Annotated in this window: 52 protein-coding genes (2 of these 52 running past the window's edge); 39 read left to right on the top strand and 13 right to left on the bottom strand. The window is 65.2% G+C overall.

Features of this window, described 5'->3' with window-relative positions; translation table 11 throughout:
• Positions 1–626 carry the 3' portion of an ABC transporter ATP-binding protein gene (locus DY467_RS11945; RefSeq protein ID WP_107344080.1) on the top strand. The gene continues 259 nt to the left of window position 1, outside the view, so only the last 626 of its 885 coding nucleotides appear in the window; its start codon lies off the left edge, out of view; the stop codon is at positions 624–626.
• Between the two features lie 45 nt (positions 627–671).
• Positions 672–1,160: a cyanase gene (cynS, locus tag DY467_RS11940; RefSeq protein ID WP_164636252.1), complete on the top strand. Its 489-nt coding sequence runs from the start codon at positions 672–674 to the stop codon at positions 1,158–1,160.
• A 270-nt stretch (positions 1,161–1,430) separates the two neighbouring features.
• On the opposite strand, the gene DY467_RS11935 is transcribed toward cynS, so the two are convergent.
• The 6 genes from DY467_RS11935 to hemP form a co-directional block, all read right to left on the bottom strand.
• Positions 1,431–1,829, bottom strand: a complete 399-nt coding sequence (locus DY467_RS11935; protein WP_246701527.1) for a DUF2023 family protein — start codon at positions 1,827–1,829, stop codon at positions 1,431–1,433.
• Complete coding sequence (gene fldA / locus DY467_RS11930) at positions 1,826–2,308, bottom strand: flavodoxin FldA (protein WP_164636248.1); 483 nt, start codon at positions 2,306–2,308, stop codon at positions 1,826–1,828. Before fldA ends, DY467_RS11935 begins: the two co-directional genes overlap by 4 nt.
• Before the next feature lie 198 nt (positions 2,309–2,506).
• A complete protein-coding gene (locus DY467_RS11925) occupies positions 2,507–3,313 on the bottom strand; it encodes a heme ABC transporter ATP-binding protein (protein WP_164636246.1) in 807 nt (268 codons plus the stop codon).
• Positions 3,310–4,392, bottom strand: coding sequence for a FecCD family ABC transporter permease (locus tag DY467_RS11920; protein ID WP_164636244.1), 1,083 nt, complete (start codon positions 4,390–4,392; stop codon positions 3,310–3,312). Before DY467_RS11920 ends, DY467_RS11925 begins: the two co-directional genes overlap by 4 nt.
• Entirely contained in the window at positions 4,389–5,360 is a 972-nt protein-coding gene (locus DY467_RS11915) for a heme/hemin ABC transporter substrate-binding protein (RefSeq protein WP_164636242.1), read from the bottom strand. The genes DY467_RS11920 and DY467_RS11915 overlap by 4 nt, the downstream gene beginning before the upstream one ends.
• Positions 5,357–5,560: a hemin uptake protein HemP gene (hemP, locus tag DY467_RS11910; RefSeq protein ID WP_107344086.1), complete on the bottom strand. Its 204-nt coding sequence runs from the start codon at positions 5,558–5,560 to the stop codon at positions 5,357–5,359. The genes DY467_RS11915 and hemP overlap by 4 nt, the downstream gene beginning before the upstream one ends.
• 335 nt (positions 5,561–5,895) lie before the next feature.
• Between hemP and hutW the strand changes: the two genes are divergently transcribed.
• The 9 genes from hutW (at position 5,896) to DY467_RS11865 (ending at position 14,232) form a co-directional block, all read left to right on the top strand.
• Complete coding sequence (gene hutW, locus DY467_RS11905) at positions 5,896–7,356, top strand: heme anaerobic degradation radical SAM methyltransferase ChuW/HutW (RefSeq protein WP_164636240.1); 1,461 nt, start codon at positions 5,896–5,898, stop codon at positions 7,354–7,356.
• Complete coding sequence (locus DY467_RS11900) at positions 7,344–8,015, top strand: SDR family oxidoreductase (RefSeq protein ID WP_164636239.1); 672 nt, start codon at positions 7,344–7,346, stop codon at positions 8,013–8,015. Before hutW ends, DY467_RS11900 begins: the two co-directional genes overlap by 13 nt.
• Positions 8,016–8,233: 218 nt before the next feature.
• Entirely contained in the window at positions 8,234–10,570 is a 2,337-nt protein-coding gene (locus tag DY467_RS11895; RefSeq protein WP_164636237.1) for a TonB-dependent hemoglobin/transferrin/lactoferrin family receptor, read from the top strand.
• Between the two features lie 77 nt (positions 10,571–10,647).
• The gene (gene hmuQ / locus DY467_RS11890; protein WP_164636235.1) at positions 10,648–10,980 is read left to right on the top strand and encodes a heme-degrading protein HmuQ; all 333 of its coding nucleotides are present in this window, start codon (positions 10,648–10,650) and stop codon (positions 10,978–10,980) included.
• A 16-nt stretch (positions 10,981–10,996) separates the two neighbouring features.
• Positions 10,997–11,533, top strand: coding sequence for a heme utilization cystosolic carrier protein HutX (gene hutX / locus DY467_RS11885; RefSeq protein ID WP_164636233.1), 537 nt, complete (start codon positions 10,997–10,999; stop codon positions 11,531–11,533).
• Positions 11,526–12,323: a tonB-system energizer ExbB gene (gene exbB / locus DY467_RS11880; protein ID WP_164636231.1), complete on the top strand. Its 798-nt coding sequence runs from the start codon at positions 11,526–11,528 to the stop codon at positions 12,321–12,323. The genes hutX and exbB overlap by 8 nt, the downstream gene beginning before the upstream one ends.
• Before the next feature lie 5 nt (positions 12,324–12,328).
• A complete protein-coding gene (exbD, locus tag DY467_RS11875; RefSeq protein WP_107344093.1) occupies positions 12,329–12,766 on the top strand; it encodes a TonB system transport protein ExbD in 438 nt (145 codons plus the stop codon).
• On the top strand, positions 12,763–13,617 hold the full coding sequence (locus DY467_RS11870; protein WP_164636229.1) for a TonB family protein: 855 nt from the start codon (positions 12,763–12,765) through the stop codon (positions 13,615–13,617). Before exbD ends, DY467_RS11870 begins: the two co-directional genes overlap by 4 nt.
• Positions 13,618–14,055: 438 nt before the next feature.
• Positions 14,056–14,232: a hypothetical protein gene (locus tag DY467_RS11865; RefSeq protein ID WP_164636227.1), complete on the top strand. Its 177-nt coding sequence runs from the start codon at positions 14,056–14,058 to the stop codon at positions 14,230–14,232.
• Between the two features lie 12 nt (positions 14,233–14,244).
• Here the strand turns inward: DY467_RS11865 and DY467_RS11860 are convergent, their stop codons facing one another.
• Positions 14,245–14,466 carry a hypothetical protein gene (locus DY467_RS11860; RefSeq protein ID WP_164636226.1) on the bottom strand — a complete coding sequence of 74 codons (222 nt, stop codon included), beginning with the start codon at positions 14,464–14,466 and terminating at the stop codon, positions 14,245–14,247.
• 165 nt (positions 14,467–14,631) lie between these two features.
• On the bottom strand, positions 14,632–15,408 hold the full coding sequence (locus DY467_RS11855; RefSeq protein ID WP_349627633.1) for a sulfite exporter TauE/SafE family protein: 777 nt from the start codon (positions 15,406–15,408) through the stop codon (positions 14,632–14,634).
• A 628-nt stretch (positions 15,409–16,036) separates the two neighbouring features.
• Here DY467_RS11855 and DY467_RS11850 point away from each other — a divergent pair.
• The 4 genes from DY467_RS11850 (at position 16,037) to DY467_RS11835 (ending at position 19,948) form a co-directional block, all read left to right on the top strand.
• On the top strand, positions 16,037–17,056 hold the full coding sequence (locus tag DY467_RS11850; protein ID WP_164636224.1) for a DUF6662 family protein: 1,020 nt from the start codon (positions 16,037–16,039) through the stop codon (positions 17,054–17,056).
• 127 nt (positions 17,057–17,183) lie between these two features.
• Entirely contained in the window at positions 17,184–18,551 is a 1,368-nt protein-coding gene (locus DY467_RS11845) for a hypothetical protein (RefSeq protein WP_164636222.1), read from the top strand.
• A 4-nt stretch (positions 18,552–18,555) separates the two neighbouring features.
• Positions 18,556–19,347, top strand: a complete 792-nt coding sequence (locus DY467_RS11840; RefSeq protein ID WP_164636220.1) for a COG3904 family protein — start codon at positions 18,556–18,558, stop codon at positions 19,345–19,347.
• A gap of 160 nt (positions 19,348–19,507) precedes the next feature.
• The gene (locus DY467_RS11835; protein ID WP_107344101.1) at positions 19,508–19,948 is read left to right on the top strand and encodes a hypothetical protein; all 441 of its coding nucleotides are present in this window, start codon (positions 19,508–19,510) and stop codon (positions 19,946–19,948) included.
• Positions 19,949–19,997: 49 nt separating this feature from the next.
• Here the strand turns inward: DY467_RS11835 and DY467_RS11830 are convergent, their stop codons facing one another.
• Positions 19,998–22,121 carry a hybrid sensor histidine kinase/response regulator family protein gene (locus DY467_RS11830; RefSeq protein WP_164636217.1) on the bottom strand — a complete coding sequence of 708 codons (2,124 nt, stop codon included), beginning with the start codon at positions 22,119–22,121 and terminating at the stop codon, positions 19,998–20,000.
• A gap of 208 nt (positions 22,122–22,329) precedes the next feature.
• Here DY467_RS11830 and DY467_RS11825 point away from each other — a divergent pair, with 208 nt between their 5' ends.
• From DY467_RS11825 to DY467_RS11770, 12 genes are all read left to right on the top strand, one after another.
• The gene (locus DY467_RS11825; protein WP_107344103.1) at positions 22,330–22,644 is read left to right on the top strand and encodes a c-type cytochrome; all 315 of its coding nucleotides are present in this window, start codon (positions 22,330–22,332) and stop codon (positions 22,642–22,644) included.
• Between the two features lie 102 nt (positions 22,645–22,746).
• Positions 22,747–23,886 (top strand): acyl-CoA dehydrogenase family protein, encoded by a 1,140-nt coding sequence (locus DY467_RS11820; protein WP_164636215.1) that lies wholly within the window; start codon positions 22,747–22,749, stop codon positions 23,884–23,886.
• Between the two features lie 137 nt (positions 23,887–24,023).
• Positions 24,024–25,178: an acyl-CoA dehydrogenase family protein gene (locus tag DY467_RS11815; protein WP_164636213.1), complete on the top strand. Its 1,155-nt coding sequence runs from the start codon at positions 24,024–24,026 to the stop codon at positions 25,176–25,178.
• Positions 25,179–25,299: 121 nt separating this feature from the next.
• Entirely contained in the window at positions 25,300–25,950 is a 651-nt protein-coding gene (locus DY467_RS11810) for a glutathione S-transferase family protein (RefSeq protein WP_164636211.1), read from the top strand.
• Positions 25,951–26,114: 164 nt separating this feature from the next.
• A complete protein-coding gene (locus tag DY467_RS11805; RefSeq protein WP_164636209.1) occupies positions 26,115–26,939 on the top strand; it encodes a helix-turn-helix transcriptional regulator in 825 nt (274 codons plus the stop codon).
• Positions 26,940–27,059: 120 nt separating this feature from the next.
• Entirely contained in the window at positions 27,060–27,926 is an 867-nt protein-coding gene (locus DY467_RS11800; RefSeq protein ID WP_164636207.1) for a beta-keto acid cleavage family enzyme, read from the top strand.
• A 149-nt stretch (positions 27,927–28,075) separates the two neighbouring features.
• Complete coding sequence (locus DY467_RS11795; RefSeq protein WP_164636205.1) at positions 28,076–29,680, top strand: AMP-binding protein; 1,605 nt, start codon at positions 28,076–28,078, stop codon at positions 29,678–29,680.
• A 183-nt stretch (positions 29,681–29,863) separates the two neighbouring features.
• On the top strand, positions 29,864–31,486 hold the full coding sequence (locus DY467_RS11790; protein WP_164636203.1) for an acyl-CoA carboxylase subunit beta: 1,623 nt from the start codon (positions 29,864–29,866) through the stop codon (positions 31,484–31,486).
• On the top strand, positions 31,483–33,465 hold the full coding sequence (locus DY467_RS11785) for an acetyl-CoA carboxylase biotin carboxylase subunit (protein ID WP_283811793.1): 1,983 nt from the start codon (positions 31,483–31,485) through the stop codon (positions 33,463–33,465). Before DY467_RS11790 ends, DY467_RS11785 begins: the two co-directional genes overlap by 4 nt.
• A 138-nt stretch (positions 33,466–33,603) precedes the next feature.
• Positions 33,604–34,383, top strand: a complete 780-nt coding sequence (locus DY467_RS11780; RefSeq protein WP_164636201.1) for an enoyl-CoA hydratase/isomerase family protein — start codon at positions 33,604–33,606, stop codon at positions 34,381–34,383.
• Positions 34,384–34,629: 246 nt separating this feature from the next.
• Entirely contained in the window at positions 34,630–36,168 is a 1,539-nt protein-coding gene (locus DY467_RS11775; protein ID WP_164636199.1) for an AMP-binding protein, read from the top strand.
• Between the two features lie 104 nt (positions 36,169–36,272).
• On the top strand, positions 36,273–37,718 hold the full coding sequence (locus tag DY467_RS11770) for a hypothetical protein (protein WP_164636197.1): 1,446 nt from the start codon (positions 36,273–36,275) through the stop codon (positions 37,716–37,718).
• Positions 37,719–37,812: 94 nt separating this feature from the next.
• Here DY467_RS11770 and DY467_RS11765 read toward each other — a convergent pair whose 3' ends face one another.
• Positions 37,813–39,075: a serine hydrolase domain-containing protein gene (locus DY467_RS11765; RefSeq protein WP_164636195.1), complete on the bottom strand. Its 1,263-nt coding sequence runs from the start codon at positions 39,073–39,075 to the stop codon at positions 37,813–37,815.
• A gap of 230 nt (positions 39,076–39,305) precedes the next feature.
• Here DY467_RS11765 and DY467_RS11760 point away from each other — a divergent pair, with 230 nt between their 5' ends.
• The 8 genes from DY467_RS11760 to DY467_RS11725 all read left to right on the top strand — a co-directional run bounded on the left by DY467_RS11760 (position 39,306) and on the right by DY467_RS11725 (position 50,256).
• Positions 39,306–40,211, top strand: a complete 906-nt coding sequence (locus tag DY467_RS11760; RefSeq protein ID WP_164636194.1) for an intradiol ring-cleavage dioxygenase — start codon at positions 39,306–39,308, stop codon at positions 40,209–40,211.
• A 30-nt stretch (positions 40,212–40,241) separates the two neighbouring features.
• Positions 40,242–41,075, top strand: a complete 834-nt coding sequence (locus DY467_RS11755; protein WP_205502292.1) for an aldo/keto reductase — start codon at positions 40,242–40,244, stop codon at positions 41,073–41,075.
• Between the two features lie 191 nt (positions 41,076–41,266).
• Positions 41,267–42,211, top strand: coding sequence for a DMT family transporter (locus DY467_RS11750; RefSeq protein WP_107344117.1), 945 nt, complete (start codon positions 41,267–41,269; stop codon positions 42,209–42,211).
• A 244-nt stretch (positions 42,212–42,455) separates the two neighbouring features.
• Positions 42,456–44,435, top strand: a complete 1,980-nt coding sequence (locus DY467_RS11745; RefSeq protein ID WP_246701526.1) for a putative bifunctional diguanylate cyclase/phosphodiesterase — start codon at positions 42,456–42,458, stop codon at positions 44,433–44,435.
• 246 nt (positions 44,436–44,681) lie between these two features.
• Complete coding sequence (locus DY467_RS11740; RefSeq protein ID WP_011157708.1) at positions 44,682–46,112, top strand: aldehyde dehydrogenase family protein; 1,431 nt, start codon at positions 44,682–44,684, stop codon at positions 46,110–46,112.
• Positions 46,113–46,220: 108 nt separating this feature from the next.
• Complete coding sequence (locus tag DY467_RS11735) at positions 46,221–47,435, top strand: acyltransferase family protein (RefSeq protein WP_164636188.1); 1,215 nt, start codon at positions 46,221–46,223, stop codon at positions 47,433–47,435.
• A 329-nt stretch (positions 47,436–47,764) separates the two neighbouring features.
• Entirely contained in the window at positions 47,765–49,471 is a 1,707-nt protein-coding gene (locus tag DY467_RS11730; RefSeq protein WP_164636186.1) for an IlvD/Edd family dehydratase, read from the top strand.
• An 89-nt stretch (positions 49,472–49,560) separates the two neighbouring features.
• Positions 49,561–50,256: a DUF899 family protein gene (locus DY467_RS11725; protein WP_164636184.1), complete on the top strand. Its 696-nt coding sequence runs from the start codon at positions 49,561–49,563 to the stop codon at positions 50,254–50,256.
• Between the two features lie 24 nt (positions 50,257–50,280).
• Here DY467_RS11725 and cowN read toward each other — a convergent pair whose 3' ends face one another.
• Positions 50,281–50,559, bottom strand: a complete 279-nt coding sequence (gene cowN / locus DY467_RS11720; RefSeq protein ID WP_164636182.1) for a N(2)-fixation sustaining protein CowN — start codon at positions 50,557–50,559, stop codon at positions 50,281–50,283.
• A 397-nt stretch (positions 50,560–50,956) separates the two neighbouring features.
• On the opposite strand from cowN, the gene DY467_RS11715 reads away from it, so the two are divergent.
• Both DY467_RS11715 and DY467_RS11710 read left to right on the top strand, forming a co-directional pair.
• Positions 50,957–52,153 carry a DUF2778 domain-containing protein gene (locus tag DY467_RS11715; RefSeq protein WP_107344122.1) on the top strand — a complete coding sequence of 399 codons (1,197 nt, stop codon included), beginning with the start codon at positions 50,957–50,959 and terminating at the stop codon, positions 52,151–52,153.
• 137 nt (positions 52,154–52,290) lie between these two features.
• Positions 52,291–52,620 (top strand): hypothetical protein, encoded by a 330-nt coding sequence (locus tag DY467_RS11710; protein ID WP_164636180.1) that lies wholly within the window; start codon positions 52,291–52,293, stop codon positions 52,618–52,620.
• A gap of 94 nt (positions 52,621–52,714) precedes the next feature.
• On the opposite strand, the gene DY467_RS11705 is transcribed toward DY467_RS11710, so the two are convergent.
• Positions 52,715–52,969: a hypothetical protein gene (locus DY467_RS11705; RefSeq protein WP_164636178.1), complete on the bottom strand. Its 255-nt coding sequence runs from the start codon at positions 52,967–52,969 to the stop codon at positions 52,715–52,717.
• Positions 52,970–53,143: 174 nt separating this feature from the next.
• Complete coding sequence (locus DY467_RS11700) at positions 53,144–53,893, bottom strand: SDR family NAD(P)-dependent oxidoreductase (protein ID WP_107344126.1); 750 nt, start codon at positions 53,891–53,893, stop codon at positions 53,144–53,146.
• A 114-nt stretch (positions 53,894–54,007) separates the two neighbouring features.
• Here DY467_RS11700 and DY467_RS11695 point away from each other — a divergent pair, with 114 nt between their 5' ends.
• Positions 54,008–54,322 (top strand): ArsR/SmtB family transcription factor, encoded by a 315-nt coding sequence (locus DY467_RS11695; RefSeq protein WP_107344127.1) that lies wholly within the window; start codon positions 54,008–54,010, stop codon positions 54,320–54,322.
• 727 nt (positions 54,323–55,049) lie between these two features.
• A protein-coding gene (locus DY467_RS11690) for an autotransporter outer membrane beta-barrel domain-containing protein (RefSeq protein ID WP_164636176.1) crosses the window boundary here: on the top strand, positions 55,050–57,392 show its 5' portion. The gene runs 429 nt beyond the window's last position; 2,343 of the gene's 2,772 nt are visible here — the first part of the coding sequence; the start codon lies at positions 55,050–55,052; its stop codon lies off the right edge, out of view.

The following is a 57,392-nucleotide window of genomic DNA, read 5'->3' as shown; positions in this document are numbered from 1 at the left end:
GCCACGCGCTGCTGCCGTGGCGCACTGTGATGGGCAACGTTGCCTATGCGGTGTCGTCGAAGTGGCGCGACTGGGACAAGGCCAAGGTCCGTGCCCATGCGCAGCGCTTCATCGATCTCGTAGGTCTCACCGGTTCCGAGCACAAGCGTCCGTCCGAACTGTCCGGCGGCATGAAGCAGCGCGTCGGCATCGCCCGGGCGCTGTCGATCACGCCGAAGATCATGCTGATGGACGAGCCGTTCTCGGCGCTCGATGCGCTGACCCGCGGCTCGCTGCAGGACGAGGTACGCCGTATTTGCCTCGAGACCGGGCAGACCACCTTCATGATCACCCACGATGTCGACGAGGCGATGTATCTCGCCGACAAGATCTATCTCATGACCAACGGCCCCGGCGCGGTGATTGCCGAGATCGTCGAGAACCCGTTGCCGAAGGATCGCGCCCGGATCGACTTGCACCGGCATCCTTATTACTACGGGCTGCGCAACCACATCGTCGACTTCCTGGTGACGCGCAGCAAGACCTTCACCAGCACCAATCCGCACCACGATCCGCTGCACGTACCGGTCGTCCGGCCCGGCGTCGAGGACGCTGCGCTCGTGCCGCTGCAGGCGAACGCCCGCTGATCCCGATCACCCACCGATTCCCCACCTCACTCAAGGAGACCGACCATGAAGCGAGCCGAATTGACCGAGAAGCTGCTCGACATCAAGCGCGAGAAGGGCTGGACCTGGAAGTACATCTGCGAAACCATCGGCGGCCATTCCGAGGTGCTGATAGTCGGTGCGATCCTCGGCCAGATGAAGCTGACCAAGCCGCTGGCGGCAAAGGCGGCCGAGTTGTTCGGGCTGTCTGCGGTCGAGACCGCGATGCTCAACGAGGTGCCGATGCGCGGCGAGGGCATCACCATGCCGCCGCGTGACCCGTTGATCTACCGTTTCTACGAGCTGGTGATGATCAACGGCCCGGCCTGGAAGGCGCTGATCGAAGAAGAATTCGGCGACGGCATCATGTCGGCGATCGATTTCGACATGGTGATGGAACGGCTGCCGAACCCGAAGGGCGACCGCGTCAAGATCACGATGTCGGGCAAATTCCTCCCGTACAAATACTACGGCGCCACCGGCAACAACGCCGAATACGGCTTCAAGGAGGACTGAAGCGCGGCCGCTGCGCAATCCGCAGTGACGTCGCCGTTGGAAAATGAATGACCCCGAACATCATCGTCGTCCCCCGCGCAGGCGGGGGACCCAGTATTGCAGAGAGTTGTTCGTGAGCGCACGACGGATCAACCAGCGCTCTGGGATACTGGATCGCCCGCCTTCGCGGGCGATGACGTGAGGGGTGGGGTGCCCCTTCCCCTCACGGATAGCGCTTGCGGACCATGTCCGTGCACGAATGGTCGAGCGGCGATCAAGCGCCGCGGACCGTCAGTGGATCAGCACTGGCTCGCTCGGCGCCACGGTGTGGGTCGGTTCGGCGACCGCCTCGACCGTGTTGCCGCCGGCACGGGACAGAAAACGATGGCACTGCATTTCGCGGTCGTAGCCGAGCAGGATGCCCAGCATGAAGTCGTGCTCGGCCGACAGGTTGCACAGCGGGCCGGTCATGAAGCCTTGCACCGTGCGGACCGCGGAGGCGACGCCGAACACCACGTTGATGCGATGCTGGCAGGCTTCGTGGACGTGGTGAGCGATTCCGGCGGTACGCAGCCGTGCCACGATCGAGTTGGCCTCGACCGACGGAAGCGTCATCATCGCGAGCGGGCGTAGCCCCTTCGACAGCTCGTAGAGGTGGTGCTGGAAGATCTGCAAGGTCGCTGCGCTCATGTGAGACGATTGATCCATTCGGTGATCCTCTTTTCGGTCTTGGATGATTGGCCGTCCTCGTCGAGCGCGAGTCCGACGAAGCGGCCGTCACGTTCGGCTTTGGAGGCGGTGTAGTCGTAGCCTGCGGTCTCGGTGAAGCCGACCACGGTGGCGCCGCGCTCGACGACGTGGTCGTACAGCAGGCCCATTGCGTCGACGAAGCTGTCCGGATAGTTGGTCTGGTCTCCGGTGCCGAACAGCGCCACCTTCTTGCCAGCCAGATTGGCGGAGGTGAGCTTGTCGATGTTGGCCTCCCAGTCGGTCTGCAGATCCCCGAAGCCGTAAGTCGGCGCGCCGAGAATCAGTAGGCTGCAGCCCTCGAAATCTGCGGCTGATGCGGATTTGATATCGACGGCGCGGCCCTGCAGCCGCTTGGCGATCCGCGAGGCAACGGCGCGGGTCGCGCCGGCATCGGAGCCGAAAATCACATTGACGCTCATTGACGATGGGTCTTTCGCTGCAAACGATGAAACTGATAATTGTCAGGTGTCGGCCGTGCGACGCAGATGCGTTCGCATCACCGGGCAAGACTAATCGCTCGGTTGCGGACCAACAAATTGAACCGGTCCAAAACCGCCCGCGTCGAGGCGGCTATTACTTAGAATGTCTGTGATGTGGTACGAAGAGGCGGCGCGCGCTCAGGCGTGGGCGGCGGCGCGGCGATCGTCGGTGAGCTCCGGCAGCACGAAGGGCTGGCCCGCGACGTCGGTGTTGACGGTGAGGGCGACATCGAACACGTCGGCGATCAGCTCGTGCCGCAAGACGGCGGCGGGCGCTCCGTCGGCGGCGATCCGGCCGCCGCTGAGCACGATGATGCGATCGGCGAACCGGGCGGCGAGGTTGAGATCGTGCAGGATCGCGATCACGGTGGTGCCGCGCCGGGCGCAGCGCCGCGCAGTCTCGGCGAGATCGAGCTGGTGGCGGATGTCGAGGCTGGAGGTCGGTTCATCGAGCAGAAGCAGCCCAGGGCCGGCGTCCGCTTCGCCGCTCCACAATTGCACCAGGATGCGGGCAAAATGGGCGCGCTGCTGCTCGCCGCCCGACAGCGTGGTGATATCGCGGTGGCGGAAGTGGTCGAGCCCGACGTCACGGAGCGCGGCGTCGAACAGCGGCGCCGCCTTGCGGGGATCGACGTCCGCGCCCATCGCCACGATCTCCTCGACCGAGAATGGGAACGAGACCGTGGTGTGCTGCGCCAGCATCGCGCGCCGGGCGGCGAGCGCGCGCGGCGGATAGTCGGAGAGCGTGCGCCCGTCGAGCGAGACGGTGCCTGAGGTCGGCCGCAGATCGCCGGACAGCATCCGCAGCAGGGTGGACTTGCCGGCGCCGTTGGGGCCGACGATTGCCACCAGTTCACCCTGGCCGATGGTGAGATCGACGCGATCGACCAGTGTGGCGCCGGGGAGCGCGAAGGAGGCCGCTTCGGCTTTCAGCACGCCGCTCATGGCCCGACCAGCTTGCGCTGCCGTAGCAGGATGGCCAGGAAGAACGGCGCGCCGATCGCTGCGGTGAGAATGCCGATCGGCATCTCGGCCGGGGCGACGACGGTCCGCGCGACCGTGTCGGCGACCACCAGCATCACCGCGCCGAGAACGGCGGAGGCGGGCAGCAGCAGCCGATGCGACGGGCCGATCACCAGCCGCAACAGATGCGGCACGACGATGCCGACGAAGCCGACCACGCCGGTGACCGCGACAGCAACCCCGGCCATCGCCGACACCAGCAGGATCGAAGTCCGCTTCAGCCGCTCGACATCGACGCCGCTGTGAAACGCCTCGGTCTCGCCGAGGACAAGCAGATCCAGCCGTCCTGCAATCCGCAACAGCACCAAGAGCGCGATCAGCAGGACAGAACCGGTGGAGGCGGCCTTGGCCCAGTTGGCCCCGCTGAGCGAGCCGAGCATCCAGAAGGTGATATCGCGGAGCTGGCGATCGTCGGCCACGAACACCAGAACGCCGAGGCCGGCGTTAGCGATCGCCGCGATCGCAAGACCGGCGAGCAGGAACAGCGCGATCGAGGTGCGGCCCGATCGGCTGGCAATCCGGTACAGCACGATGGTGGTGATCAGCGAGCCGCCGAAGGCGGCGAACGCCAGCAGATACTCCTGCAGGCCGCGCAGATGCGGGCCGAGCAGATGCTCGAGCAGGACGATCGAGGCCGCCGCACCAAAGGCGCCGCCGCTCGCGACGCCGACCAGCGCCGGGTCGGCCAGCGGATTGCGGAACAGGCCCTGCATCAGCGCGCCCGCTGCCGCGAGCAGGCTGCCGACGATCGCCGCGGTGAGAATCCGCGGCATCCGGATCGACCACAGCACCAGCTGATCACGCGTCGTCGCTGCATCGCCCGCGGTGCCGGTCAGTCCGAGCGCTGCGGGCAGGCGGGAGAGCGGAATGCCGGCGGCGCCCACCGTCATCGCCAGTGCCATTGCGGCGATCAGCAACCCGCCGAGCACGGCGAGCGTGATCGCGGCGCCGGGGCGCGGCGCGCCGGCGCGGCTGCGACGGGGAAGCGCCAACACGCTCATGAGCGACAATCGACCGTGGTGGCCTTCGGTTTGAAGCCGGCGGCCTCGGCTGCGAGCTGCGGATACAGCTTCGATGCGACCTCGACTGCAGCCGCCGGCGTGCGCGGCCCGAATCCGAGCAAATACAGTCCGTCCATCGCCAGGAAGGCGCGGTGCTGGCCGGCCGGCGTCAGCGCAAACGCCGGATGTGCATAGAAGGCGTCGGCCTCGAAGGAATCTCGGCTGCGCTTGATCGTCAGCACGACATCGGGACGCGCTGCGACGATCGCCTCGTCGTTGATCGCTTTGTAGCCGTCGTAACCGTCGATCGCGTTGACGCCGCCGGCGAGTGCGATGATCGAATCCGCCGCGGTGTTCCGTCCGGCCGCCATTGCCTGGCCGTTGACCAGCGACATCACGAACATCACGCGAACCGGCTTGGTGATCGCGGCGCGCAGTTTCCTCAGCGTGGTGAAGTCGTCGCCGACCGCGGAGGCGAGACACGTCGCGGCCTTGTCGGCGCCCATCGCGTGGCCGATCAGCGCGATCTTGTCGAGCAAGCCCTGTTCGGAATACGCCTCCGGCACCGAAACCAGCGGAATGCCGGCCGAAGTGATCGCATCGATCGTCTGCTTCGGACCGGCCGAATCCATCGCCAGGATCAGGGTCGGGTTCAGTCCGATCACGCCTTCCGAGGATAGTTGCCGCAAGTAGCCGACGTTAGGTTTTCCGGCGACCGCTTCGGGCGGATACACGCTGGTGGAATCGACGCCCGTGATCCGCTGCGCTAGGCCGAGATCGGCCAATACCTCGGTGATCGCGCCGCCGATCGACAGCGTGCGCGAGGAATCAGCAACAGTGACGTCACGGCCGTGCGCATCGCGCACCTTGATCTCGGCTGCGGTCGCCTGCAGAGACAAGGAGCCTGCGAGCAACGTCGCGGCGAACACAGCGGCGCGATGGCGTTTGATGTGAGCGTTCGCGATCATTTGGTCAGGATCAGCTTGTTCTGCGAGGTGAGGCGGAGGCGGTAGCGATCGTCGCCATGCGCGATCACGATTTCCCGATCCATCGTGAATAGGTCGCGGCTGTCGATCTGATTGCCGACGATGCTGACGGCGCGCACGCCACTCGGGCTCGCCCCGGCTTGCGTAGGATCTGCGCCCAATCGATCGGATGCTGTCATCATTCCGCTTCTGGTGTTGTTGCTGACATCGACGTGAGCGCTTGGTTATAAGCGGTGATCCGAAAATGTGTCTTATAATTACTATAAACGGCGCGATCGGCGCTTGAGCTTGCGCCGCGGTGCGTCGTAACTTCACGATACGCGAGGTCGAATTGTGCCTTGCGCTGTGCCAGCCAGCTCCCTGCGTTTTGCAGCGCCCGCCAGCCCCTGTTTGCAAATAACGAGTGTGATCGGATGGTCGGGCTGGCCAGCTATTCGCACGCGCATGTGTCGGCTGACCGTGCGTCGCGCGCGGTTGGCATTGCTGCCCGTTTGATGATGGAGCGCGGGCGGTGAGAATGGCTGAGGTGAAGCAGGGCGATCGGGTCGCCGCACCGGTGCATGGCGGGCACGGGACTATTCACGGGCACGGTGGTCATCGGGGGCATGGCGCGGGTCATCCGATGTCGGTCAAGCCGGCATCGATCGGCGATTACCTGGTGCGCGTCGGCTGCGATCCGCTCACCGAGGCGTTCGGCAAGCGCGCGTTTTCGCCGCCGTGGCGCGGCAGCCGGCCGGTGGATGAAGACAATGCTCAGGCAGTAATGGAGCGGGTGTTCGCCACGCCCCGCAGCGAGACGGCGGTGGCTTACTTGCATGTGCCGTATTGCCAAAACCATTGCCTGTTTTGCGGTTTCTTTGAGAACGTATGGCGGCCAGAAGCCGGCCCGGCCTATGTCGACGACCTGATCGCGGAACTCACCGCCAAGTCGCATACGCCGCTGATCGCGAGCGCGCCGATCGACGCAATCTATATTGGCGGCGGCACGCCGTCGGCGCTCGATGCGGAAGATCTGGCGCGGCTGATCGCGGCGCTGCACCGCTATCTGCCTCTCAGCGCCGACTGTGAGATCACCCTGGAGGGGAGGTCCTACGGCTTCGATCTCGCCAAGGCCAAGAAGCTGGCTGATGCCGGAGTCAATCGGCTGTCGATCGGCGTGCAGAGCTTCTCGACCGAGGTGCGGCGGCGGCTCGGCCGCAAGCGCACTGGTGAAGAGGTTGCGGAATTTCTTTCCGAGCTGATGGCGCAGGGCCGTACCTCGGTGGTGTGCGACCTGATCTATGGGCTGCCGGGGCAGAGCGACGCCGATTGGCGGCGTGATATCGACACGGTCGGGCGCATCGGTCTCGATGGCGTCACGCTGTATGCGCTCAACATGTTTCCCGGAGGGCCGATGGCCCGCGCGGTAGAGAACGGCAAATTGCCGCAGCCAGCGACTCCGGCCGCGCAGGCGCGCCTCTATGCCGAAGGCGTGGAGCGGCTGACGGAGAATGGCTGGCTGCAGGTGTCGCAGTCGCATCTGGTCCGGTCGCTGCGCGAACGCAACCGCTACAATGCGTCGATCAAGCGCGGCGTGGCCTGCCTGCCGTTTGGCGCCGGGGCCGGGGGGCAGGCGCATGGCCACCGCTGGCGCAACGTCATCGACATCGCGCGCCGCCGCGAGATGGTCGCGCAGAATTTGGCGCCGATCGAAGGGCTGGCGCTGGTGCCATCCGATCATGCCGCGCATGCGATGATCGCGGCGGGGCTGGAGACCGGGCGGCTCGATCTGGCCGCGGTCGAAGCGCTGCGGCCGGGCTTTCGCGTCGCGGTCACGCCGCTGCTCGCCAACTGGACCGCTGCGGGATTGGGAGAATTGCGCGGCGATGGATTTTCCCCGAGCCTTGCCGGATCGTTCTGGATCAGCAATCTGACCAGCGGACTGACGGCGGGACTGACGGCCGCGGCGACAGCGGGAGAGGTAGGATGCGGGTTCTGATTTTCGGCGCTACCGGCCGTACCGGGCGCCATCTGGTGACGCAAGGCGTCGCGCGCGGCTGGACGGTGTTCGTCGCCGGCCGCAATCCTGGGCGACTGAACGAATTGGCCGGCATCGCGGGCGTCGCGAGCGTCGATGTAATGGATGCCACCTCGGTCGCGGGGGCGCTGAACGGACTGAAACCGCAGGCGATCATCTCGGCAATTGGCGGCGCCGGACCTGACGCACTGCTGATCGACGAAGTCGGCAACAACGCCATCACCGATGCTGCGGTGGCTTGCGGCGTACGGCGGGTTTTGCAGGTCTCGTCGCTCGCCTGCGGCGACAGCCGCGCCTATGCGTCGGAACGAATCATCGCCGCGATCGGGCCGGTGCTCGACGCCAAGACTCGTGCGGAAGACCATCTGCGCAACGCCGCGCTCGACTGGACGATCGTGCGGCCGGGCGGACTGACCGACGGCGAGCCAACCGGGCAGGGGGCGCTGTACGACGATCCACGAGTCCACGGCCGGATCGCGCGGGCTGATCTTGCCACGCTTCTGCTCGACGCGCTCGCGACGCCTGCCAGTATCGGCCGCGTGCTATCGGCGGTCGATCGTATCACGCTGCCGGCTGAGCCGGCCGATATCGCTGAATTCGAACTCGCCGCAGCGGTGTGAGCGCGCGCAGCGTTACTACACGCAGATGACGTTTGAATTAGCTGCGCGCACGGTCAAGTTATAATTGCTTTAATCAATGGCCAAGTCCGGTTGACCCGGAACTTTGGCTCGGTTACCAAAATTGCAAGCCGTTAGCAGTTGTGCTGACGGCGGATTGCCAGCCAGCCGCCTCGTGCGAGCCCGCCAGCCTGCGTCAACTCACAACACTTGGGGCTGTCATGGTGGGGCTTAACTCGCGCGCCTACGCGCTACTGCTTTCCGTATCCGTCGTCGCGCTGACGAACGCGCCGGCTTCGGCGCAAACCGCAAGCAGTAGCTCATCATCCTCGGCCCAGACTCAGGTGAAGCGCGACCGTGCGGCCCGTACAGCGCAGCCGGCGCCCGCTGGTGATCTGCGCAACGCCAACGCACAGGCGGCTGCCTCGACCCAATCGCTCGACGCCATCACCGTGGTGGCGACCAAGAACGAGGAGAAGGCGATCGATGCGCTGGCGCCGGCCAGCGCGATCACGCTGCAGCAAATTCAGCAGTTTCCGCCGAGCCGGCTGCAGGATGTGTTCGTCGCCACACCCGGCGTGTCGTTCCAGGATCGCGGCGACGAACCGTCGACCTCGATCAACATTCGCGGTCTGCAGGACTTCGGTCGCGTCGCCGTGGTGGTCGATGGCGCGCGGCAGAATTATCAGCGTTCCGGACACGGCGCGCAGGGCTCGTTCTTTCTTGATCCGGAGCTGATTGGCGGCATCGACGTGGTGCGCGGGCCGAGCGCCAACATCTACGGCTCCGGCGCGATCGGCGGCGTGGTGTCGTTCCGCACCAAGGATATCGACGACGTGGTGCGCGCCGGTGAGCGCTGGGGCGTCGACCTGAGCGGGTCCTACGGCAGCAACAATGCGCGCGGGCTCGGGTCGGTGTTCGGCGGCGTGCGGGTCGATCCCAGCGTCGATGTGTTCGGCGGTGCGGTTTATCGCACCCAGGGCAATTATAAGGACGGCGCCGGCACCGAAATCGGCAACACCGGTAACGATCTCGCCGCGGGTTTGATGAAGTTCACGGTGCGTCCGGCCGACGGCCACGAGGTCAAGATTGGCGGTATCTTCCAGGACTTCAATTACGACGTCGGGCAGTTCAACCGCGGCCCGGTGCTGACCGCGGCGCAGCGCGCGCTGTATCAGGGCTCGTCGGTGTACGGCACCAACTTGCAGAACTACACCGGAACCCTGAGCTGGAAATATTCGCAGCCGGACGACACCTGGTTCGATTGGAGCGTGAACCTGTACGGCAATCGTACCAACAGCGACCAGACCAAGACCTATCACTATTCGACGAGCGGTTCGGGCTATTGCGGCGCCGGCAATTACGGCAACAACATCTCCGGCTGCATCGGCGACAAACGCGGCTATAACCTCGACACCATCGGCATCGACGCCAACAACACCTCGCGGTTCGAATACGGCAACTGGCGAACCGCGGTGACCTACGGCGTTGACGCCTTCAACGACAAGGTGACGACCTGGGATTCGCGCGGCAATTCCAACATCACCACCCCGGGCGGCGAGCGTACGGTGTCGGGTGGCTTCATCCAGGTGAAGAACAATTACGCGCACTGGCTCGAGGTGATCGGCGCTGCGCGCTACGACCATTATGAGTTGAACTCGAACTCGTCGACCGCCAGCGGCAGCCGGCTGTCGCCGAAGGTGACCCTCGGCCTGACACCGATCGCCGGCTTCACACCCTATGTCGCTTATGCCGAAGGCTACCGCGCACCCTCGATCACCGAGACACTGATCGCCGGCGCCCACGTCACTGGCGGCGGTCCGGCGCTGTTCACCTGCGGCGATGGCACCACTGGACTGTTCTGCCTGATCCCCAATACCGCGCTGCGGCCGGAGGTCGGCAAGAACAAGGAAGTCGGCATCAACCTGAAATACGACGGCATCTTCAGCGCCAGCGACAGTTTCCGCGGCAAGATCAACGCCTTCCGTAACGACGTCGACAACTATATCGAGCTGGTCGGCTCGACTCCGCAGGTGTCGCAGCTCGGCCCGGCGTACGGGCTGTACAGCAAATACTATCAGTACCAGAACATCCCGCGCGCCCGGATCGAGGGCGTCGAGGTCGAGACCAATTACGATGCCGGCATGTGGTTTGTCGGCGTCAATGCTGCGGTGATCCGCGGCACCAATCCGGACACCGGCCTCGGCCTGGTCTCGGTACCGGCACGCAAGGTGGTCACCACCGGCGGTCTGCGGCTGCTCGACCGGCAGCTGACGATCGCGGCGCAATGGGCGTCCTACGCCGCCAACACCAATCTGCCGACCGGCTATCTGCCGGGAACCTCATACGATCTCGTCAATCTCAACATCGCCTATCGGCCGACCGCGGACGTCACGCTGAACTTCTCGATCGATAACCTGCTCAACAACTACTATCGTCCGTATGCGATCCCCGGCTCGTCGGCCGACGGCTCGTCGCAGAACGACATTCTGTTCAGCAGCCCTGGCCCGGGCATCGTCTATAAGGGTGGGATCAAGGTGCACTTTGGAGGAGCGTGACGGTCCGGCTCCAATCGAAGCCTGAACCGCGCGCCAGAACAACAAGCCAGCGAACAACAAGCCAGCAAGGAGAGAAGATGTTCATCGCGATGAATCGGTTTCAAGTGAAACGCGGCGCCGAGCAGACCTTCGAGGAGATCTGGGCGACGCGGGAATCCTATCTCAGCGAGATGGACGGTTTCGTCGAGTTTCATCTGCTCAAAGGGCCGGTCGCGGACGACCACACCCTGTATGCGACCCACACCATGTGGGCCAACAAGGCGGCGTTCGAGGCATGGACCACGTCCGACCAGTTCCGCCGTTCGCATGCGCGGGCCGGCAACGATACCGGGCAGAGCCTGTATCTCGGGCATCCGCGGTTCGAAGGGTTTGAAGTGATCCGTAGCGAGCGCAACGCCGCTGCGGCCTGAGACAAGGAGAGAAGTGATGGCGACTGCAGCGGCATCGGTGGTGTCCTCCGAGACCGGCGATCTTCGTGCCTACATGGCGGCCAACCCGGCCGCTGTGATCGAGGAGGTCGCCAAGCAGTGGAACGTGTCGCCGCATGCGGTGATCGCGGCGCTGCCGGACGGCATGGCGCGGCTCGGTCCCGGTGACGGCTTCGTTGCGGCGATGAACGACATCGCGACCTGGGGCGAGGTGACGCTGATCGTGCACACCGAGGACGCGATCTTCGAATTCACCGGCGAGGTGCCACGCGGTGAGATCAGCCGCGGCTATTTCAACCTGATGCAGCCGAAGGGCGTTCACGGCCACTTGCGTCATGATCGTTGCGGCGCGCTGGCGTTCGTCGAGCGCCCGTTCATGGGCAAAGCGAGTGCCTTCGTGGCGTTCCTCAACCAAGACGGCGGCATCATGTTCAAGGTGTTTGTCGGCCGTGACGCCAATCGCGAGCTACGCGCCGATCAGCTCGCCCGGTTCCATGTGCTCGCCAAGCAGTTCAGCGAGGAGCAAAGTGCGTAAACCCCAAGGCGTCGCGGCAGGGCACGCTGGCGCTGCGATCGCGGCGCTCGCCGTCATCGCCGTGGCGCTGCCGGGGGAGGCATGGGCGGCGGCCGATCTGGCGACGCTGCCGCGCGATTTGTCGCCGTGGGGGATGTTCCTCGGCGCCGACGCGGTGGTGAAGACCGTGATGGTCGGGTTGGCGCTGGCGTCGCTGGCGGCCTGGACGGTGTGGCTGGCGAAGTCGATCGAACTGCGCCGCAGCGTTGCGGCGGCGCAGCGTGGTCTCGACCGGCTGGAGAGCGAGATCACGCTGCAGCAGGCCGCGGCGGAGACCGCCGACCAGCATGACGCAGTAGCGCAGATGATCCAGACCGTCGATCGCGAGGCCAGCCTGTCTGGCGGCACCCACGACGAAGGCTTTCGCGAGCGCGTGGCGCTGCGGCTTGAGCGGGTCGAGGCTGCGGAGGCGCGCCGCTCCGCGATCGGCACCGGCCTGCTCGCCAGCATCGGCGCGGTGGCTCCGTTCGTCGGGCTGTTCGGCACGGTGTGGGGGATCATGAACGCGTTCATCGGCATCTCAAAAGCCAACACCACCAATCTTGCTGTGGTGGCGCCGGGCATCGCCGAGGCGCTGCTCGCCACCGCGCTCGGGCTCGTCGCCGCGATCCCGGCCGTGGTGATCTACAATCATTTGACGCGTCGGGTGACAGCATATCGCGCGCTGCTCGGCGACGCGTCGACCCAATTGCTGCTGATGATCAGCCGCGAGGCGGCGCGTCCGCCGCAGCGCGCTCGCGTGGTGAGGTGAACCCGATGGCCGTCAAGCTTGCGAGCCGCCGCGGCGGCGAAGACGACATGGTCGAGGCGCACGAGATCAACGTCACGCCGTTCATCGATGTGATGCTGGTGCTGCTGATCGTCTTCATGGTGGCGGCGCCGCTGGCGACCGTCGATGTCGGCGTCGATCTGCCGGCCAGCACGGCCGCGCCGCAGCCGCGGCCGGAGAAACCGGTCTTCGTGTCGCTGAGGCCCGATCTGTCGCTGGCGCTGGGTGAGGAGATGGTGCCGCGTGAGGGACTGACCTCGGCGCTCGACACCGCGACCGGCGGTAACAAGGACGAACGGATCTTCCTGCGCGCCGACAAGGCGGTGAGCTACGGCGATCTGATGGCGGCGATGAATCTGCTGCGCGATGCGGGCTATCTGAAGGTGGCGCTGGTCGGACTCGACGGCCGCGCCGTTCAGCCTTGAACGCCCGCGCGCTGCACGACAGCGCGGCTGCGCAGGGCGCGTCGCGGTGGCTGCTGTCGGCGGCGGTGATCGTCGGCGTGCACGCGGTGGCGGTGGCAGCCGCGTTGGCGTACTACACGCAAGTGCCGCCGCCTGGCGAACCGCTGGCTGCGATCATGATTGATCTTGCGCCGATGACGGCATCGCCGCAGCCGAGCCCGCTCGATCTGCCGCCAGGCCCGGAAATGCAGGAGGCGGAGGCACCGCAGTCCGAGCCCGAGCCGGTGCAGCACACCGCCGCAGTGCCCGAGATCGCGCCAACCCCGATCCAACAGAAGGCCGAGGTGCCACTGCCGCCGGAGGCTAAGCCGTCGCCCCCGGACAAGCCCGAAGCGGTGAAGCTCGAAAAGCCCGAGCCGGTGAAGCCGAAACCGGAGCGGCCAAAGCCGGAGAAGCGCGAGCGCGTCGCCAAACAGAATCCGTCGGACCGTCCGCCGGCGCCGCGAACCAGCGCGCCGCAACGCGCCGAACGCCGCGCCGCCGACGCGATGGCGGCGCTCGCCGGCGCCCAGGCGGCAGCCGCGATGCTGCCGAGCTATCGTCAGCGCCTCGCGGCGCATCTGCAGCGCTTCAAGCGCTATCCGACCGAGGCCCGCGCCAGCGGCGTGCAGGGCACCGCGACTTTGAGCTTTACGGTCGGCCGCGGCGGGCAAGTGCTGAGTGCAAGGCTCGCGCGGTCCTCCGGCCATCCGGCGCTCGATGCCGAAACGCTGGCGATGGTCAGCCGTGCCCAGCCTCTGCCGCCATTCCCACCGGAGATCACGCAAGCTTCGCTGAATTTCAGCGTGCCGGTCAACTTCTCCGTCAGGTAGTTCGTCGCGGGAGCGATCACCGCTCGATGGCCCTTCACAGCCTGAGTGAATGACGCGTTCGTTTGCAAAGGTACTGCAGCTCATCAAGAGGAGCCCGATAAGCCGGGGCGTCTCGAAGGATGAGAAGCCGCAGCGTCCTGCAGCACATGGTTGGGACGGTGCTTCGCGCCTCGTCATTATGAGCCTGTTGTGAGTACGGGCAATCGCCGTACTGATTTTGATCAACAACAGAGCAATTCTAATCACAGCTCATGCTGCTACACGCGGCGGATGACAGTTGTCGGACTTTGCGCCGGATGCTTGCAGATTGGAACTATTCAGGCTGCCTTGATGACAAAACTACCGCCGCGGATTGTGCGAACTATGCATGTAGTTGCGCGCACGGGGCTCGGCGGATTCGGGCTGCCGAACATGTTACGAAGTCATGCGGAGCTGATGATGATGAATTTCGATCCGGAGCACGAATCCAAACAGATGGAAACGTCCGAAGCGGCCGGCGCACAGTCCGAACCGTCAGGCGTGGCGATGCGGGTGTGGGCCCGACATCGCCTGCGTGAACTGGCGGAAAGCGGCCGCCTCGGCATGGGTTCGGAGCGTGCACGCCGTCGTGGCTGAACGCTGCGCAAACTAAGCCCGCGGCGACGCGGTCCGTGTTGGATCGACGCGAATCTCTGAAGCGCCATTGGCGCAGCGGCTCGCAGCGGTCTGCGCGGCGATCAGCGAATCGAACGATTGACGCTCCAGCGCGTGGAAGTCGCGGTGCGCTGCGAAGAAGCAGTAGCTGTCTCCTTCGCGGACCAGGATCCCGGCGGTGCGGGCGCGGACTTCGATGACGCAGGCGTCGGACATTGCATCTCACCGGAGTTTCCGGTGCCTTCCTGTAGTCTCGATCGCGCGGCGGTGGAATGCGGCGCGATCGAACGCGTGGCTGTTCAATCGTGACGCTTCGCAACGCGGTGCCTGCCCAAACGTTCCGCAATTTGCGAAGCGATGCGGCGCTTCAACGCGTCGGGCTCAGAACAGCAGGCTTTTCAGTCCCGCAGCGAACAGAACGGCCGCCAGCGCGATCTGCAGTTTTCGTCCCGACAGCTTGCCGGCGGACAATCCGCCGGCGATCACCGCGGGAATGGAACCGGCCAGCAGGCTGACGAGAATGTGCCAATCCACCATGCCGGCGACCAAGTAACCCGCGCCCGCGACCATCGCGAGCGGGATGGCGTGGGCGAGGTCGGTCGCCACCAGCCGATGTGGCAGCAGCCGTCGCGGATAAAGGTACAGCAGCAGCACGGTGCCGAGCGCGCCGGCGCCGATCGAGGTTAGCGCCACCAGCGCGCCAAGCACGGCGCCGGCCAGGATCGTGAGCGACGTCCGGTTCGGGCCCTGCTGCTCGACATCGGGTGTCGCCGGATTCAAGGCTGCGATCAGCCGTGGTGCGAATACGATGCCGAGTGCAGTGAGGATCACCACCACGCCGATGGTCTTGGTGAGCCACTGCGTGCGCCCGACCGGATCGGATAGGGCGACGATCGCAACGACGAGGCCGGCCGCAGGCAGGCTGCCGGCCCATAGCCGGGTGACGATGCCCCAATCGATGTGACCCCGGCGATTATGTACGGCGGCACCAATCAGCTTGGTGATCGCCGCGAACCACAGATCGGTGGCGATTGCGACATGCGGGGCGATGCCGAAGATCAGCAGCAACAGCGGCGTCATCAGCGCGCCGCCTCCAACCCCGGTGAGGCCGACGACGAAACCGGTCACCGCGCCTGCAAGTGCGTAGTTCGGATCGATCGCGATCCCCTCAAAACTCGTCAGTTCTACGCCTCCTGCGCCGGTGAATCGCGCGGTCTCAGTTTTACGCGGTGCGCCTGTGCAGCGGCAACGCGCTATCCCGGTTCCGTCTGTACGCCGAAGTACATGATGGTCATCGAAAGATGGCGGGGTAGGGAGCGTCGGTATTTATACCTGGGTGTTGATTTCGGCCTAATTTGCTCGGTGCGATCGCGCACGATCGGTTAGTAAGCCTGGAACCACTTGAAGCGATGGCGCTTTCGCTCGCCGACCAGGGCATGCAAGGGATTTGTCAGACAGGACCCACCACGTCGGCCAGCCATCGGCCCGCGGATCCTGCCGTCACCGCCGAGACCTCCCCGGTTGGCGATGACTGGCCCCGGGGCTCCCCCGCCAGCCCCGGGGCCGACCTGTCTGCGCAAAACCACCGCGCCTGGAGCTGCCTCGCTCATTATTTGCAATTGATTTGCAATTGCAAATAAGTCAATCTGCTCATGCTGGGCAAGTTTCACCAGGCATTGGACCTTGCCGCAGCCTAGACCCCGCTTTCGCCGAGACACATCAATGACGCAGGCTGCGGGGCGGGATCACTGAGCGAATGGGATTTGGGCACCAGAGAGAAACGGCGATGGCGAGCGGGCGGGCAGCGGTGAGGCGAGGGCGGAAGGCTGACAGCTTTGCGTCACGCCGAGGCCGCGGACATGCCGCGCGCTCGTTCGCAGCACTGCTAGCCGGGACCATGCCGGCCGCCGCCGAGGAGGCGCAAAGCTGGCGGGGCCCCGCACCCTCGTGGTTGCCATCGCTGTCTCACGCAGTGACCGACAAGCTGGAGACCGTGCCGGGCAGTCATCATGCCGAGGGTGTCGACACCGAACACATCTTCGGTTTCACCATGGGCTCGGATATCGGCCAGCCCGGCGAAATCGAGGTCGAACTCGAGAATGTCGCTGGCTTCGGCAAGCGCGGCGGCAGCTACTCCACCTTGGCGACGCTCACCCAGGTCAAATACACAGTGAACGATCGTCTCCGCATCGCGCCCGGCTTGGCGCTTGGTGCCCAGCGCATCGATGCGGTTCCCGGCTATGACGACCGCCGCCATCTGTCGTTCAACGGCGCCGGTTTCGAAGTCCGCTACAAGCTGATCGACCGTGAGGTCGCGCCGTTCGGTCTGACGTTGCACGCGCAGCCCGGCTGGAGCCGCGTCGATGAAGCGAGCGGCGTGCGGATCGAGCAATACGGCGCGGAATTTGCCGCGCTGTTCGACCGCGAACTGATCAAGGACCAGCTGTTTGCCGCCTTCAACGTCTGGTACGGCACTGGCGCCACACGTCAGCTTTCGACCGGCGTGTGGGGCCATGATTCCGAACTGCAGCTTCACGGCGCGCTGTCTTATGCCTTCGCCCCTGGATTCGTCGCAGGTGTCGGGCTGCGTTATCTGCGCGCCTATGATGGCGGCGGGCTCGATCGCTTTGCCGGCGACGCCGTCTTCGTCGGCCCGACCTTTTCCTATGCGATCACGCCGACGCTAGGTGTCTCTGGAACCTGGCAGGTGCAGGTCTCAGGCCAATCGCTCGGCGACATCCGGCCTTTGAACCTCGATCACTTCGAACGTCACCAGGCGATGCTGCGGCTGAACGCGCACTTCTGAACACTTAGCTCGTGATCAGGCGCGCGCGGTCGGTCACCATAATCTGGTCCAACTCCATAACTAACAGTCGCTAGTGAAACGCGGGGGCGTTGACCGTGCGCAGCATGCGCACATTGTGGATGTCCAGATGCCCGAAGCCGCTCCTCCGGCCGCAAGTTCCCCCTCGCTCTCGTCCTCTTCACCCGCATCATCTCTCGTCCCCGCATCGCTGTTGCTGTCGCGCGGCGTGGTTCGGCTCGAAGTGATGCTGAAGCTAACCACTGCGATCCTGGCTCTGGCCGCCGGCGTCTATACCTATCTCGGGGTGCGCGACCTGCTGAATGGCAGTGCCACCACGGTGTTCTTCGCCGCGCTGATCTATTCGGTCGCGGTGTCGGTCGGCATCTACGCGTTTTGGGTGTTCCTGATGCAGTTCATGCCGCACGTCGTCGATCGCGCCGGTCGCTGGCTGATGTTCGGCTGCATGCTGCTCGGCTCGCTGATGATCGTGGCGATGTCGTCTTGGCTGAATGCGTCGGCGCTGGCCGGCGCTGCGGCGATCCGGCAGCATCTGGCGATCACCGTGCAGGACTACACCCGCGATCTCGATGCCGCCAACACCAACGCCATCGCTGCGCAAGGGCTGCTGCCCGATATCCAGATCGCCGCGTCGCGCTTTGCTAAGCTGGCGGAAGCCGAGCGCACCGGATCGCTCACTGGGACCTCCGGCTCCGGCACTGTGGTGCAGTTAATGACCCAGATGTCGAGCCAGCTCGACAGTCTCGGCAAGGAGGTTGAAGCCTCCGGCAAGCGCGTCTCGACGCTGTTCGAAGAGGGCGGTAACCACCTCGCCAAGATGCGAGAGCTGGTGTCCGACCGCGGCCCGATCGGCGAGCGCAGCGACGGCTTCGCGACCGAGTCCCTGGCTTTGATGGGCGTGATCGCCAATCTTCAGCAGACCTCGGTGGCGCCGGCGGTGAAGCGGGCTGCGACCTCGCTGTCTTCATCGTTCATCGCCCCGGCCGCGAGCGGCCGTAGCCTCGATCTTGCCGATCGGCAGACGGCGGTGGTCGGCAAAGTGGAAGGCGCCGTGGCGGCGCAGGCCACGTCACTCGCGGCGGCCGCCGATGCGATCCTCGACCGACCCAAAATCGAGCCGGCACGATTCCAGGCGATGTCTCCGGCCGAGGCGGTGTTGCGCTATGCCGGTGACTTCATCCCGAGCTGGGCCGGCGCGATCTCGATCGACCTGATGCCGGCCGTGCTGGTGTTGATCCTCTGCGTCGTGCACAGCGCGATCCGCCGGGAAGGGCTGCCCGCCTCGCACGCATCCACCATGACAGCGGCCGAACTGATGGCGGCACTGAGGATGGCGCGCGAAGTGGAGCAGGCGAGCCGTGCGGCTGCTGATCCGGCCACGCTGATCGTGACGGATCAGCCTGCGCCAGTCGTCGAACCTGCGGCTGCGACCGACGAGAACGTCACCGCGCTGGCCTCGGCGCGTCACGTCAAGTAGCCGCATGGCCACGCTGTCACAGCGCGTTCACCTCTGGCTGTCGGGCAATCCGGAAGATGCGGTGCTGCGCCTGATCTTTCGGCTACTGATCGTCACCACCATTGCGGCGCTCGTCTACGATCTCGCCGGCACGCAAGCCGGCCGAGACAGCGACACGAGCCAGGAGACCGCGCCTTTCAGTCTGCCGTCACTGCCTGCGGTGCTGTCGCCATGGCTGCCCGACGGCGACCGGCCGACGCCGTTGCCGCAACCCGGCGGCGAGCTCAGCCGGCCGATGACGTTCGAACTCGGCAGCGGTGGCCGCCTCCAGGCCAGCGGCGCGATTACGCCGGGCAGCGCCGAGGCGTTCGACAAGGAGCTCGCCCGCTACGGCGAGTACATCAAGACCGTGGTGCTGAATTCGCCCGGCGGCTCGGTGTCCGATGCGCTGGCGATGGGCCGTCTGATCCGCGACCGCAAGCTCGCCACCGAGGTCGAAGCCGGTAAGACGTGCGCGTCTTCCTGCCCGCTGGTGCTGTTTGGCGGCACCGAGCGCCGCGTCGGCGCCAAGGCGGCGGTCGGCGTTCATCAGGTGTTCGCGGTGAAGAGTACCGAGGTCGCTGCGCCGCGCGACCAGATGAGTGACGCCCAGCGCATCTCGGCGCGCTGCCTGCGCTATCTGCGCGACATGGGCATCGACCTCGAAGTCTGGACCCTTGCGATGGAAACGCCGAAGGATCGGTTGTTCGTGTTCAAGCCGGACGAGCTGACCAAATACGGCATCGTCACCGTCGCCGCAGCGCCCGCCAAGTCATAGCCTCGGACCTTAGCCACTGCGACTTTTCGTCGGGTTCCGGTCTCCGCTTCCTGGCGTACATAGATTCTGCGTGTGCTGGGGCTTCGGAGGGCAGGGTTCCCGCAACTTTTGCAAAACGCTGCGGTTATCCGCCACATCAACGGCTCAGAGGATGTGCTCCATGACAAAGACTGCGTTGGTTCTAGGTACCGTCGCCACCCTTGCCGCCGCGACCGTCGCGGCGCCGGCTCCGGCTGAAGCGCGTGGCGGCATCGGTCCGTTCATCGGCGGTCTCGCCGCCGGCGCGCTGATCGCAGGCGTGGCGACCAATGCCTATGCTTATGGTCCGGGCTATGGCTACTACGGCGGTGGTCCCTACTACGGCGGCTATGGCTACGGCCCGCGTTACGTCGGCTACTACGGCGGTCCGGCCTATTACGGCGGCGGCTGGGGTTGGGGCGGCCCACGCTATTACTACCGGCCGCGTCCGGTGTATTACGGCTACCGGTCTTATTACCGGCCGTATCGCGCCTATGGCGCCTACGGCGGACCCGTGATCCGCGCCGGTTTCGGTCCCGGCTGGGGCGGCCATCGGCACTGGCATCACCACCGTCATTGGTGAGCGTGCGTTTTCAGCTGCGCGGGGTGATTGGCTCCGCGCAGCGGCGGGTTCACACAGGCGCCGTGCCCGAGATGCCTTGCAGCGCCTGGGCCAGCGCCGCTCGCATGTCCTCCAGCGTGTATGGCTTTTGCAGCAGGGCAAAACCTTCGCTCAGAGCCGATGCCGAACGGTCGCTGTAGCCGGACGCCAGCACGACCGGCGTCTCGGGGTGATGCTCCCGGATCAGCCGCGCCAGCTCGAGCCCGCTCATGCCGGGCATCACGATATCGCTGAACACCAGATCGATGTCGCGCCGGCGATTGAGCACCTCGATCGCGGCCTCGGCACAGTTCGCCGGCACCACGGTGAAGCCGCACTGCACTGCGTAGTCAGCCGCCACCGACGCCACGTCGGGGTGATCTTCCACCAGCAAGAGCGTCTTAGGCTTGCCGGATCGCGGCACGGCCAGCGTCGGTAGCGGATCGTCGCTGCCGAGGGCCTCCGTCGAGAGCGGCAAGAACAGATCGAACCGCGTGCCGCGACCGAGTTCGCTGTCGACCGTGATCGCGCCGCTCGATTGCTGCACGAAGCCGTAGATCTGACTGAGGCCGAGACCGGTGCCGCGGTCGACCGGCTTGGTGGTGAAGAACGGCTCGAAAATCCGCTCGCGGATGTCGTCCGGGATGCCGACACCGGTGTCGGCAAACGACAGAATGGCGTAGTTACCGCTGAGCCGGCGCGGGCCGAAGTTCTTTAGCGTCTCGGTACGGATCGAGATGGTGATCCGGCCGCCGTCCGGCATCGCGTCGCGCGCATTCAGGGCGAGGTTGAGCAGCGCGATCTCGAACTCGTTGGGGTCGATCATCACCACCACCGACTCGTGCGGAGGATCGATCACGATGCCGATGTCGCTGCGCACCGATTGCCGCAGCACATCGGCGAACTTGGTCACGGCGTCTCCGAGGTCGACCGCTTTGGCGGCGACGTTGTGGCGGCGCGAGAACGACAGCAATTGCCGGGTCAGGGCGGTGCCCTTGGCGACCGCCGAGTCGATCATGTCGAAGCTGCGGATGTCCTGCAGATCGCTATGCCGCCGCCGCAGCTTCTGCACCGAGCCGCCGACCACCATCAGCAGGTTGTTGAAGTCGTGCGCGACGCCGCCGGTGAGGCGCCCGAGCGACTCCAGCCGCTGCGACTGCTTCAGCGCATTCTCGGCGATATGGCGACGGTCGGCTTCTTCGTACAGCTTCTGCGTCCGCCGCATTGCCAGCAGCACGATCGCGATCAGGGCTGCGGTGGCGGGCAGGCCGACCAGCAGATAGGCGCCCATCTGCGCCTGCCACGCCGCGCGGATCGCGCTCGTCTCCAGGCCGGCGAACACATAGACCGGCAAATTGGGCAGCTTGCGGAATGCGACGCGTCGCTCGACGCCGTCGATCGACGACACCGTGGTCATCCGGCCCTCGCTGTGGCCTTCGCGGATCGCCTGGCCGACGATCCCGTCCGGCTTCACGGCGGTGTCGGTGCCGTCGATTTCGGGCATCCGGGCGAGGATCGCGCCGTCGTCGCGCACCAGCGAGGCGAAGCTGCCTTCATCGCGGCCGACCTTGGCGTAAAAGCCTTCGAAATAATCCGGCAGCACCGAGGTCTGAATTACGCCGGCGAAGCTGCCATCCGGCGCGTTGCGGCGCCGGCTGACGCTGAAGAACGGTGCGCCGTCGAAGGGAGGCCGCGGCTGCAGCACTCGTCCGACATAAAGGCCGATGTCTTTGTCGACATGCACCCGGAAATAATCGCGGTCGGACAGGTCCGACCTCGGCGACGGGAACTGCATGGTGTTGATCAGCGGCCGTCCGGTCTTGTCGAAGATCCACATCGACTTGATCTGCTCGGAACCGCCGATCAGACGATTCAAGCGGGCGTGCAGTGTGGCTTCGTTCGCACGGATCTCATCGTCCGACATGCCGCGCACGATCTCCGACGTCTCGGCGATCGAACGCTGCACCGACTCGAAGATTTTCAGCGCATGTTCGGTGATGATGTCGCGCGTCTTGTCGATCTGGCGATCGGCATTCGCTTCGTTGGTGCGATACGACAGCCAGGAAGCGTAGCTGAACAGCGCGATCGGCAGCACAACGGATGCGACCAGGATCGCGCGGAGCAACCGCAGCGAATCACGTTGTGCGGTCAGCATGGGCAGGGGAGGTCCGAAGCAGGGCCATGAGCGCTGGATTATGCACCTTTCGGGACCAAGGGAAACTGCCGCAATGACGGGCGATGCGGGAACTCTCAGGATACCCGTCGATCGGCCATCTATCGCCCCACCGCCGCTTGAAGTAAACAGCGGAACTTTCTGATTTGCCTCGGCGCGCCGCCGCCTGGCAGAACACAAGGGATTGCCGATGCGCGCTGTCACTTTGGGCCTGTCGTTGCTGCTGATCGCCGGCGCCGGACGCGCGCTTGCGGCCGATGCCGAAAATGGTGAGACACTGGCCAAGCGCTGGTGCACCAGCTGCCACGTCGTCTCCGACCAGCAGCGCAAAGGCACCGACATGGCGCCGTCGTTCGCGGCGATTGCCTCGCAGGCCAACTTCAACGAAGAGAAGCTGGCGTTCTTCCTGCTCGAGCCGCATCCGAAGATGTCCAACATGGCGCTGAGCCGCGACGAGACCAAGGATCTGGCGGCCTATATCGCGCAGCAGAAGCACCACCACTGATCCGCCGTTCACCGCGCGCAGCGGTCAGCGCCTCGACGCAAGGCGGTTCCGGGCTTTCCCGGCATCCTCGCCGTCAGCATGGGCTGACCGCGGGTGCGAGGATTGACCAACTCACCATTCTACAATGCCGACCACATCGCGTTTCGCGACGTGATCCGGCGTTTCGTCCAGAATGAAATCGAACCGTTCGCCACCGAATGGGACGAGGCCGGTGGTTTCCCCCGCGAACTGTACGAGAAGGCCGCGGCGATCGGGCTGCTCGGCCTCGGCTTTCCGGAAGAATACGGCGGCACGCCGTGCGATCAGTTCATGTGGATCGTCGCCACCCAGGAGTTGGCGCGGGCGGCGGCCGGCGGCGTCAGCGCCAGCCTCAACAGCCATTCGATCGGCGCGCCGCCGATCGCACGCGCAGGTTCTCCTGAATTGAAGGCGCGGGTGCTGCCGGAGATTCTCTCCGGCAAGAAGATCTCGGCGCTCGCGATCACCGAACCGTCCGGCGGCTCCGACGTCGCCAACCTGCGCACCCGCGCGGTTCGGGACGGCGATCACTACGTCGTCAATGGTGAGAAGACCTTCATCACCTCCGGCATGCGCGCCGACTACATCACCACCGCAGTGCGCACCGGCGGCGACGGGCCGGGCGGAGTCAGCCTGCTGCTGATCCCCGGCGATACGCCCGGGCTGACGCGGACGCCGCTAAAGAAGATGGGGTGGTGGGCGTCCGACACCGCGACGCTGCACTTCGACAATTGCCGCGTGCCGGCCGCCAATCTGCTCGGTACCGAGGGCGCCGGCTTCATGATCATCATGATGAACTTCAATAGCGAGCGGCTGACGATGGCGGCGGGCTGCATCGCCGCCTCGCGGGTGTGTCTCGACGAGGCGACAGAATACGCCAAGCAGCGCGTCACCTTCGGCAAGCCGCTGGTGAAGCATCAGGTGATCCGCCACAAGCTCGTCGACATGGCGCAGAAAATCGCCGCCTCGCAGGCGATGCTCGAACTGCTCGCCTGGAGGGTCGATCAGGGCGAGAGCCCGATCGCCGAAATCTGCATGCTGAAGAACCAGGCGACGCAGACGATGGCGTTCTGCGCCTCGGAAGCGGTGCAGATCTTCGGCGGCGCCGGCTACATGCGCGGCGTCAAGGTCGAGCGGATCTATCGCGACGTCAAAGTCAACGCCATCGGCGGCGGCACCGAGGAAATCATGAAGGACCTCGCCAGCCGGCAGATGGGGCTTTAGCCTCACATCGTCATTCCGGGGCGCGCGCAGCGCGAACCCGGAATCCCGAGGTGACAACGATAAACGAAAATAACGAGCGAGATTCCGGGTTCGTCCGCCTGCGGCGTGCGCCCCGGAATGACCAGGGAAGAAACCAGATGCTGTTCAGCCAAGATCACGACGAACCGCGCCGCATTCTGCAGAAGTTTATTCAGAGCGATATCAATCCCCACGTCGACGAGTGGGAGAACGCCGGCATCTTCCCGGCGCACGAGTTGTTCAAGAAGCTCGGCGATCTCGGTTTCCTCGGGCTCAACAAGCCGGTCGAATATGGCGGGCAGGGGCTCGATTACTCTTACGCGCTGATGATGGCGGAGGAGCTCGGCGCAATCAATTGCGGCGGCGTCCCGATGGCGATCGGCGTGCAGACCGACATGGCGACGCCGGCGCTGGCACGGTTCGGCTCCGACGAGCTGCGCAAGGAGTTTCTGGCCCCGTCGATCGCCGGCGACTACGTCGCCTGCATCGGCGTGTCGGAGCCGGGTGCGGGCTCGGACGTCGCCTCGATCAAGACCACGGCGAAATCTGACGGTGATGACTACGTGATCTCGGGCGGCAAGATGTGGATCACCAACGGCACCCAGGCCGATTGGATCTGCCTACTGTGCAACACCGGCGAGGGTCCGGTGCATCGCAATAAGTCGCTGATCTGCGTGCCGATGAAGACCAAGGGTGTCACGATCGCACGCAAGCTCGACAAGCTCGGCATGCGCTCGTCCGACACCGCTCAGATTTACTTCGACGAGGTGCGGGTGCCGAAGCGCAACCGGATCGGCGAGGAGGGTAAGGGCTTCACCTATCAGATGGTGCAGTTCCAGGAGGAGCGGCTGTGGGGCGCGGCGGCTTGCCTCAAGGCGCACGAGAAGACGATCCAGAACACCATCGAATACACCCGCGGCCGCAAGGCGTTCGGCAAGCCGCTGCTCGATAACCAGGTGATCCACTTCCGTCTCGCCGAGCTGCAGACCGAGGTGGAACTGCTGCGCTCGCTGGTGTATCGCGCCGCCGAGGCGCTGGTCGCCGGCGAAGACGTCACCCAGCTTGCCACGATGGCCAAGCTGAAGGCCGGCCGTTTGGGCCGCGAGATTCCCGACGCCTGCCTGCAGTTCTGGGGCGGCATGGGCTTCATGAACGAAACCCTCGTAAGCCGCTCATATCGCGACAGCCGCCTGACCGCGATCGGCGGCGGCGCCGACGAGGTGATGCTCGGCATTCTGTGCAAGATGAACGGCACGCTGCCGGGGAAGGCCTAGACTAGGTCGAGATCAAACCGTCGTCATTGCGAGCGAAGCGAAGCAATCCAGTCTCGTGCACTGAAGTGGATTGCTTCGTCGCTTTGCTCTTCGCAATGACGCTGCAAAGGGAGCGAACACCATGATCACGCTGTATCACTGCCATGGCGCGCGGTCGTTTCGGCCGTTGTGGATGCTGGAGGAGATGGGGCTCGCATACGAGCTGAAGATGCTGCCGTTTCCGCCGCGGGTGTTCGCCAAGGAATATCTGGCGATCAATCCGCTCGGCACCATCCCGTTCATGATCGACGGCGACACCAAGATGACGGAGTCCTCCGGCATCTGTCAGTATCTCGGCACGCGCCACGGCCCGACGCCGCTGGTGGTTGGTGTCGACGATCCGGCCTACGGCGCATACCTCAACTGGATGTTCTTCTCCGACGCGACGCTGACCTTCCCGCAGACGCTGGTGCTGCGCTACGGCACGCTGGAGCCGAACGAGCGGCGTCAGCCGCAGGTAGTCGAGGACTACGCCAAATGGTTCTTGGGCCGGCTGCGCGCGGTCGAGGCCGCGGCGGGGCAGGGCGACTATCTCTGTGCCGGCCGGTTTACTGCCGCCGACGTGGTCAACGGCTATGCCCTGCGGCTCGCCAGCAATCTCGGCCTGGCCAAGGATTTCGGCCCAAACGTCACCGCCTATTGGGCCCGGTTGCAGCAGCGCGACGGCTATCAGCGGGCGCTGGAGGCCGAAACCCGCGCCGGCGAGGTCCAGCAGGTGCCGAAACGGGCCTGAAATCATTCACTTAAGCTCCGGCGCAGTTTGCCCGCCGGAGCTGGAACTCCGCGTCATCTCGCCCGGTGACAACGTCCCGGGTTGCTGTATTGTCTGGGTGCTCCGCGAAGAGGGCACCCGCAGAACCATGCGGCAACGGGCGACAACCCGCCCCGGGAGGAACGATGACGAACGACGCCTGTCCGGAATCCGGGCATCTGATGCTGATCAGCCCGGAACGGGTGTTTTATGCCGGCCTGCTGGGCCGCCCGCGACGCCGCACCAGCGGCGGTTACGCGATCTATGTCTCAATACAGGGCACCTTGCGGGTGACGATTGAAGGCCGGCCCGAACAGGTCGGCGCGGTGGCGTTCGTGCCGCCTTATCTGCCGCATAATGTCGAATCGGATTCGCGCTGCATCATCAGCCTGATCATCGAGCCCGAAACGGTGCTGCCGGGGCCGATGGCGGCACTCGGCGTGCGGATCGGCGGAGCGGGCGCGATGGCACTGGCGAGCCGGATCCGGCAGGCCTATGGGGCGCTAGTTGCGGTCGGCCGCCGCGATGGCTTCACCACCACCGAATTCGACAATCTGTTCTTCGGCGAGCCGCTGGCTGCCCGTGCGATCGATCGCCGCGTTGCTCGCGCGATCGCCCGCCTCAACGACGTCGGCACCGACACGGTCACGGCCGAGGATTGCGCCAGCGCCGCCAACCTGTCGCAGTCGCGCTTCCTGCATCTGTTCAAGGACGAGACCGGGGTGTCGTTCCGCGCCTTCCGCGCCTGGAAGAGGGCGCGGCATCTGCTGCACTTCGTCAACTCCGACATCAACCTCGCGCACCTGGCGCAGGACATCGGCTATCCGGACTCGACGCACTTCAGCCATTCGATCCGGCGGTTCTACGGTTTGCAGCCGCGCGCGATCTTTTCCGGCTCGCGCGATCTGGCGATCTGGCGCAGCGATCCGCAGAGCATGCGCGTCGCCGAACTGCGGCACGGCCGCACCTGATCACCGCACTCAGCGCGTCGGCGCAAGATACGCCGACGCGCGCTCAGCATCATTCTGCCCAACATGGTTCGCGTCGCAATCGCATGCGGCGCTACAGCAACCTGAAAGGGCTGGAAACGAATGAGCGACAAGGCGGTGATCACCTGCTCGCTGAACGGCGTGCTGACAGATCCGAAGCAGCACCATGTGCCGGTGACGCCGGAACAGATGGCCCGCGAGGCCAAGGCGGCTTACGACGCCGGCGCCGCGATCGTTCACATCCATCTGCGCGATCAGCGGCCCGACAAGGGGCATCTGCCGAGCTGGGACGTCAACGTCTCGCGCGAGATCCAGCAGGCGATCCGCGAAGCCTGCCCGGGCATCATCATCAACCACACCTCCGGCACCTCGGGCCCGAACTACCAGGGCCCGCTCGCCTGCATCCGCGAGACCAAGCCGGAGATCGCCGCCTGCAACGCCGGTTCGCTCAACTATCTCAAGGTCAAGGCCGACAACAGCTGGGCCTGGCCGCCGATGATGTTCGATAACGCGGTCGAGAAGGTGCAGGACTTTCTCGATGCCATGAAGGACGCCGGCACCATCCCGGAATTCGAGTGCTTCGACGTCGGCATCGTGCGCTGCGTCGGCATGTATGTGCAGACCGGGATGTATTCCGGCCCGCTCGAATACAACTTCGTGATGGGCGTCGCCTCCGGCATGCCGGCGGATCCTGAACTGCTGCCGATCCTGCTCAAGCTGAAGCGGCCCGAAGCGCACTGGCAGGTCACCGCAATCGGCCGCGCCGAAATCTGGCCGCTGCATCAGGCCTGCGCCGATCTCGGCGGCCATCTGCGCACCGGGCTCGAGGACACGTTCTATCTGGCCAACGGCGAGAAGGTGACTTCGAACGGCCAGCTGATCGATGAGATCGCCGGCTGCGCCCGCCGCGCCGGGCGCGAGATTGCCTCGCCTGAGGAGGCGCGCAAGATATTCGGCGTGCTGCACTAACAACACTGCCGTCATTGCGAGCGAAGCTAAGCAATCCAGAAGGTCACGCAACAAGCCTGGATTGCTTCGTCGCTTCGCTCCTCGCAATGACGAGATGGACCTTAAGACCAAGCAGCCGGAAGAGCTGCCTCACCTCGAGGGAGTGAACCATGACCAGTCTTGAAGCGACCGGCGGCGTGCCGGGACCGGGGCGGATCGGCCGCGTGGCGATCGGCGACATCTTGCGTAAATCGGCGCGGCGGTTTCCGGACCGCGTCGCACTGACCGACGGTGGCCGCAGCGTTACCTACACCGAGCTCGAACGCGACGCCAACCGCTTTGCCAACGCGCTGGTGGCGCGCGGGCTAAAGCCGGGCGCCAAGATCTCCACGGTGTGCAACAACTCGATCGAGTTCGTCAAAGCGCTGTTCGGCATTCACCGCGCCGGCCTCGTATGGGTACCGATCAACACCATGCTCGGCCCCGACGACATGGGCTACATCCTCGACCACGCCGGTGTGAAGGTCGCGGTGATCGACGACAATCTGCGCGGCCAGCCGGAGCGCCGCGCCGCCCTGGAAGCGCGCGGCATCGACCTGATCGCGATCAACCTGGCCGGCAAGGCCGCCGACACCGGGCTGCCAGTGTTCGACCAGCTGATCGAGGGCCAGTCCCAGATTGAGCCGGACGTTGCGTTCGATGATCGCGATCTTGCGATGATCATCTACACCTCGGGCACCACCTCGCGGCCGAAGGGCGCGATGCACTGCCATCTCGCGGTCACCATGGCGGTGATGAGCAACGCGATCGAGATGCAGCTGTCGCGCAAGGACGGCATCACCGGGCAGTTTCCGCTGTTCCACTGCGCCGCCCACGTGCTGCTGCTGAGCTATTTGATCGTCGGCGGCAAGATGGCGATCATGCGCGGCTTCGATCCGGTCGCCTGCATGGAGGCGATCCAGCGTGACAAGCTCACCGTGTTCATCGGCCTGCCGCTGATGTACCAGGTGATCCTCGATCATCCGCGGCGCAAGGAGTTCGATCTCTCCAGCCTGCGCTGCTGCATCTACACCATGGCGCCGATGCCGCGGCCGCTGCTCGAGCGCGCGATCGCCGAGCTGTGCCCGACTTTCGTCCAGCCCTCGGGGCAGACCGAGATGTATCCGGCGACGACGATGTCGCAGCCGGACCGCCAGCTCGCACGATTTGGTAATTACTGGGGCGAATCCACGATCGTCAATGAAACCGCGATCATGGACGATTCCGGCAATCTGCTAGGCGTCGGCGAGGTCGGCGAGATCGTGCATCGTGGTCCCAACGTGATGCTCGGCTACTACAAGGACCCGGATGCCACCGAAGCGGCGCGCAAGTTCGGCTGGCATCACACCGGCGACTTGGCACTGATCGACGAGCACGGCGAGGTGCTGTTCCTCGACCGCAAGAAGGACATGATCAAGTCCGGCGGCGAGAACGTTGCGTCGATCAAGATCGAGGAGACGCTGTTGGCGCATCCTGCGGTGATGAACGCGGCGGTGGTCGGCCTGCCGCATCCGCAGTGGGGCGAGGCGGTGTCGGGTTTCGTCAAGCTCAAGCCCGGTGCGGCTGCGACCGAGGCCGAGATCATCGAGCACTGCAAGAAGCATCTCGGCGGCTTCCAGGTGCCGAAGCTGCTGCACATCGTCGACGAAATGCCGATGACCGCGACAGGGAAGCTGCGCAAGGTCGAGTTGCGCAATGCGTTCACCGATTACTTCATGATGGAGAAGACGGGGTGAACCCCAAGCACTGTCATTCCGGGGCACGCCGCAAAGCGGCGTGAACCCGGAATCCAGACGTTCAGGGCACGTCGATATTCCGAGTTCGCGACCTGCGGTCGCGCCCCGGAATGACGAAAGAGAGCGGAGAGATTCCGGAGAGGCCTGCGTTTCGCGGCGTTCGGAATAACAAGGACGGATTGAATGGCAATCATCGAATCCACCGTAGCGCCGGGGAGTGAGGGCTTCAGGGCCAATCGCGACGGCATGCTGGCGCTGATCGAGCGGATGCGGATGCTGGAGGCTAGGGCGCGGACGCTGTCCTCCGCCTCCGCCGAGCGCTTCCACAAGCGCGGGCAATTGCTGCCACGCGAGCGCGTCGCGCTGGTGCTCGATCCCGGTACGCCGTTCCTCGAATTGTCGACGCTCGCCGGCTACATGTTCGACACCGCCAACGCCGACAAGAGCGTGCCGGGCGGCGGCGTGATCGGCGGCATCGGCTATGTGGCCGGCATCCGTTGCATGATCAGCGCCAACGATTCCGGCATCGATGCCGGCGCGCTGCAGCCGTTCGGCCTCGACAAGACGCTGCGGATCCAGGAGCTGGCGCTGGAGAACAAGCTGCCGTTCGTGCAGCTGGTCGAAAGCGCCGGGGCCAATCTGCTGCGCTACCGCGTCGAAGACTTCGTCCGCGGCGGCAACATCTTCCGTAATCTGGCGCGAATGTCCGCCGCCGGGCTGCCGGTGGTGACGGTGACGCACGGCTCGTCCACGGCGGGCGGTGCGTATCAGACTGGCCTGTCCGACTACATCGTGATGGTCCGTGGCCGGACCCGAGCGTTTCTCGCAGGCCCGCCGCTGCTCAAGGCTGCGACCGGAGAGATCGCCACCGAGGAAGAACTCGGCGGCGCCGAGATGCACACCTCGATCTCCGGTCTCGGCGATTACCTCGCTGAAGACGATCGCGACGCGCTGCGGATTGCGCGCGACATCATGGCCGGGCTGCCGTGGGATCGCTCCGGACCAGTGCCGGATCCTGCGACCTATCACCCGCCGCTGTATGATCCCGAGGAACTGCTCGGCATCATGCCGATGGATCACAAGCGCCCGGTCGATATGCGCCAGGTGATCGCGCGGATTGTCGACAACTCCGACTTCACCGAAATGTCGCCGAATTACGGGCCCGCGACGGTGGTCGGCCAGGCGCGGATTGCCGGCATGGCGATCGGCATCATCACCAATAACGGCCCGCTCGATCCGGCCGGTGCCAACAAGGCGACGCACTTCATCCAGGCCTGCTGCCAGTCGAAGACACCGATCCTGTATCTCAACAACACCACCGGCTACATCGTCGGCCGCGCCTATGAAGAAGCCGGCATGATCAAGCACGGCTCCAAGATGATCCAGGCGGTGACCTCGGCCACCGTGCCGCAGATCACGATCTATTGCGGCGCCTCGTTCGGCGCCGGCAATTACGGCATGTGCGGCCGCGGCTTCCATCCGCGGTTCTGCTTCTCGTGGCCGAACGCCAAGACCGCCGTAATGGGCGGCGAGCAGGCCGCCGAGACCATGGCGATCGTCGCCGAAGCCGGCGCGGCGCGGAAGGGCGTACCGGTCGATCGCGACAAGCTCGATCAGATGAAGGCCGGCATCACCGCGGTGTTCAACGGCCAGATGGACGTGTTCGCGACCTCGGCCCGGATGCTCGATGACGGCGTGATCGATCCGCGCGACACCCGCGCGGTGCTTGCCGAAGTGCTGGGGATCTGCCGCGAGAGCGAAGCGCGCGAGCCGCAGCGCATGCAGTTCGCGGTGTCCCGGCCATGAGTGTGACTCGTATGTTGAAGCTGACGCCTTTCTCCAAGATCCTGATCGCCAACCGCGGCGAGATCGCGCTGCGCGTGATGCGCAGCGCGCGCCGGCTCGGCTATGGCGTGGTCGCGGTGTATTCCGACGCCGATGCCGACGCCGCCCATGTCCGCGCCGCGGATGAAGCAGTGGCGATCGGCGGTGCGCAGCCGTCGCAATCGTATCTCAACATTCCGGCGATCATCCAAGCAGCGAAGACGGCAGGCGCCGACGCGGTACATCCCGGCTACGGCTTCCTCGCTGAAAATGAAGACTTCGCCGCGGCGTGTCGCGACGCCGGGCTGGTGTTCATCGGACCGTCGGCCGAATCGATTGCCGCGATGGGCAACAAGGCCGGTGCCAAGGAGATCATGCTGAAGGCCGGTGTGCCATGCGTGCCGGGCTATCAGGGCGAGGATCAAAGCGACGCTGCGATGATCCGCGAAGCTGAGCGGATCGGTCTTCCGATCATGATCAAGGCGGTGGCGGGCGGCGGTGGCCGCGGCATGCGGCTGGTGACGGACGCCGCGGCGCTGCCCGACGCGCTGCGCAGCGCACGCTCGGAAGCGCAAAGCGCGTTCGGCGATCCGACCGTCATCCTGGAGCGCGCGATCCTGCAGCCGCGCCACATCGAGATCCAGGTGTTCGGCGATCGCTACGGCGGCGCGATCCATCTCGGCGAGCGCGACTGCTCGGTGCAGCGCCGCCACCAGAAGCTGATCGAGGAGGCGCCGTCGCCGGCCGTGTCGGAAGCCTTGCGCGAGCAGATGGGCACCGTGGCGGTGAATGCCGTCAAGGCGATCGGCTACGAAGGTGCCGGCACGCTGGAGTTTCTGCTCGATGCCGCAGGCAACTTCTACTTCATGGAGATGAACACCCGGCTGCAGGTCGAGCATCCGGTGACCGAGGCGATCACCGGGCTCGATTTGGTCGAGCTGCAACTCAGGATCGCCGCCGGCGAACCGCTGCCGTTGCGCCAGGACGACGTGGCCTTCAAGGGTCACGCCATTGAAGTGCGGCTGTGTTCGGAGGATGCCGACCACGACTTCATGCCGCAGTCGGGCCGGATGGCGCTGTGGCAGATGCCGGGCGAACTGCGTGTCGAGCACGCGCTGCAATCGGGTGCGGAGATCCCGCCGTATTACGACTCGATGATCGCCAAGGTGATCGCGGTCGGCGTCAGCCGCGACGAAGCGCGGCGCAAGCTGATCCACGGCATCGACGGCACCATCGCCTTCGGCGTCACCACCAATCGCGGCTTCCTCGCCGCATGCCTGCGCCACAAGGCGTTCGCCGCCGGGGGGGCGACCACGGCATTCATCGCGCAGCATCGCGACGAACTGGTGCGGGTGCTGCCGGATGATGCAGTGCCGGCCACTGCGGTCGCGGCGCTGTTGCTCTACGTCACCGATCGCTACGCGCCGCCGCATCGGCCCGGCCGGTCGCTTGCGGCGGTGTTTCCGACCCGGCTCAAGTTCGAGCTCGACGGTGCGGAGCAGGCTTGCGAGGTGGTGCGTGAGCGCGACGGCAGCTACGTCGTCAGCCAGGAGGGGCAATCGATCAGCTTTGTGATCGAGGAACTGTCCGCTGGCGGCATCCGCTTCCAGGCCAAGGGCCTCGGCGAGTCTGCGGTGTTCCACCGCGATGGCGACCGGCTGTTCGTGCAGCGGCTCGGCGTTCAGAACAGCATCGTCGACCTGACCCGCGCGGCGCCGCAAAGTGCGGCGCGTGGGGGCGGCGACGGCAAGCTGCGCGCGGCGCTCAACGGCCGCGTCGTCGCGGTGCTGGTCAAAGCCGGCGACCGGGTCGAGGCGGGCCAGCCGGTGCTGACGTTGGAAGCGATGAAGATGGAGCACGTGCACACAGCGCCTGGCTCTGGCATCATCACGATCGATGTCGCTGAAGGCGAGCAGGTCACCGCCGGCCGCATCGTCGCCGAGATCGAAGCGGCGACGTGAGTGTGAGCACAGAACATGCCCGTCATTAAACATGCCCCGTCATTGCGAGCGAAGCGAAGCAATCCAGAGGCTCCGCGCTCGGAGCTGGATTGTTTCTTCGCTTCGCTCCTCGCAATGACGGCTTAAGGACATACGACCATGAGCAATGACGCCGTGATCATCGAAAAGCGCGATCAGGCGCTTTGGATCACCATCAACCGTCCCGACAAGCGCAACGCCATCAATGCCGGCGTGGTCGAGGGCATCACCCGTGGCTGGAAGCAGGCGCACGACGACGCCGAGGTGCGGGTGATCGTGCTCACCGGTGCCGGCGACAAGGCGTTCTGCGCCGGCGCCGACCTGCAATCGACCGGCGCGGCGTTCTCGTTCGATTTCTCCAAGCCGAATGTCGACTACGCCGATCTGTTGCGATTGGCGCAGAACGCGACCAAGCCATCGATCGCTCGCGTCAACGGCACCTGCATGGCAGGCGGCATGGGCCTGCTGTGCATGACCGACATGGCGGTCGCTGCCGACAACGTGCAGTTTGGGCTTCCGGAGGTGAAGGTCGGCGTGTTCCCGATGCAGGTCATGAGCCTATTGCAGGACATCGCGCCGCGGCGCCTGATTGCCGAATGGTCGCTGACCGGCGAGCCGTTCGATGCCCAGGCGGCGCTTGCGGCTGGATTGCTGAACTACGTGGTGCCGGCCGCCGAACTCGACGCCAAGGTCGAGTGGCTGTCGAAGCGTCTGACCGACAAGTCCCCCACCGCAATCCGCCGCGGCAAATACGCAATGCGCGCGATCGCCTCGATGTCGTTCGACGAGAGCATCGCCTACACGGAGAGCCAGATCGCGCTGCTGGCGATGACCGAAGATGCCAAGGAAGGCCTGAAGGCGTTCGCCGAGAAGCGCAAGCCGGTGTGGCCGGGGAAGTGATTGATACGACAAAGGCCTTTCTTTCGTCATTCCGGGGCGCCGCGCAGCGGCGAACCCGGAATCCATACTCCCCGTGTTAGTTGGTGAGCAGCGCGTCGATTACTTCGCCGGAAGACGAGGGCGCAGGGGTTATAGATTCCGGGTTCGCGAGCTGCGCTCGCGCCCCGGAATGACGAATGGATAGGATGATTGAATAGAAGCCACGCCGCAGCAAAGCGGCGGGCGCTAAGCGAGGGAGGCACGACGATGCTGGCATCCGAGATGATCCGGCGCGGCGCGGTATATCACGGGCCGAAGACGGCGGTGATGTTCGGCGATCAGCGCATGACCTTCACCGAGGTCGATCTGCTGTCGAACCGCATCGCCAACGTCTTCATCGACACCTTCAAGCTCGATGTCGGCAACCGGGTCGGGATGCTGCTGAACAATTCGATCTACACGCTGCCGATCGATTTCGGCTTCGTCAAATCGCGGCTGTCGCGGGTGCCGCTGAATTCCCGTCTGTCGCTCGTCGAACAGCAGCAGATGCTGGAAGGTGCCGGCGTCGACATCCTGATCCATGGCACCGACCTGACTGACCGCGCCCGCGAACTGGCGCAGGCAATGCATGGCCTGAAGCTGATCAGCATCGGCAGCGTGGATGCGGACGATCTGCTGCAGCTCGCCAAGGCGCAGTCCGATGCGCCGCCGGCGCGGCGCTGTGAGCCGGACGACATCGTCATCACCATCTTCACCTCGGGCACGACCGGCAAGCTCAAGGCGGTGGAGCACACCCAGGCGAGCTGGGCCGCGATGGCCACCAATGTGCTGATCAATATGGAGGTCGGCGAGGGCGACGTGATGCTGCACGCCGCCTCGATGATCCACGCCTCGGGCTGTTTCATTGTGCCGTATTGGCTGCGCGGCGGCGTCGCCGCGGTGCTGCCCGGCTTCACGCCGGCAAGCTACCTCGACGCGGTCGAGCGTTGGAAGCCGGCCGCGCTCAATCTGGTGCCGACCATGATCGGCATGCTGCTCGATCACCCGGGCATCGAGCAGGCAGACTTTTCGAGCGTCAAACGCATCATCTACGGCGCCTCGCCGATGCCGCGGCCGGTGATGCAGCGGGCGCTGAAGCTGTGGGGCCCGCGGTTCGCGCAGTATTACGGCCAGTCTGAAGCGCCGATCTTCATCACCCATCTGACCCAGCAGGATCATGTCGGGCCAAAAGCGGAGCAGCGGCTCGCCTCCTGCGGCCGGCCGTCGATCGATTGCGAGGTCAAACTGGTCGATGAAGCCGGCGAGGAGGTCGCGCCGGGCGAGGCCGGTGAGATCGCGTTGCGGACGCCGTTTGCGATGAAGGGCTATTACAATGCGCCCGAGCTGAACGCGCAGATGTTCCTGCCCGATGGTTGGCTGCGCACCCGCGACGTCGGCCGCTTCGACGAGGACGGCTATCTTTATCTGGTCGACCGCACCTCCGACATGATCGTGTCGGGCGGCTACAACGTCTATCCGCGCGAGGTCGAGGACGCGCTTGCGGCGCATCCGGCGGTGCGCGAGGTGGTGGTGGTCGGGTTGCCCGACGACAAATGGGGCGAGAGCGTCGCGGCCTTCGTGGCACTGCGCGCCGGCGCCAGCGCCGAGGAGGCCGAGCTGATCGCTTTCGCGCGCGAGCGAGTGGCGAGCTACAAGGTGCCGAAGCAGGTGCGGTTCATCGACGAGGTACCGAAGAGCCCGGTCGGCAAGCTGCTGCGCCGCGCGGTGCGCGATCCCTTCTGGCAGGGCCGCGACCGCAAGATCTGAGGGTTAACAAGATCTGAACGCCGGGGCCTGTAGCTTTACCGGATATTATCGGCGGTTGTGGTTCGATTTCCGGAACGTTGCTTCCGATCGGAAAGAGCCGCTCCTTGACCGTTCCGGCGATCCATTTGACCGAGACCGCCGGCGCGCGCAGCTTCGTGCTGCCGCTGCTGGTCGGCACCGGCGTGCTCGTCTTCCTGCTGCTGTTCGGCGACAGCCTGCTGCAGGATTCCGACAGCTACTGGCAGATCGAAACCGGCCGCTGGATTTTGGCGCACGGCACGGTGCCGACGGTCGACAGCTTCTCGTTCAGCAAGGCCGGCGAGCCCTGGCAGTCGAGCTCGTGGCTGGCGCAGGTGATCTTCGCGCTGGCGATGCAGGCTGGCTGGGCCGGGCCGGTGATCGTCACCGCACTCGCGGTCGCGGCGGCGCTGGCGATGTTCACCGCTTACCTTGAACGCTACGCCTCCGCGCTGGTGACGGCGACGCTGGCGCTCGCCGTGATGGTGCTGATCATGCCGCACGTGCTGGCACGGCCGCACATGCTGACGCTGCCCGTCATGGTGGCCTGGTTCATCGGCCTGATCGATGCCGCCGACCGGAAAGTTGCGCCGCCCTGGGCGCTGCTGCTGGTGATCGCGCTATGGGCCAATCTGCACGGCGGCTTCGTGTTCGGACTGATGCTGATCGGCCCGTTGGGAGTGGAGGCGCTGCGCCAGGCCGAGCCGCAGCGGCGAGGGGCGCTGGCGCTGCGCTGGGCCGCGTTCGGCGTTGCTGCCGTTGCCGCCTGTTGCGCCACGCCTTACGGCTGGGGCACGCTGCTGGCGGCCACCAGGATCCTCAGCCTCGGCGAAGTGCTGTCGACGCTCGGCGAGTGGGCATCGTCGGATTTTGCCAAGTTCGGCACCTTTGAAGCCAGCCTACTGGCGCTGCTCGGCATCGCTTTGGCGCGCGGGCTGACGTTGCCTTGGCCGCGGCTGCTGTTGGTACTCGGGCTGGTGCATATGGCGCTCGCTCACGTCCGCAGCATCGAACACTACGCGCTCCTGGTCCCGATGATCGCGGCGCGGCCGTGGGCGCTGCAGCTCGGGCTTGGGCGCAAGTCGGCCGAGGCGAAGCCTGATCTCGCTCCGCCGGCCTGGGCCGGCGTCGTCGCCGTGATCGCAATCATCGCGGCCACGATCGCTGCGGCGCCGCGGCTGCATTATCGCTTCGACGAACCCCAGGTGCCGGAGCGGGCACTGGCCGCCGTGCAGGCATACGGCGCCAAGAGGATCTTCAACGCTTACATCTTCGGCGGCTATCTGATCTCGCGCCACGTGGCGGTGTTCATCGACGGCCGTGCCGAGCTGTACGGCGAGGCGCGGGTGATGGATATGATCCGCGCTACCGCTGGGCGCGATCCCGTCGCGCTCGACCGCATGCTGACCGGCAACGACATCGATGCGACGATGCTGCCGCCAAGCGCGCCTGCCGTTCGGCAGATGGACGAACGGCCGGGCTGGCGCCGGCTCTACGCCGACGACATCGCCGTCGTGCATGTGCGCGATTAGCTCGGTCATTCCGAGCGAAGCAATCCAGTTTCGAGCAGAGCGGGATTGCTTCGTCGCTTCGCTTCTCTCAATGACGAAGGACCAGGCTGCGATCTTAAAGATTGCTCTCGGTGATCGCGCTGTACACCAGGGTGCGCAGCTCGCGGCGGATCGGGTAGGCGCTGGAGGGGATGAGCTGGGTCATGAAGATGGTGATCAGCTCTTCGGCCGGATCGATCCAGAACGCCGTCGAGGCGGCGCCGCCCCAATAGAATTCGCCGGCCGAGCCCGGCAGCAGCGTCAGCGCCGGATTCATGTTGACGGCGAAGCCGAGGCCGAAGCCGGCATTGGTCGCTTCGGAGAATATCGACAGCGACATCTGGGTGAGGTCGCGGTTGCCGGGCAAATGATTGCTGGTCATCAGCCTCAGCGTTTTCGGCCCGATCAGCCGGACGCCACCCAGTTCGCCGCCGTTGAGCAGCGCCCGGCAAAAGGTGAGATAGTCTGCGGTGGTCGACACCAGCCCGCCGCCGCCGGAGATTAGCGCTGGCGGCGCGAGGAAGCTCGAGGTTGCCGGATCGTCCGACAGCGTCATGCCGCCCTTGCCGTCGGCGGTGTAGCAGGCGGCGAGGCGCTGCGCTTTGGCGGCCGGCACGTAGAAGTCGGTGTCGGTCATGCCGAGCGGATCGAGGATGCGCTGCTTGACGAACTGCTCGAACGGCATGCCGCTGATCTTCTGCACGATGTAGCCGACGATGTCGGTCGACACCGAGTAGTTCCAGGCGTCGCCCGGCGAGAACTCCAGCGGGATCTGCGCCAGATCGGCGATCCAGGAATCCAGCGTGCCGGCCTTCTCGAAGGCGCCGATGCCTTTGTCGCGATAGGCGGCGTCGATATTGGTGCGATTCTGGAAGCCATAGGTCAGGCCGGAGGTGTGGCGCAGCAGGTCCACCACCTGCATCGGCCGCGCCGGCGGTTTGGTCAGGAAATACGGCGCGATGCCGGCCTGGAACACGCCGAGATTGGCCCATTGCGGAATGTACTTGACCACCGGATCGTCGAGCTGCACCCGGCCTTCCTCGAACAGCATCATCAATGCCACCGAGGTGATCGGCTTGGTCATCGAATAGATGCGGAAGATGGTGTCGTCGCGCACCGCGACCTTGCGTTCGACGTCGGCGAAGCCGAGCGAGGACTGGTACACGATCTGGCCGCGACGATACACGAGTGTCTGGGTGCCGGGCAGCTTGCCGGAATCGAGATACAGTCGCCGCAGATGATCGTCGATCCGGCGCAGTGCGGCCTCGGACATGCCGGCGCTGGCGGCCGATCCGATGGTCGGCGTCGAGGATTGGGCTACTGCGGCTTGGCTCGGCATCGCTTCACTCCTGAAGATCGTGGATCGTCCGGTTGACGGTCCCGGATTCTGAGATGGTTCGCTCGGGCGCCCTTGATATCGGAAAACCGTGACGCGTTCTATCGGCGCCATGCCGCGCGCGATGCGCCGACGTCTGTGCTTCCATGCATGCCCGCCTGCCGTGGCGGCGCTTACCACAGCCGGAAGCATGGTGTACCGTCGCCGCCTCTCCAACGACCATTGAGCGGGACATGCCTCAATTCGACGAGACCGACCTCACCGAGGCGGTCGTCAAGAGCTTCGACGAAACCCCCGATCCGCGCATGAAGCTGTTGATGCGCGAGCTGGTGCGCTCGCTGCACGACTATGTCCGCCGCACCGGCCTGACCTTCGAGGAATGGGAGAAGGCAATCGATTTCCTCACCCGGACGGGGCAGAAATGCACGCCGAGCCGGCAGGAATTCATCCTGCTGTCGGACGTGCTCGGGGTCTCGATGCTGGTCGATGCCGTCAATCACCGCGACCGCGCCGGCGCGACGCAGACGACGGTGCTCGGCCCGTTCTATGTCGGCGAGCACAAGCCGATGCCGCATGGCGCCGACATTGCCGAAGGCGTCGATGGTGAGCCGATGTATGTCACGGCTCGTGTCACCGACCTCGACGGCGCGCCGGTTGTCAATGCCGCGGTCGATGTCTGGCATGCGGACGATGACGGCTTCTACGATTCCCAGAAGCCCGGCTATGCCGAGCAGGGCGCGTCGCTGCGGGCGCGGTTCGCGACCGATGTGGACGGCCGGGTGGCGTTCCGCACCATCCTGCCGTGCAGCTATCCGATTCCGATCGATGGTCCGGTCGGTGACCTGATCCTGGCGGCCCGCCGGCACCCGATGCGGCCGGCCCATGTGCATTTTCTGGTCAGCGCCCCTGGCTTCGAGCCGCTGGTCACCCATGTCTTCATCGAAGGTGATAAATATCTGGAGTCCGACGTCGTCTTCGGGGTCAAGGACGAGCTGATTTCGAACGTTGAATTGCGCAACGATGCGGTGATGCCCGACGGTCGCGAAGCCTCGGGGCCGTGGCATTTGATGACCTACGAGTTCCGGCTGAAGCCGGGCCAAGGTGCCGCGCCGCGGCCGATGATGGCCAGCACGGCGTGATCGTGATGGGAGTGGATGGTGACTGGGGACATGCGCAGATTCGGCCGGATGGGGCCGAAGCTTGCGCCGATCGGGCAGGGCACCTGGTATATCGACCAGGGTGACCGCGCGTCGGCGCTCGCCGCGCTGCGGCGCGGCCTCGATCTCGGCCTGACGCACATCGACACTGCCGAGATGTATGGCGACGCCGAGCCTTTGGTCGCCGAAGCGATTGCCGGCCGGCGCGACGAGGTGTTTTTGGTTTCGAAAGTGTTACCGAGCAACGCCTCCCGCCGCGGCACCGTCGCGGCCTGCGAGCGTTCGCTGGCGCGGCTCCGCACTGATCGGCTCGACTGCTATCTGCTGCATTGGCGTGGGCATTATCAGCTCAGCGAGACGGTGGCCGCGTTCGAGGAGCTGGTCGCCGCCGGCAAGATCCTGTCCTGGGGCGTCAGCAATTTCGACGCTGGCGACCTGCGCGAACTGCAGCGGATCGCCGGGGAGGGCAAGATCGCCTGCAATCAGGTGCTGTATCATCTGCTCGAACGGGCGATCGAGCACACCGTTATTCCGTGGTGCGAAGCTCATGGCGTCGCGGTGACGGCCTATTCGCCGTTCGGTCACGACGAATTTCCGGCGCCGCGTAGCGCGGCGGGCCGGCTGCTGCAGAGCATCGCCGACGCCCATGGCGCGACGCCGCGGCAAGTGGCGCTGGCGTTTCTGACCCGGCGGCCGTCGGTGTTTGCGATCCCGAAGGCCAGCAATCCGGCCCACGCGGCGGACAATGCGGCGGCCCTCGCGCTCAAGCTCAGCGACGAGGAGATCGACGCGATCAATCAGGCCTGCCCGCTCGGCCCGGAGCCCGCCAGCCTGCCGATGCTGTAAGCGAAAAAGTGCGCGCAGCGCGACACAAGCCCGCCACGCAAGCGCTTTTCCGGACCTGTCGCATGACCGAGTCCCGATTTCGGCACTTGTGCCGGCGCGCCGAACATCGTTTTGTCGGATTATTAGTTGATAGGGACCTTCGCCCGCGGACGGGTCCCGCCTTCCTGCCATCTCCAAAGCGTTATCGAGCCTTGACCGTCACCTCGCCAAGCAACGACGCCGTGCGCCGGCTCACCCACCGCCACGCCGACCATCCGCTGCGCGGCATCGCGCTGATCGTCGGCTCGACGGTGTTTCTCGCCTGCTCGGACACGCTGGCGAAGTATCTCGGCCGCACGCTGCCGCCGATCGAGATCGGCTGGATTCGGTTTCTGGTGTTCCTGCTGATCATGATCCCGGTGGCGCTCGCCTCCAAGGAATCGCCGCTGCGCTCGGTGCGGCCGAAGCTGCAGGTGCTGCGGGCGCTGGCGCTGGTGTCATCCTCGGTGCTGTTCATCACCAGCCTGCAGTTCCTGCCGATCGCGGAAGCCTCGGCGACGTCGTTCGTGGCGCCGCTGTTCGTCACCGCGCTGTCGATCCCGCTGCTCGCCGAGCACGTCGGCATCCGGCGCTGGATCGCGACGCTGGTCGGCCTCGTTGGCGTGCTGATCGTAATCCGGCCCGGCTCGGCCGCGTTCGATCCTGCGGTGCTGCTGCCGATCCTGTCGGCATTCGGCTGGGCGCTGACGCTTACCTTGACGCGGATGATCAGCGGCGCCGATCGCGCCGTGGTCACGATGTCGTTCTCGGCGTTGGTCGGCTTCATCACCCTCAGCGCGGTGGTGCCGTTCGTCTGGGTGACGCCGACCTGGCAGGACATCGGCATCGGCCTGCTGGTCGGACTCGCCTCGACCATGGGGCAGTGGGTGGTGGTGCTGGCCTATCGCTATGCCGACGCCTCGGTGCTGGCGCCGTTCACCTACAGCCAGCTTGTCTGGGTCGCGTTTCTCGGCTTTGGCGTGTTCGGCGAGGTGCCCGACGTCTGGACCTTTGTCGGCGCCGCGGTGATCATCGGCAGCGGCATCTACACCGCACAGCGCGAGCGGCTACGCCGCAAGCAGCAGGAACTGCCCTCAGAGCCGTATCCGAGCCCCTAAGCTATCCGCGCGCGAACGATGGCGCGTACGACTTCTCGTTGTTGTCGGCTGCTATCTACACGTAGCAATATTCCAGCGATGATGAGTAACGGATGTCGCGCGGCGTTCCGCCGCGACGGCTGCGGTCAATTTGGCGATCGCTTTAAGCATTAGGCAAAACCACGATGCCAGAGTGCGAAGCGAAAGCAGGTTCAAATCGCAGATGGCTGAACTTCCTTCCGCGTCCGACGCCCACAGTTGGGGAATGATCGCTCTGGCCGCCGTGCTGTGCGCACTTGGCGTCGTGGCGGCTTATGGCGGGCTGCGCAGCGTCCGGATCAGCGAGGGCAAGGGACGCCGGTACTGGATCATCGCGACCGGCTTTGCCTCGATCAGTTCAGTCGCGTCTGTTGCAGCGCTGGCGCTGCTCGCGGCCTCGGATGCGCCGCTTGCACCGACCATCGCGCTGGCGCTGATGATCGGCTCTGTGATCGCGACCACCGGCTTTGCGAGCCTGGCGGTTTGGCTAAGTTCGATCGCAGGTCGCCGCACCCGACTGACCTTGGCCGAACGTGACATGGTGCTGGACGCGATCCTCAACGATGCGGCGCGCGGGTTCTGTCTGTTCGACGCTGAGGGGCGGCTGAAGCTTTGGAACGAAGCCTTCCTCGACATCTATGCGATCCCGCCGGGCCGCGAGATCGCCGGTTACTGCCTGCGTCGCACGCTGGCGGTGATGCGGAATTCCGGTAACTTCGTCAGCGATCAGCGGCAACTGATCGAACTGAGTGCTGCGATCGCCTCGGGTGGACCGGCCAGCCTGGTCGCCGAACTGCGAGACGGCCGGCATATCCGGATCGCTCTGAGGCGCCTGCCGAACGGCGGCTGGATCGCCAAGCACAGCGATGTCACCGACCACAAACAGGCCGAGCAGCGCTTCGCTTATCTGGCGTTGCACGACGTTGCCACCGGTCTGCCGAACCGCGCCGCGTTCAACGACCGCATCGTCCAGAGCGTTGAGCAGGCGCGCCGCTTCGACGGCAGCTTTGCGGTGATCCGGCTCGGCATCGATCGCTTCAAAGAGATCAACGACGTGTTCGGCCAGGCGGTCGGAGACGCGGTGCTGGCCGAGATGGCGCATCGTCTCGCAGACACCTGCCATTGGGGCTTCCTGGCACGGCCGGGCGGCGACGAGTTTTCGATCGTCACTCCGCCTGATGCCGCGGACGACTCGATCCAGGACGTCTGCCGGCAGCTTGCCGAGCTGTGCGACACCGAGTTCGAAGTCGATGGCCATCACATCCGCGTCGGTGCGACCGCGGGAGTCAGCGTCTATCCGCGCGACGGCGATGACGCGGACACGCTGATCGCCCATGCGGACGTTGCGCTGTATCGCGCCAAGACCGAGCAACGCGGCACGGTGTGCCTGTTCGAGCCGGCGATGGATCTGCAGATCCGTGAAAAGCGCGCGCTGCAGCGCGAGCTCGCGGTGGCGCTGGAGCAGCGCCAGTTCGAAATCCACTACCAGCCGCAGGCCTGCACATCCGGCGAGATCGTCGGCTTCGAAGCGCTGCTGCGCTGGCGCCATCCGGTGCGCGGCATGGTGTCGCCTGCGCTGTTCGTGCCGCTCGCGGAAGAGACCGGCCAGATCGGCCCGATCGACGAATGGGTGCTGCGCAGCGTCTGCGCCGAGGCCGCGTCATGGGCCAAGCCGCTGGCGATCGCCGTCAACTTCTCGCCGCTCGACTTCCGCCGCTTCGATGTGCCGGCGCTGATCCTGCAGATTTTGCTGGAGACGGGACTCGAGCCATCGCGGCTCGAGATCGAAATCACCGAAGGCGTGCTGATTGATGATTTCGCCGGTGCAATCGCGATCCTGCGCAGGATCAAGAATCTCGGCGTGCGCGTCGCGATGGACGATTTCGGCGCCGGCTATTCGTCGCTGTCGTATCTGCAGTCGTTTCCGTTCGACAAGATCAAGATCGATCAGGCCTTCACCCGGAAGCTCGAAACCAATCCGGAATCGGCCGCGATCGTCGAAGCGATCCTCAGCCTGGCACGGACGCTGAAACTGCCGGTGATCGCCGAGGGCGTCGAGACCGAGAAACAGCTCGCCTTCCTGGCTCAGGCCGGCTGCGACGAGGTGCAGGGCTATCTGATCGGCAGGCCGCAACCGATCGCCCATTACCGCGATCTGACCACCGGCGAAGCGGTCGCGGCGACACCGTTGGCGCAAGCGGTTTGATGCTGCGCCGCAGCAGGATGCTCGTAATTTCCGTGCAGTGGTAGAAGATCTTTCTCGATCACGCCACACACGCGCAATTGTGCGAGGATGCCTTGCTCCGCTCGCGTCGGTGATTTTATATGCCGTTCCCGCATATGGCGGTGGTCGATTTTTCGGACCGTTCGTACCGAGGCGAGGGCCTCGCGCGATGGCGCCGATCCTGATCACACTCACCACCAACCACCCGCGATTAAGCAAGAGGTTCCGATGGTCAACCGCATGCAGTTCTATATCGATGGCGCCTGGGTCGATCCCGTCGTCAAGAAGTCGACGCCGGTCGTCAATCCCGCCACCGAAGAGGCGATGTATGAGGTTGCGCTCGGCTCCAAGGCCGACGTCGACAAGGCGGTCGCCGCCGCCAAGCGTGCGTTCGAGACGTTCTCGGTGACCAGCCGCGAAGAGCGCATCGCGTTGCTGGAGAAGGTGGTCGCGATTTACAAGAGCCGGATGAAGGAAATCGGCGCCGCGATCTCCGACGAGATGGGCGCGCCGTTGCCGATGGCCGAGAAGATGCAGGCCGGCGCCGGCCTGGGCCACATCATGTCGACGCTCGACGTGCTGAAGAACTATCAGTTCGAGGAGCCGCTCGGCTCGGCGATGATCGTGCGTGAGCCGATCGGCGTCGTCGGCATGATTACGCCGTGGAACTGGCCGCTCAATCAGATCGCCTGCAAGGTCGCGCCCGCGATCGCAGCCGGCTGCACCATGGTGCTGAAGCCGAGCGAATTCACCCCGACCTCGGCGCTGCTGTTCGCCGAAATCCTGCACGAAGCCGGCGTGCCGAAGGGTGTGTTCAACCTCGTCAACGGCCTCGGTCCGGAGGTCGGCGCGGCGATGAGCGAACATCCCGACATCGACATGATCTCGTTCACTGGTTCGACCCGCGCCGGCATCGACGTCGCCCAGCGTGCGGCGCCGACGGTGAAGCGCGTCAGCCAGGAGCTCGGTGGCAAGTCGCCGAACGTCATCCTCGAGGACGCCGACCTGACCAAGGCGGTGACCGGTGGTGTGATGCACATGTTCAACAACTCCGGTCAGTCGTGCAACGCGCCGAGCCGGATGATCGTGCCGCTGTCGAAGATGAAGGAGGTCGCGGCGATCGCCAAGGGCGTCGCCGAGAAGACCAAGGCGGGCGATCCGCGCGGCGAAGGCACCACCATCGGTCCGGTCGTCAACCGCATCCAGTGGGACAAGATCCAGACGCTGATCAACAAGGGCATCGAGGAGGGCGCCACCCTCGTCGCCGGCGGTCCCGGCCTGCCGGAAGGCGTCAACAAGGGCTTCTATGTGCGCCCGACGGTGTTCGCCGATGTCACCAAGGACATGACCATCGCGCGTGAAGAAATCTTCGGGCCGGTGTTGGTGATCATGGGCGCCAAGGACGAGAACGAGGCGGTCGAGCTCGCCAACGACACGCCGTACGGTCTGGCCGGTTACGTCTCGGCTGGCTCGGTTGATCGCGCCCGCGCGGTCGGCCGCAAGATCCGCGCCGGCAACGTCAACCTGCAGGGCGTGCCCAACGAACGCACCGCGCCGTTCGGTGGCTACAAGCAGTCGGGCAACGGTCGCGAGTGGGGCAAGTTCGGTCTCGAAGAATATCTCGAGGTCAAGGCAATCGCCGGCTTCAACGCCGCGTAACTGCGACCGCGCGATGCCGGGGCCGTCTGGTTCCGGCATCGCCGCGGGGTTAATGATTAATACGCTCGTGCATTGATCCAGGTTCGAGCGCCTGCCATTGCTGCTCCAATGGCCGTGACGCTACGAACCGACACCATTCATTTCGGCGCGCTCGACAGTTGGCGTGGCCTGTGCGCGATCTTGGTCGCGCTGTTTCATCTCAGTGTGCTCGGCCACATCCACGACGTTCCGCTGATCAGAAACGCATTTCTGTTCGTCGATTTCTTCTTCGTGCTCAGCGGCTTTGTGATCACCCACGCGTATCTCGGGCGCCTCAACACGGGCTCGGAGTTCACTGCCTTCGCGATCAAGCGGCTGGGGCGGATCTGGCCTTTGCACGTCGTCGTGCTGGCGGCATTCGTGCTGGCTGAAGCCGTCAATTTCGCGCTGGCAATGGCGATCGGCTTCAAGACCGGACACGCGCCGTTCGCCGCAGAAGGTTATCGGCCGCTGGTTGCGATTCCGGCGCAACTGCTGCTGCTGCAGGCGGTGAATGTCTCGGACAAGCTGACCTGGAATTTCCCAAGCTGGAGCATTGGGGCCGAATACTGGACCTACCTCGTCTTCGGCCTGATCGTGCTCACCATGCCGCGGTGCCGGACGTTTGTGCTGGCCGCGGTTGGGCTGCTCGCAGCTGCGGTCGTGGCGTCGTTTTCAAAGCATGGTATCGAAACCACCTACGACTTCGGATTGTTTCGTTGTCTGTACGGCTTCACGGTGGGCCATCTGACCTACCTGATCTACCGGACCGCAAAGGCCGCGCCGAGCCGGCGTTTCGGCACAGCGATCGAGGTCGGCATCGTCGCATTGGTATGTGGTTTCGTCATTGCCGCCGGAAGAGGGCCGTTGTCGCTGGCTGCGCCTCTGCTGTTCGGCGTGACCGTGCTGATCTTTGCTTACGAGCGCGGGCTGGTCTCGCGCATGTTGAACTGGCCGGTGTTCGTCAAGCTCGGCGAGCTGTCGTATTCGATCTACATGGTGCACGCCTTCGTGGCTTTGATGATCATGACCGCTGCGACGATCGGGCAGAAATTGATCGGGCGCCCTTTGCTCGTGGAACAGATCCACGACGGCGAACCGGTAAAGGTGATCGCCAACCTGAACGTCTATGTGCTGGACGCGATCTTCGTGGCCTACATTGGGATCATCATCGGCCTCTCGGCGCTGACCAGACGGCTGGTCGAAATTCCCGGCCAACGTTTGTTCGGCCGTTGGGCCAAGAAGGCAGCTTCGGCACCTCGACCGGCCGCAGCTCCACTGGGACCGGTGTCACAGCAACCTTAGGGACGGCCGCGCCGTCATTGCTGCCAAGGAACCGCCGCGCCGCCGAGGGCGTGGTCCGGTAGTCGTCCGAGTAGTTGGTTCATCTTACCGTCGTTAAAAGGAGCTTAAGTGCCGCGGCTCCGGGGCGATCGACTCGCCCGAACGAGGGCGAAGGATCCGATGAACCCGCTGCTTTCCGTCTCCCATCGACGCCAGTTCCTGACCATTGCCCTCAGCGGCGTCGCGATTCTGATCGCGCTGGTTGTGGCCAAGGTGATCACCTGACCCTCCGCGATTGACATCGGCGTCCCCCTTCCCTCAAGTGCAGCGAAACTGCTGCGGGACGGAACATGGCCGACGGATTGCGCAAGGGACTGACAGCTTACGGCGATTCAGGATTCTCGCTGTTCCTGCGCAAAGCCTTCATCAAGGCGATGGGCTATTCGGACGACGCGCTCGACCGGCCGATCGTCGGCATCACCAACACCCACAGCGACTACAATCCCTGCCACGGCAACGCACCGCAGATTATCGAGGCGGTCAAGCGCGGCGTGATGCTGGCCGGCGCGATGCCGATGGTGTTTCCGACCATCTCGATCGCCGAGAGTTTTGCGCATCCGACCTCGATGTACTTGCGCAACCTGATGGCGATGGACACCGAGGAGATGATCCGCGCCCAGCCGATGGACGCGGTGGTGGTGATCGGCGGCTGCGACAAGACGCTGCCGGCGCAAGTGATGGCCGCGGTGTCGGCCGATCTGCCGACGGTGGTGATCCCGGTGGGGCCGATGGTGGTCGGGCATCACAAAGGCGAGGTGCTTGGCGCCTGCACCGACTGCCGGCGATTGTGGGCGAAGTATCGTGCCGGCGAGATCGACGATGCCGAGATCGAAGCGGTCAACGGGCGGCTGGCGCCGTCGGTTGGCACCTGCATGGTGATGGGCACGGCGTCGACGATGGCCTGCATGATCGAGGCGATGGGGCTGTCGCTGCCGATGAGCGCGACGATCCCGGCGCCGCATGCCGAGCGCTTCCGCTCGGCGGAGGCCAGCGGCCGCGTCGCCGCCGCGATGGCCAAGGCCAAGGGGCCGCGCCCCAGTGAGCTTCTGACGCCGGCGGCGTTCCGTAACGCGCAGGTGGTGCTGCAGGCGATCGGCGGATCGACCAACGGGCTGATCCATCTCACCGCGATCGCCGGCCGTGTGCCGCATCGGATCGATCTCGACGAGTTCGATGCGATCGGCCGCCAGGTGCCGGTGCTGGTCGATCTCAAGCCGTCCGGCGCGCACTACATGGAGCACTTCCACCACGCCGGCGGCGTGCCGAAGCTGATGGCGCAGCTCGGTGATTTGATCGAACTCGACGCCAGCACCGTGACCGGCGCGACGCTGCGTGAGGTGGTGGCGCAGGCCGAGGATGTGCCGGGGCAGGACGTGATCCGCTCGCGCGATAATCCGATCCGCGGCGAGGGTGGGCTTGCGGTGCTACACGGCAATCTGGCGCCGCGCGGCGCCTTGATCAAACATGCGGCGGCATCGCCCGGCTTGCTGCAGCACACCGGCCGAGCGGTGGTGTTCGAAACGCTGGAGGACATGGCGCGGCGGATCGACGATCCCGATCTCGACGTCACGGCAGATGATGTGCTGGTGCTGCGCAATGCCGGACCGAAGGGCGCGCCTGGTATGCCGGAGGCGGGCTATCTGCCGATCCCGCTGAAGCTGGCGCGGGCAGGGGTGAAGGACATGGTCCGGATCTCGGACGCGCGGATGAGCGGCACTGCGTTCGGCACCATCGTGCTGCACATCACGCCGGAAAGCGCCGAGGGCGGACCGCTGGCGCTGGTGCAGACCGGCGACCGGATCGCCCTCGACGTCGCCGCGCGCCGGATCGACCTGCTGGTCGACGACGCCGAGCTCATCCGCCGCCGTGCCGCGCTGCCGGTGACTGCTGCGACCCGCCCGGGACGCGGCTACGCGCAGTTGTTCCACGACGCGGTGTTGCAGGCCGACGAGGGCTGCGACTTCGATTTCCTCACGGCGTCCGGTCGCTCGACCTAGCCGGTTCCCGACCGGCGGTTGTTTGGCAGCTGTCGGATTGGCGGGCGCTCATTCGTCCCATGGAGACACCATGGACCGAAGGACCCGTCATGATGCTGATGCCTGCGATCGACCTCGCCCGTGCCAGCGGCGTGCGCTATCCGAATGAGAGTGCCGAGTATCGCCGCGCGCGCGAGGCGCTGCTCGCCGAAGAGATCGAACTGCGCCGTCACATCGAGCGCGTTGCCGCGCAGCGCCGGCAACTGCCGCTGGGTGGCGAGGTCATAAGGCCCTACGCTTTCGAAGGCGAGGGCGGGCGGACCGACTTCGCCGGCCTGTTCGGCGGCAAGCAGAGCCTCGTCGTTTACAACTTCATGTATGGCCCGCAGCGCGCCGAGCCGTGCCCGATGTGCACCTCGCTGCTGAGCGCCTGGGACGGCGAGGTGCCGGACATCACCCAGCGGGTGGCGCTGGCAGTCGTCGCGCGGTCGCCGATCGATCGTCTGGTGGCGTTCAAGCGGCAGCGCGGCTGGCATTACCTGCCGTTGTTCACTGACATGACCGGTGCGTTCAGCCACGACTATCACGCCCTCACGCCCAGCGGCGACGAGGTGCCGGCGTTCAACGTCTTCACGCGCCGCGATGGCACGATCCGACACTTCTGGGGTGGCGAGATGACCGGCACGACGTCAGATCCGGGCCAGGACCCACGCGGGGCCCCGGACCTGATGCCGCTGTGGACCATTTTCGATGTCACCCCGGAGGGACGGGGCACCGATTGGTATCCACGCTTGCGTTACACCTGAGCCGCTGCGGCGGTGCTCACCGGCTCACATCAGGTTGGCCTCGAGATCTTCCAGCATCTCGAGGGTTTCGAGGTCGCCATTGTCTTCGAGCAGCTCGCGCAGCGTCGGCAGATAATTGTGGAGGATGCGCAGGTCGTCGAGACCCTGCTTGTCGCGCAGCTCGGCGCGCTTCTGGGCAAAGTACGCCCAGAACGGGTTCTCGCCGGCATCGACGTGGCGCTGGAGCCGCTGCATCACCCGCTCGGAGCGACCCTCCCAGTCGCAGTGTTTGAAGCTGACATAACGATCGAAGGAAGCTGACATTCTGGGCCTCAAAACGTAAGAACGCGGCTCAGATGCAACCGGTATGCCATGGCCGGCGAGTCGTGCCGTCCTGCGCCGAAGCGCCGCGGAAGCGGGGGAAGTCCGGCCGGGGTCGGCTCCGCGTAATACTACGAGGATTGGACTTCGCGGACTTAGCGGGCAGGAGCTGCGGCCTCCAGCACTGCGCGCTTTCAATTAAGTTATTGATATTAAATCAAAAATGAGCCAGGAAGGGTCGTAACCATCCGTTAACCATAACGGAGCATGGTTCCCATTCGAGGCCGCTTAAACTGCATTTAACTAAAACCCGCCTTAATCGCGCTCCTCTGTTCTGCCACATCTGTATGCGGTATCTTGGTTCGCCGCTGACCGATGGGGAAAGTCGGGAAGTGAGCGAATGACAGTCGGCACGGGGCGGCGATCGCTGTCCAACCAACGTGGGGCCCGCTACATGGGGTTTCGGAAATCGCTCGGCGCGATCGGAATCGCGCTGCCGGTGATCGGTTGCGTCTGGACGGTTTATGCCAACACCGTCGGCGCCAGCATCTATCCGACCGTCGGCTCTTTGCGGGACGATCAGAGCACGCGCTCCTCGATCGAACGCACCTCGTTCTCCGCACGGTTCGAACCGCTTGCCGCCGCCGCTGAGGCTGCGCCGCAACTCATGGCTTCGCTGGCGCTGAAATCCGCCTTCAAGAGCCAAGAGAGCAAGGGCGTCCAGGTCGCGTCCGCCGATCCGACCGACGTTCCGGTTACCGCCAGCGTCCAGGCCTCCGAGCCCGCCAAGACCGGCCATCGCTATTACGCTCTGCTCGATCCTTCCTATTCGTTCGGCTTCCAGCCCGATCGGTTCAAACAGCCCGGGCAAAATCGTCCCGCGGCGGCCGAGACCGAGGACGACGCCAAGGTCGGCGTCGCGCCGCCGCCGTCGCCGGTGAAGGAAGCGATGAACGTGCCGCTGCCGCCGCAGCGCACCAAGTCGGTTGCCGCCGTCACGCCGCGCAATCCGTCGCGCAACCCCTTCAGCCACGAAGCCCTGGTCGCCCGCGCCAAGTCGGCGATTCTGATGTCCGCGCAGAACCACAAGTCCAGCTTCTTCGAGAAGCTGTTCGGCAAGGTCGACAGCCCGGCGCTCGCTTACGCCTCGGCCGACACCAGCGACATGGACGTTGGTCAGGTTCGCGACAGCGCCTTCAATCCCTCCGACGAAGATCGCTACACCGCTGTCTACGACATCACCGCCAAGATGGTGTACATGCCGGACGGCTCCAAGCTCGAGGCGCATTCCGGCCTCGGCGCCCGGATGGACGACCCCCGCCACGTCAGCGTGAAGATGCAGGGCGCCACCCCGCCGCACATCTACGACCTGAAGATGCGCGAGAAGCTGTTCCACGGTGTTGCCGCGATCCGTCTCACGCCGGTCGGCGGCGAGGACGTGATCTACGGCCGCACCGGTCTGCTGGCTCACACCTACATGCTCGGGCCGCGCGGCGACTCCAACGGCTGCGTCTCGTTCAAGGACTACAACGCATTCCTGCAGGCGTTCAAGCGCGGCGAGGTCAAGCGCCTGGTGGTGGTCGGCAGCCTGACCTGACCAGGCTGAACCACCACGTAGCCCGGGCCGCCGCCGCGAGCGGCGCGCCCAAACTGCCTTCTCTCCACAATCCGTGAACGCTCCGGCCGGAACCAGTTGGCCGGGCTCGCACTTGGTCGATCAAAGGGAGATCGACCATGACCCCACGCCTGTCTGCTGCCGTGTTTGCGTTCACCGTCGCCGCCAGCGGCTCCGCCGTCGCGCAGGATCAAGGCACGGCCGCGCAGCGCGAAGCCTGCACGCCCGACGCCTTCCGTCTCTGCGGCCAGTTCATTCCCGACGCGTCTCGAATCGAAAGCTGCCTGCGTGAGGCAGGGCCGCGGCTGAGCCCGGCGTGCTACGTGGTGTTCAATCCGCCAAAAACCAACAACCAGAGGCCGCTCCGCACGGTGCGCCGTCAGGCGCCCCAGGACTTCCAGGAGGTCGACGACGACAGCCGCGTCGGCCGCAACTTCGATCGCTGGTGAAGAAGGCTTAGGTCAGTTTCTGAAATGCGAAGAGGGCGGATCGAGATCCGCCCTCTTGTTTCGATGCGGAGCTTTAACGCCGCCGATTCGCCAATCAGCGGCAGACGCGGGTGGTGCGAACCACGCGGTGGCCGTGCGGACCGCGGGTGACGACCTTCCGCATCGTGCAGTGCGGGCCACGGCGGATCACCCGCCGCCGCTCGACGTAACGCTGCGCAGAAACGTCGGTCATCGGAGCGGCGACCAGCGGCTGCGAGGCCCCGGCGGGCGTGGCGGCAGAGGCTGGAGCACTGAGCGCTCCAAGACCCAGAAACAGCGCAGCAGCGGCAGCAAGGGCAGTTGTCTTCAAACGCGTTCTCCTTTTCGGCCTCGATGTCCAAGATGGCCGGTAGGCAGTAACGACGAGCAAAGCGTTTGGTTCATCGGGCGCGGCGCCTCGTCGCAGATCGGTGCGACAGCCGACGCAGTGGCAGCGAGAAAGCTCCGGCGCTGCCGCCAAAGCTTTGAGCGTAGCTGCCCGCGCTTACTTGAGGCCGCCGGTGACGTGCAGCGTCTCGCCCGTCACGTAAGAGGCGCCGTCGGAGGCGAGGAAGGCAACCACCGAAGCGATCTCTGCGGCTTCGCCGACGCGGCCGAGTGGGGTAATCGCTTCGACTTGCTTTCGCATCTCGCCGTCGTGAAAGCCCGCAGCTTTGACGCCCTCGGTGACGACCATGCCGGGATTGACCGCGTTGACGCGGATCTTTCGTGGCGCCAGTTCCTTCGCCAGCACCGCCGTGATCAGATCGACCGACGCCTTGGTGGCGCCGTACACCGCGGTGTTCGGCATCGCGATCGTGGAGACGCCGGAGGAGATGTTGACGACGCTGCCGCCGTCCTTGAATTGCCGCGCCGCCGCTTGCGTCACCAGCAGCAGGCCGAGCACGTTGACGTCGAACTGGCGGTGGAAGTGCTCCGGCGTGATCGCATCGAGCGCGCCGAATTCATAGACGCCGGCATTGTTGACCAGCACGTCGATCGGGCCGAACGCTGCCACGGTCGCGTCGACGATCGCTTGTGCAGCCTTGGGATCGGCGACGCTGCCGCCGACCGCGATCGCCTTGCCGCCCTGCGCAGTGATCTTGTGAACGACGTCGTCTGCGCCCTGTTTGCTGGACGCGTAGTTGACGGCGACCGCCGCCCCTTCGGCCGCCAGCTTCAGCGCGATCTCCGCGCCGATGCCCTTCGATGCGCCGGTCACCAGCGCCACTTTGCCTTGCAGTGTCTTGGTCATGATCGTTCGGTTCCTGATCGGAGGTGCGGCCACCGCTGACGGGTGGCCTTCGGTTCAGTAGTTCGGAAGTATGGGACTATTGAACCAGATCAAGGGGGCGCCTATATCTTTTTCATGGTGCAGTTCGTTCATCCCGCTCGCGAGGACATCTCGCTCGCCGGCGTGCTCGCCGCGCTGGCGGATCCGATGCGGCTGCGCATCGTCAAAGCGCTGCTTCAGGAAGGCGACTGCATGTCCTGTGTCGCGGCGGCACCGTGCCCTGACATTCCGAAGTCGACATTGTCGAACCACTTCCGCGTCCTGCGCGAAGCCGGTTTGATCCGCACCACCAAGAAGGGCGTCGAGCACCGCAACGTCGTACGCGAAGCCGACATCAACGCGCGCTTTCCCGGGCTGCTCAAGGCAATCCTGAAACACGCGGACGAGTAGGGCGATCAATCGACTTCATCGCAGCGAGTCTGCGAAAGGGGCGGCACCGGCTCAATATCGTCATTGGTCTGCGTCGCATCGAATGCGCCGAGTGATTCCGCCCTAAGTCGGTACATCATCGTACGAAAACGGACGACGTGCGAGGCACGAACCGCGAGCGGCGACAGAGAATCGTAACAAGGCGACGACGATTGCGCCGCGCCGTTTCACGCGGCGGCACATCACGCGGCGCCGTGAGGCATACATCCACAAGAATCCGCAGAGAATCCCTGCGACAGTCTGAAGCGGTAGGTATGTTGTTGCGTGATGGAACCCGCCGAATTAAACAAAAAGCAATGTTCAAAAAGAAACGGTCGATGGGGCCAAGATGGCGACAGGCAACAAGATCATTTCCGAAGCGCTGCATGGCGCTTTCGCTCGTTGCACCGAGGCTTCGCTGTTTCTGCGCCGATCGTGAGCCGCAACGTTTAGTTCGCCGCGGGCCGGCCTCGACTCGAACGATACATTGCGCGGTCGAACAAACGCTTAGCGGTTCGCTCCAACGCACTTCCGATATCCGGCTTCAACAGACTGTGTCGGTCTGAACGGCGAAGCTTTGTCCAAATGCCGCCGGTCTCGACCGGCTGCCATTCTGTTCGCTGGCGGCGTCGTCCCCGACGTCGTGTTGAAGCCGCTGCTCCCGCGGCGACGTTCCGCTCCGATCTCTCTCTTGTTCTTGGAAGTCACGATGAAGAAACAACTGCTGCTCACGACGTCGCTCGCGCCGCTTCTGGCGGTGGGTGTGCTCGGCAGTACGCCGGCGCTGGCGGATTGCACGATCTCCGGAAATACGACCGGCCTCACTTGCAGCAGCGGCAGCATTTCCTCCAGTCCGAGCACGGCCGTTACGGTCGGCGACGGCGCCGGAGCCAACGGCAGCGTCACCCTCAGCGGAGCGGGAGCGAGCTGGACCGACACCAACGAGGTGAGCGTCGGCCGCGATGGCGGCGTCGGCAGCATCAATGTGTCGAACGGCGCCTCGCTGACCACCCGTCGGCTGGGACTTTCCACCGCCACCTGGCAAGCGGGCAGCGGCGGCAATGGCTCGCTGGTCGTGACGGGTCCGCAGACGGTGTGGACCAGCACCGGCGGCATCGATATCGCGCGCACCGCGGGCGCGACCGGCAGCCTGACGATTTCCAACGGTGCGGCCGCCTATATTCGCAGTGTCGGCATCTACACCGGCGCTGGTGCGGAGGTGACCATCCGAGACGCCGGCACCCATGTCGAGATCGGTGATCCGACCAATTCGAGCGCTGCAGCGTGGCTGAGTCCTTCCGGCGGCACAGTCAACGTCCTGAACGGAGCCTATCTCTATGCCAGCGGCATCTATGTAGGACCGGACGGCAGCAATCTCACGACAATGAACATCTCGGGCCGCGGCACGAAAGTCGATATCGCTGAGCGCATCTATGTTGGCGGCCAGAACGGGGGACGCAACGTCGATCCGATGAACGGCAACGGCGTTCTGAACGTCACCGATGGCGCCCTGGTGACTTCGGGCACCGTTGGCGCCGGCATGGACCCGCTGTCGCAGGGCATCATCAATGTCTCCGGCAGCGGCACGCGGCTGTGGGCAAAGGCCAATCCGACCCAAAACATTCTCGGCAATGTCTACGCGGGCTTCAACGGCAACGGCACCGTGGTGGTGTCGAACGGAGCAGAGCTCAAGGCCGACAACGAGGTTCGGATCGGCTACGACACCCAGGGCCAAGGCGTGCTGGCGATCGGTGCGGCGAGCGGGCAGGCGGCCGCTGCGCCCGGCACGATCACCGTGTCCCGCATCGTGTTCGGCAGCGGCACCGGCCAACTCGTCTTCAACCACACCTCGTCCAACTACACACTGGCATCCGACATCATCGGCAATGGCTCGATTCAAGCGATCGCCGGCCGCACCACGCTGACCGGCGACTCCTCGCAGTTCACCGGCACGATGCAGGTGAGCGGCGGCATTCTGACGATGACTGGCGTGATCGGCGCAGTGATGGCGGTGGAAAGCGGCGCGGTGCTGACCGGCTCCGGCACGGTCGGCGGTGTCGACGCCCAGGCCGGCGCAACAGTCGCGCCCGGCAACAGCCCCGGCACGCTGACAGTGACCGGCAATTATCAGCAGGCGGCGGGCTCGACCTACAATGCCGAACTGGTGCCTGGAAGCACGGTGTCGGACCGGATCGCGGTCGGCGGCACCGCGACGCTTGCGCCTGGCGCGATCCTGAAGCTCACCAAGTATGGCGCTGCGCCTTACGCGCTGGATGCGCGCTACACCGTGCTGACCGCCGCAGGCGGCGTCAACGGCACCTACGTCCTCACCGGCGACACCAGCGTGTCGGCGTTCTATTCGCTGATCGCCAACTACGATCCGAACAACGTCTATCTGCAGGCGGTGCAGACCCGCGGCTTCACTGAGGTGGCTCTGACCGCCAATCAGCGCGCTACCGCGGGCGTGTTGCAGGCGATGGGGAGTGGCGGCGGTCTTCGTGCCGGCGTCGCGGCGTCGCCGACCGACGCTGCGGCACGGGCGGCGTTCGATCAGCTCTCGGGCGAGGCCTTCGCATCGGCCAAGACAGCGCTGCTCGACGACAGCCGGTTCGTGCGCGAAGCGACCTCGCAGCAGGTGCAGTCGGCGCTGCGCGGACCTGACACGGCGGTATGGGCGCGCGCCTATGGCTCGTGGGCGAAGGCTGATGGCAATGGCAATGCCGCAGACGTGCGTCGCAATGCCGGCGGCGTGCTGTTCGGTGCCGATGGCGAATTGTTCAACGCGCTGCGGCTCGGCGTGGTCGGCGGCTATGGGTCGACCTCGATCAATCTCGACGGCGGGCGCGGCTCGGTGTCGGGCGACACCTATAGCATCGGCGTCTATGGCGGCCGGGCCTGGAACGCGCTGGCGCTCAGCTTCGGTGCCAATCACGCCTGGCACAATCTGTCCTCGACCCGCACCATCGCGCTGACCGGCTTCGCCGACCGGCTGACCGCGGACTACAACGCCCGCACCACGCAGGTCTATGGCGATGTCGGTTACACCGTCGAA

Source organism: Rhodopseudomonas sp. BR0G17 (assembly GCF_010907025.1).
Lineage (GTDB): Bacteria > Pseudomonadota > Alphaproteobacteria > Rhizobiales > Xanthobacteraceae > Rhodopseudomonas > Rhodopseudomonas palustris_H.
This window is presented reverse-complemented; position numbering and strand designations above follow the sequence as displayed.

Bases quoted from the DNA above. Each gene is read 5' to 3' on its own strand.
- hutX (WP_164636233.1), top strand. From the start codon at position 10,997: ATGGCGACTGCAGCGGCATCGGTGGTGTCCTCCGAGACCGGCGATCTT.
- DY467_RS11895 (WP_164636237.1), top strand. From the start codon at position 8,234: ATGGTGGGGCTTAACTCGCGCGCCTACGCGCTACTGCTTTCCGTATCC.
- DY467_RS11730 (WP_164636186.1), top strand. From the start codon at position 47,765: ATGGCCGACGGATTGCGCAAGGGACTGACAGCTTACGGCGATTCAGGA.
- fldA (WP_164636248.1), bottom strand. From the start codon at position 2,308: ATGAGCGTCAATGTGATTTTCGGCTCCGATGCCGGCGCGACCCGCGCC.
- DY467_RS11755 (WP_205502292.1), top strand. From the start codon at position 40,242: ATGCGCAGATTCGGCCGGATGGGGCCGAAGCTTGCGCCGATCGGGCAG.
- DY467_RS11795 (WP_164636205.1), top strand. From the start codon at position 28,076: ATGACCAGTCTTGAAGCGACCGGCGGCGTGCCGGGACCGGGGCGGATC.
- DY467_RS11710 (WP_164636180.1), top strand. From the start codon at position 52,291: ATGACCCCACGCCTGTCTGCTGCCGTGTTTGCGTTCACCGTCGCCGCC.
- DY467_RS11830 (WP_164636217.1), bottom strand. From the start codon at position 22,121: ATGCTGACCGCACAACGTGATTCGCTGCGGTTGCTCCGCGCGATCCTG.
- DY467_RS11850 (WP_164636224.1), top strand. From the start codon at position 16,037: ATGGCGAGCGGGCGGGCAGCGGTGAGGCGAGGGCGGAAGGCTGACAGC.
- DY467_RS11835 (WP_107344101.1), top strand. From the start codon at position 19,508: ATGACAAAGACTGCGTTGGTTCTAGGTACCGTCGCCACCCTTGCCGCC.
- DY467_RS11935 (WP_246701527.1), bottom strand. From the start codon at position 1,829: ATGAGCGCAGCGACCTTGCAGATCTTCCAGCACCACCTCTACGAGCTG.
- DY467_RS11925 (WP_164636246.1), bottom strand. From the start codon at position 3,313: ATGAGCGGCGTGCTGAAAGCCGAAGCGGCCTCCTTCGCGCTCCCCGGC.
- DY467_RS11805 (WP_164636209.1), top strand. From the start codon at position 26,115: ATGACGAACGACGCCTGTCCGGAATCCGGGCATCTGATGCTGATCAGC.
- DY467_RS11860 (WP_164636226.1), bottom strand. From the start codon at position 14,466: ATGTCCGACGCCTGCGTCATCGAAGTCCGCGCCCGCACCGCCGGGATC.
- DY467_RS11865 (WP_164636227.1), top strand. From the start codon at position 14,056: ATGATGAATTTCGATCCGGAGCACGAATCCAAACAGATGGAAACGTCC.
- DY467_RS11725 (WP_164636184.1), top strand. From the start codon at position 49,561: ATGATGCTGATGCCTGCGATCGACCTCGCCCGTGCCAGCGGCGTGCGC.
- DY467_RS11765 (WP_164636195.1), bottom strand. From the start codon at position 39,075: ATGCCGAGCCAAGCCGCAGTAGCCCAATCCTCGACGCCGACCATCGGA.
- DY467_RS11745 (WP_246701526.1), top strand. From the start codon at position 42,456: ATGATCGCTCTGGCCGCCGTGCTGTGCGCACTTGGCGTCGTGGCGGCT.
- hmuQ (WP_164636235.1), top strand. From the start codon at position 10,648: ATGTTCATCGCGATGAATCGGTTTCAAGTGAAACGCGGCGCCGAGCAG.
- DY467_RS11815 (WP_164636213.1), top strand. From the start codon at position 24,024: ATGCTGTTCAGCCAAGATCACGACGAACCGCGCCGCATTCTGCAGAAG.
- DY467_RS11810 (WP_164636211.1), top strand. From the start codon at position 25,300: ATGATCACGCTGTATCACTGCCATGGCGCGCGGTCGTTTCGGCCGTTG.
- hutW (WP_164636240.1), top strand. From the start codon at position 5,896: ATGGCTGAGGTGAAGCAGGGCGATCGGGTCGCCGCACCGGTGCATGGC.
- DY467_RS11900 (WP_164636239.1), top strand. From the start codon at position 7,344: ATGCGGGTTCTGATTTTCGGCGCTACCGGCCGTACCGGGCGCCATCTG.
- DY467_RS11780 (WP_164636201.1), top strand. From the start codon at position 33,604: ATGAGCAATGACGCCGTGATCATCGAAAAGCGCGATCAGGCGCTTTGG.
- DY467_RS11840 (WP_164636220.1), top strand. From the start codon at position 18,556: ATGGCCACGCTGTCACAGCGCGTTCACCTCTGGCTGTCGGGCAATCCG.
- cynS (WP_164636252.1), top strand. From the start codon at position 672: ATGAAGCGAGCCGAATTGACCGAGAAGCTGCTCGACATCAAGCGCGAG.
- DY467_RS11760 (WP_164636194.1), top strand. From the start codon at position 39,306: ATGCCTCAATTCGACGAGACCGACCTCACCGAGGCGGTCGTCAAGAGC.
- DY467_RS11700 (WP_107344126.1), bottom strand. From the start codon at position 53,893: ATGACCAAGACACTGCAAGGCAAAGTGGCGCTGGTGACCGGCGCATCG.
- DY467_RS11920 (WP_164636244.1), bottom strand. From the start codon at position 4,392: ATGAGCGTGTTGGCGCTTCCCCGTCGCAGCCGCGCCGGCGCGCCGCGC.
- DY467_RS11915 (WP_164636242.1), bottom strand. From the start codon at position 5,360: ATGATCGCGAACGCTCACATCAAACGCCATCGCGCCGCTGTGTTCGCC.
- hemP (WP_107344086.1), bottom strand. From the start codon at position 5,560: ATGATGACAGCATCCGATCGATTGGGCGCAGATCCTACGCAAGCCGGG.
- DY467_RS11845 (WP_164636222.1), top strand. From the start codon at position 17,184: ATGCCCGAAGCCGCTCCTCCGGCCGCAAGTTCCCCCTCGCTCTCGTCC.
- DY467_RS11825 (WP_107344103.1), top strand. From the start codon at position 22,330: ATGCGCGCTGTCACTTTGGGCCTGTCGTTGCTGCTGATCGCCGGCGCC.
- DY467_RS11740 (WP_011157708.1), top strand. From the start codon at position 44,682: ATGGTCAACCGCATGCAGTTCTATATCGATGGCGCCTGGGTCGATCCC.
- DY467_RS11800 (WP_164636207.1), top strand. From the start codon at position 27,060: ATGAGCGACAAGGCGGTGATCACCTGCTCGCTGAACGGCGTGCTGACA.
- DY467_RS11775 (WP_164636199.1), top strand. From the start codon at position 34,630: ATGCTGGCATCCGAGATGATCCGGCGCGGCGCGGTATATCACGGGCCG.
- DY467_RS11715 (WP_107344122.1), top strand. From the start codon at position 50,957: ATGACAGTCGGCACGGGGCGGCGATCGCTGTCCAACCAACGTGGGGCC.
- exbD (WP_107344093.1), top strand. From the start codon at position 12,329: ATGGCCGTCAAGCTTGCGAGCCGCCGCGGCGGCGAAGACGACATGGTC.
- DY467_RS11790 (WP_164636203.1), top strand. From the start codon at position 29,864: ATGGCAATCATCGAATCCACCGTAGCGCCGGGGAGTGAGGGCTTCAGG.
- cowN (WP_164636182.1), bottom strand. From the start codon at position 50,559: ATGTCAGCTTCCTTCGATCGTTATGTCAGCTTCAAACACTGCGACTGG.
- DY467_RS11785 (WP_283811793.1), top strand. From the start codon at position 31,483: ATGAGTGTGACTCGTATGTTGAAGCTGACGCCTTTCTCCAAGATCCTG.
- DY467_RS11695 (WP_107344127.1), top strand. From the start codon at position 54,008: ATGGTGCAGTTCGTTCATCCCGCTCGCGAGGACATCTCGCTCGCCGGC.
- DY467_RS11735 (WP_164636188.1), top strand. From the start codon at position 46,221: ATGGCCGTGACGCTACGAACCGACACCATTCATTTCGGCGCGCTCGAC.